The following is a 57,671-nucleotide window of genomic DNA, read 5'->3' as shown; positions in this document are numbered from 1 at the left end:
GCCACCGTTAAGAAGTCACTGAAACTATTAATACTATCAACACCGGCAGTAGCACCAACGGTTGTCGGCATCATTACTAACGCACCAACAATAAACATTAAGATCATCCAAGGAGCACACACTTCAGCAAACGCAGCTAGCTTTTTAAAGCCTTTTACCGCCATGTAAACCACAACAGCACCAACACCTAGTACTACTAGGACAAATCGGAAATCACTTGGAAAGTAGCCTACTTGGTCTTCAATACCAAAAAGAATACGTACCGCAGAGGCTGATACGGTGATCATGGCTCCGGCCAGTACACAGAATAAAATACCATTAACCACACTGTAGAGTTTTATCGTACCCGGGCCGGCAATTTTTTCTAAATAGGCATATAAGGTTAATCGGGTGTCGGTAGCAATAGGTGCTGTAATTAAGCCCCAAGTTAATACCGCCAATAAATTACCAAACAGTAAACCAATTAATACATCGACAGCGCCGACGCCCCATGATACGAATAACGCACCAATAACAAACTCAGTACCCGCTACATGCTCACCAGCATAACTCGCCGCAAAGGTTTTTGGCCCTTGTAACTTTTCCGGGGTTACCGGTTGAGTTTCAAATTCTTCTGCAGTTGACATTTCTCGCCTCCGATTGAGTGAATAACACGCATTTTCCTGCGAACTTCACTTTTATTAACTATTGTTATTTTTATATAGGCTGCTGGCCTTAAGCTAACGGCCATGAGCTTTTAACTTCTTTGTTTATAATTTCTAGCTCTGTGAGCTTTCTTATACCAAAAACACGTGAAGATGCCTAAGCATCTTCACGTTTATTCTTAAAGCTTGTCGCTTAGGTGTAACCTAACAACAAAACCGACTTTAAACGATGCCTGAACCGTTGCCGCCACTGTTTGGACGTTCAACACCTGCTTGCGCACGGTAACCTGACTTACGGTAAGTCGCGATTGGGTCAATTGCACCACCTTTACGGAAACGTGCCATCGCTAAAATTGGCGATACGTCAGTTGTAAACGCATGCTTTAATGTATTGCTACACATTAATGCGTCATTATTGAATTGATATTCAGATAACTTAGGACGATCAACAATTAATGCAGAAACATAAGAGCGTTGTACGCTTGCAGCTGAGTTCATTAAACTTTCAATTGGGTCAGTCACGTTATGTGATTGGTCTAACATGTAGTTTGGACCAAAACCTTCTTGATTACGGTATTCAGCATCAACTAATTCATTGAAAATTAAGAATTGTTGGTACGGGTGTAAACTACCACTGTCTAAATCATCATCACCGTATTTAGAATCGTTAAAGTGGAAACCACCTAGCTTCTTAAATTGGATTAAACGAGAAACAATCATTTCAATGTTTACATTTGGCGCATGGTGACCTAAATCAACTAATGACTTAGCTTGTGGACCTAATTCCATTGCCGCTAAGATATTGCTACCCCAATCTTGGATAATTGTTGAGTAGAATGCAGGCTCGAACATTTTGTGTTCGATGTGTAATTCCCAATCAGATGGTAAACCAGCATAGATGGTTTTCATGCTTTCTAAGTAACGTTCAAACGCACTTTGGAAATGTTGTTGACCTGGGTGGTTAGAACCATCACCAACCCAAACTGTTAACGTTTTAGAACCTAATTCTTTACCCCATTCAATACAATCAAGGTTGTGTTGAATAGCAAGGTCACGTGATTCTTTACTTGTGTTGCTTAAAGAACCGTATTTAAAGCTATGCTCTTGACCAGGTTGATCTTGGAAAGTGTTCGAGTTAATCGAATCCCACTTAAGACCTAAAGCATCAGATGTTTGCTTTAATTCTTTAAAGTCATCAACTTTATCCCATGGAAAATGTGGAGAAACACGCTCAGTACACTGTGATAAATCGTTAATAACAGCGCTATCTTCTAATTTTTCCCAGATGTTACGTGGCTCGCCTTCACCAGGAAAACGTGCGAAACGTGTACCACCAGTACCTGTACCCCATGAAGGAACAGCAATTTGAAATTCTTCTGCTTTAGCTGTGATCTCATCAATGTTAATGTTTTCACGTGCAAGCTTAGCACCTAGTGCTTCATAATCTTCTTTTAAAAAGCCTTCTAATTTTGCATTTTCTTCAGCAATTAGCGCTTTGTCGATACGTTGTGTCATTATATTTTTCCTAATACCATTTTAATAATGAGCCCCTAAAAAGGGGCTTCAAATAAGGTTAGCTTAGCGTAAGAACGCTTCGTGTAAACCACCGTCTACACTAATTACTTGACCTGTTGTTTTACTTAACTGACCTGAAACCATTAAATAAGCAGCTTCTGCTTGATCAGCTGGCGTAATTGGAGACTTAGTTAATGTACGTTGTGCATAGAACATCGCTAATTTATCACGTAATTCATCATCTGAATCTGCTTCAGAAAACTCAACGTTGTACTTAGTTAATGAAGCAATTACACGATCACGTGGGAACATGGTGCTACCCTTAACAACCGTCGCTGGTGCTAAACCATTAACGTTAACTAATGGCGCTAGTTCAACCGCTAATTCACGTACTAAGTGGTTAGCTGCGGCTTTCGATGTGTCGTAAGCTAATGAACCTGCTTTAGCAACTGCTGCGTTAACACTAGTAGTTAATACTAATGCACCTTTTAAGCCTTGTGCTTTCCAGATTTCGTTTGCTTCAGTACCAACGATATAACCACCTTTAACGTTAACAGCAAAGCTAACATCAAATTGTTGGTCGTTGCTCATACCTGCTTGACCTGGGGCTAAGAAAACACCCGCAGTTACGATAACTTTATCAATACCACCGTAAGCTAATGTAACTTGCTCAAACATTTTTTGAACGCTTGCACGGTCAGTAATGTTAACTTCTTGAGCGATTGCTGGGCCACAACCTGAAATGCCAGTACCGGCAACACCAATGCCTTGACCGTAAATAGCCGTTAATTCATCAGCTGTTTTTTGTGCTGCTTCAAAACGTAAATCAGCACAAACAACGTGAGCGCCTTCTTTAGCTACACGGAAAGCTGTTTCTTTACCAATACCGTCACCAGCACCAACAACTACAACGATGTCACGCGCTAATGGCGCTTCTTTTGGCATACGTTGTAACTTAGCTTCTTCTAATGCCCAGTATTCAATATCGAATGCTTCTTGTTGTGGTAATGCTGTGTACTCACTGATAGCTTCAGCACCACGCATAACTTCAATGGCACAGTTGTAGAATTCAGTAGTAACACGTGATTCAGATTTGTTTTTACCCCAACCAATAATACCAACACCTGGAATTAAGATAACTGTTGGGCTTGGATCACGCATCGCTGGTGAATCATCACGCTTACACGCGTCATAATAAGCTTTATAATCAATACGATATTGCTCAATACCGGCATTTAATTTTTCAACTAATACGTCAAAATCATCAGTAGCAGGGTTAAAGTCAACATATAAAGGTTGAATTTTAGTACGTAAGAAGTGGTCAGGACATGAAGTACCTAATTTAGCTAAACGAGGTGCATCAACACTGTTTACGAAACGTAATGCGGTTTCATCTGATTGAACTGTTGCAATAAATTTAACTTTATTTGATAAGATACCACGAGCAACAGGTAAGAATTTAGCAAGTAATTCAGTACGTGCTTCTTCTGATAAGCTTTCTACTTTAGCACCGCCAAAAGTCATTTCACCTTTGTCGTGCTCTTCAATATAACGTGCTGCCGTTTCGATAACCCATAAAGAAGTTTCGTAACAGCTTTTGCTTTCGCTTTCCCAGTTAGTGTGGCCATGCTGGCCTAATAAAATACCGATACTGTCTGGTTTTGCTGCATAAGCTTCTTCACATACTTTAGCTGCTTCCCAACCTGGACGCATCCAAGGTACGTAGGCCATTTTACCGCCCCATACTTTTTCAGTTAATGCTTCTTGATCTTTACAAGAGGCAATAGCGATAACCGCGTTCGGGTGTAAATGGTCAACATGCTTATCGGCAATCATTGAGTGTAAAGGTGTATCAATTGATGATGCGCGAGGGTTCAAGCAAAAGTTACAGTGCTTGTACATACCAATCATGGCATCTTCACCGGCTTGCTTATAACCTTTGTCATCACGTGCTTGATAAGTTGCATCTAACGCGTTTAATTTACCTTGGTATAAAGAAGAAAAGTTTTCAACTTTTGCCGTACGTAAATCGCCACCTGAGCCTTTAACCCAAAGAACTTCAACTTGCTCACCCGTTAATGGGTCAGTTTCCATTAATTTTGCCGAGGTATTACCACCACCGGTGTTAGTAATACGTTGGTCTGCGCCGAGGATGTTTGAGCGGTAAACGAGGCTTTCAATTGGTGACAACTTATCCGCAACGGCGTCATCCCAATTATAATCAACATGCTTAAATTCACTTTTTTTGCTTGGCATCTCTGTTCAACTCCAACTAGTAACAGTCTAATAAAATTTATAGATAAAATAATTTCTACTAATACTACAGATAAAGAAAACAGAGTCAAGCATAATCAATCATATCCACTCACAAAAACCACAATTATTTTATAATGAGCGAAATTAAAACAAATAATTTTAATAACATAGCTAAAATTGAAGCTAAAAAATATTTTTTGATCTGTACCTATTTTATTTAATCAAACCAGAGAAATGCACCAGAAACGGGCACTTAGAGAGATATCTATTGCCTTAACCACAGGCAAAAAAGCTAAATTATAAACTTTTCAACTAACAGTGAACCACTGCATAAAAACCATAACCACCTGAAAATAAAGTATAAAAATTAAAAAAGATTAAAAATAAACATTATTTGTTTATTTATGATTTAAATATGATTCATATTGAATAAAATAACCACTAGGGTCTGTTTATCTTTGTTTAATAATTCAGCTGAGAGATAAAATCGTTTTAATCAAGGCTGAAATTATGTCGTTTAGTCATCTAAACCAATAATTTTTAACGCCGAGTAAAGCGATTTTAGCCTCAGCCCACAGGGCAATGGCTATTTTTTGCGTTAGCTGCATTAGAATTTCACTCATTTGGAACAACCAAACAACGTTCATTCTGCTTTGCTACCACTTAAAATAGCCTATTGCTGAAAATATAAACAAAGAGCAACAGACCCTAAAACAAAGCCGTTTCAATCCGCCTAATTATGAAGGTTTTTGTTATCTATTGAGTTTTAATCTGTAGGAAAATGTGGAGAGTAAGGACTGAATAATAAAATAAAAAGGTGATCCAAAATCACCTTTTTATTTTAAAAGTTTATATATTAGCTAGCTAACCGCTTAAGCCATGCTTGTTTATAAGCAGCTAAACCTGCAACTTGGCTAGCATCAACCGCAACCGTGTTAACTTGGCAATCAGCACCATGCCAATTAGTTAAACAAGCCGCACCTTGCACCGTACCCGTTGTATCAGTTGAAAGGTTTACTTTTTGTGCTGTTCTTAATTGTGCAAGCAATGAACATAATTGTGGGTTTTTAAGTAACACACCTTCAATATAGATGTCACCTTGAGCCGCTAATTGCTCTAGTTGGTAATCAATCATTAATGCACAATACAACGAGGCTAACGCAACGCCTTTGATTTTTGATACATCACCAATGATTTCACCTTCGCGTGCACCAAATGGCCCACTACCACCGCTAAAATCAGGTAAAATATAAATGTCTTGTTCAATAATGCTTTCAATATCAGATAAGTCATAAGGATCGGAAACTTGAGCTCCCGTTAATTGACAAATGGTGTCAAACTCTCGACCGCCCATAAAGCGACCACAAGCAATCGGTTTACCTGTTGCGTCAATATTCGCTAACATATCTTGATTTGGCATTAACGCATTTAACGCCACATTGGCCGCCATAGTGATCGTCCAAGTACCGGTAGAAATAACCGTGAATGGTGCATCATTCTGACTTAAGCGATAACGTAAAAAGCTAGCATTACTATCATGAATACCTGCATGGATTTGACAATCTTCTGGCAAGCCTAATTCTTTTGCTAAATCTGGCAGTACACAACCGACCGGCTCCCATGCCGGTACAACGGTTGGAAATAAATTTTGCCAGCCTTTTTGCTTAACTAATGACGAATAACCCCAATCATCCATTGACCATAAATCGGTATGACAGCCTAATGACGTGATTTCTGAGACTTTTTGCCCAGTTAAGCGCCACGCCCAATATTGCGGATACATTAAAATATCCGTTGTTTTAGCAAAAGCTTCTGGATACTTCTTTTGTAGCCAAAATAGCTGTTTACCTAAATTTAAGCCAGCAGGTAAATCAGGTGAATAAGTTTCATTAAAGTCAGGCTTAACTATTTGGTATTCATCGTTTAGCTCATCAATACCGGTATATTCATAGTCTAAAATTGGCAGCACTAAGTTTTGCGCTTCACTATTAATAAGAGCAGCAGTAGCGCCGTGGGTGGTTACCGTCATAGCTGAAATAACAAACTTAGCTGTCGCTTCTTTTATACCTGAAGTAACCCACTGCCAAAGGAAGTCAACATCAACCATTGGGTAGTTACCTGATGTATCAACAACATTGTCGGCTTCTTTTGAAAAAACGGCTTCATAATCCGCATTTAAAACATAAAGTTTGATATGGGTTTTACCAATATCAATAATAAGAATATTTTTAGGTACTGGAGTGTTAGTCATACTATATAGCTAGCCTAGTAAAATTATTGCGCTAGATTAAGCAAAATAACAAAAATAATCAATATCAATCACAAGTATTCGCAATAAATTTATTTTTCAATTTAATTAGTCGATATTTTAGCGGTATTTATTAGTGTTACTCTAAAAGCGTGATTCATAAATCCTTTATTTTTATTCGCCTTACAGCCAAAAAACAACAATTAGAAGTCAAAATTTGTCTTTTTTAATCAATATATGCTAACGTATTATGTAATTGTATATAATAAAATAAATAGATAAAATATGAATAATCTGCTAGAAAATGCCTCGCTCAAGGGAAATAGTTTACCAATGTTAGAAAAACATAGACAGCAATTGATTAAAGATATTTTAGATCAACAGCAATTTGCCAGTGTTCGTAGTTTAACTGAAAAGTTAAGCGCTTCAGAAGCAACCATTCGTCGCGATATTACTAAAATGTCTGCTCGCGGAGAAATTAAAAAGATCCGTGGTGGTGCTGAATCTGTTAATGGTTCACCGAAGAAAAAGCATATTTCTAGCTCGGCATTTATTGTTGATAAAAACAAACGTCCAACCACTAAGCGATTAATCGCTAAAAGAGCAGTTGAGCTTTGTCAAAATGGTGATTCTATTATCATCAATGGTGGTAGCTCAACTTACATGATGGGCGAGTATTTATGTGCCTTACAATTGAACATATTAACTAACTCGTTTGTGTTAGCTAACTATATTACTGAAAACAGTGATAATCAGGTAACACTACCTGGTGGTGAGATTTACCGTGAACAAGGTATTATTCTTAGCTCTTACGAAAAAGACAGTACAGAGTACTATCATGGCGCTATGATGTTCATGGGAACACCGGGTATTGGTGAGTTTGGTGTGATGGAGTCTGATCCACTATTAATACGCTCTGAGCAAAAGTTAAAAAAACAAACTGAAAAACTGGTTATTTTAGCGGATAGCACTAAATTAGGTAAACGTAGCAACTTCATCTTTTGCCCACTCTCTGAAGTTGATATCTTAATTACAGACTCTAACGCTGAGCCTGAATTAATTAAATATTTTGAAAGTCATGATATTGAAGTGATTGTTGTTGAAGCAGTTGATGAAGATTAAAGCTACCGTTTAACAATAAATTTGATATTACTAATAGATAAAAAAAGTACTCATTTGAGTACTTTTTTTATCTCCGGTGTTTGATCCTTGTACAGAAATTTAGTCCTTGTACATTTTATAACCCAGCCTGTTGTTGTATATTCATAGGTAATCGGGTTATTTCTCTAATTTTCATCTGACGATAATATAATTCAGCTCCCTCAGATTGAATTTGAATTTGCCCTGAATCAAGCTTTTTACCAGCATTGTTAATAGAACCCTCAATCACCATGACCACTTCGTTATTAACAACAAATACTGCCATATCATTAACCGCATATAAATCTAAGGTGTTCCAGTGACCATGCGGAGCATCAAGCTCTTTACTTGCCATAGTATAACCTTTAGTTAAACGCGCTGGCATGTCAGGGTTATATTGATAAAGTTTTGCCATTTTTTCACTACGCACCTGAGCAGCAGGACCTGCTAATGGTATATAGTCGCCAATATCTGTTTCTTGAATTTGAAACTCTTGGCAAGCTTTCCAAACATTCCAAAAAACACCGTGTTCACCACGACAATGAAATAATATACCGCTGTCTCGTTTTGCCGTTAAACGTGGTGCCCACTTTTGCTCACCCCATTTAAATTGGGTCCTAAAATGGTAGTTTTGATAATTTTTTAAGGTTGTTAAGCCTCCATAAATTTCACCGGTAATTTTTAATACGGGCTGGCCTGCCTCCTCAATCACAGTAAACACTTGTTTAACATCGTTATCTAACCCCATTCCTGAGCCAATGTTGGTTTTTAAGTTATCCGCTTGGTAAGTACCCTCAGGTAAGCCCGTTACAGATTTATGCGGTACCCCCATCCACACTTCCCATTGACTTAAGTTTTTATCTAACAATGGCTGCCAACCGCTATTCTTGTGCATTGCACTGCAACTTGATAGCAAAAAAGCGAGTGAGATCATCCCCGTTTTAGCGATAGTCGTGAATTGCTGCATGTTATTTTTTATCCTTGTTTTTTATGCTGATAAAAAAGCACTAAGTAACTTTAGCTAGTTAGTTAGTGCTTTAATAGATGACTCTATTTATCTCTGGTTTTAATCGAGAGCTTTAATCGAGTGCTTTTATGGACTCTTGAGTATATGGAGAGGTTTGAGTTTTTGTTTTTCTCCGTATTTTACTAACCATTTCAGGTGTGATTGGGCTAGCACTATTTTGCCATTCATTACGGATATAAGTCGCAATATCGGCTAAATCTTGATCATCAATGGTATTGTTATTGTCTAAACCTGGCATCGTCATTGGTGAATTAAACTTTTGTTTATTAACCGTTATTGGCCCTGTAAAACCATGTAATAAAATAGCAATTAATCTTTGTTCAGCCCCCGTTACCCATTCACTGTTGTTAACAGGTGGAATAATAGCGTTGCCATCACCATCTGCACCATGACAACCAAAACATCCAACTTCACCATGATACATCGCTTTACCACGTTCAAAGCTTGCTTTCATTGCAGGCGTTAGTGCTTTTTTTACTTTTTCTTTGGTTTGGAAATTTGCCACAGCAAGAATGCGATCTACCGTTGTTTGTGATACAGCTAAAACACCTTGCTTGCCTTGAGCATTTAAAAAGTTAAGTTCTTGCTCTGCTAAACTTGCAATGACAAAGTCGTTAACACCAAACTGATTAACAATAATCGACATACCTGACCACACTTGATGACGAGCAAGAGCAAAAACTAACGCATTAGCAGCAAACTGATCTACATGTCTTGCTTGCGCTAACAACCATTGATTAACATCTGCTGACGGCGCTAAGAACTCAGCTAAACGATAAGCACTTTGCTTAACTTGGCTATGAGCATTTTCAGCCGCTTGTGATAATGTTGCTAACTCAACAACACCAAGGCCCTCTAAGGTCCATAATGCTTTGATTTGCGCAAGATGGTTATCATGATTTTTTGCCATTTCCGTTAACGCTGGTACAGCCGAGTGATCCTGTTTCATCACAAGTAACTGTTGCGCCATATCACGATGCCAACCATTGCTATGAGCTAAAAAAGGCACTAATTCAATCGCTGATAAACCATCTAAATAGTCAACCTTAGATAAAGGTGAATTTTTATATTTTAAACGATATAAACGACCAATATGGCGATTACGCTCTAAGTCACGTTGTTTAATTTGATCCGCTAAATAACTGGTTAAAAAGGTACGGTGTTGAAGTATGCCATGATAAAAATCAACCAAAGTAATCGTTCCATCAGGCGCATTACGGGCATTAACAGGTCTGAAACGTTCATCAGTTGAAGCAACAATTTCTTGCTTGTCGAACAGATTTGACCCCGTCACTACACCATTTTTTTCAACAAGTTTATTCGCTTTAATTAAATTACCTGCTGGCTCTTGTACTAAACCAATACCGTAATATTCAGCTGGGTACTGATCACCGCGATAAATTAGTGGCCCACAAGCAGCTGTATGATTTTTTAAACTAAAATCTTCACGATAATTTGAACGTTGATAACCTCGGTTAATCCCTGGGTTAACACGTACAGGATAAACATCAGTAGTACCTACTGCCTGCTTTAATAAAGTAGGAGGGAATTTATGCTTTTTGTTACGTTGGGCAATATTCGGTAAAAAAGACGTTGTCTGTAAAGGTGTTGAATTATGATTAAAATACAAACGACCATAATCATCTTGGCTTAAACCAAATTGACCACGAAATTCACTTTTTGCTCGCACCATTTTCCAGTAGTTATTACGATAAATTTCTTTACTATCGCTTGGAATATTCGCCGTTAAAGGATAAGCACGATAGCGTTTATCTGATTTAGCACTGTAGTACCAATTATCTAAATTAAATAATAAACCATTAGTTTTATGTTCAAGGTTACCGCCCTTAGCATAAGTTTTATCTACCATCTCCGTTTTTACATGAGTAAATTCACCGTCTTTTTCACTTAGCTCACTAAAAAACAAACTTTCGTTGTCTGCCCATAAAATACCTTTATCAATAAAAGCAAAAGCGCGTGGTAACACAATTTTTTCAACCACTACTTGGCGTTTGTCCATTTCACCGTCATTGTTGGTGTCAGTTAAAACCACTATTTGGCTTTGTTTTAGAAATTCATTATTACCTTCAACATCCGGCATAAAAGTCGTCATTTCTACCGCCCAAACACGGCCAGCAGCATCATACTCAATAATGATAGGGTCAAATATTAACGGCTCTTTGGCTACCACTTGTAATTCAAAATCTTGATGAACATGAAATGATTCAAGCGCTTGCTCAATAGTTAAGATAGGAGCTTTGGGTATTAACTCTTTAGGAACAACCTCTTCCATAACATCATTTGGTCGATCACCAGGGCTCTTTTTTACCACAGCGGTTGTTTGTTCATTTGCCAAAGAAGTAAAGCTGAAAGTACTGCTCAATAGTAGCAGCGAAGACAACACAGAAAACACTTTCATATTTTTTATGACCTAAGTTATACGCATAATACGTAATTTATCGTTGATGCATTCTAACCAATCAAGATTATTTATCAACAAAACACGATTGACTATGATTGATTTAGATTTAAATTTAGTTTTCTTTAAATAATTTAACTTGTTTACTTATTAATCTGGCCTGTATATACTCAACCCGTTAATTATTCTTATCTTGTTTATTTAACCGATGTGCCAATCATATTTTTATAATATAGTTTTATAGATTGTCATTATCGTGTTTTGCCTTTCCCTTTCACAGTTAGTCATCACTCAAAAATATTAAGCTTAAATTATTGTCTGAGTTTCAAGAAAATCTCGTTAAAATTGATGTAGTTATATATCAAAAGTTTTTCCGTACAATAATATAGCTTTTCTAGTTCATGCGCTTAAGCGCACTAAAAAGAGTTTTATTATGTCTTATACATACCATGGTCAGGTGTATTCAATACAATCGCCGATCAGCTCCATTTCAGTAAATAAACGCAATGTGGTTATTACTGATCAAAGTGGTAGCAAATTAATCAAGTTTACCAATGTAAACGATTCAAAGTGTTTTTTAGCTTGGCTCTACCAAGCGTAATTTAATAGCGTTACCTCACATGAGGTAACGTTTATTCGTAGTCATTATTCTTCTTACTCTCGTCATTTTTATTTTTCTTTGTTATCCGCTCTTGCTCTTGAATTAATATGATATATTCATCCTTACGAAGATTTTATTAATACAAAAAAGTAACAAACAATAATATGAGAAAAACAGATAAAAAAATTGAGCAACAGCTCATCGCTGCGCTAACTCAGGTTTGTGAAAACGCCCTCAAAGAACTGACTGGCTTTCAGTGGTTAACTCACTTAGTTCAATACCCTAAGGTAGAAAACACGTTAAAAATTATTTGTGTGTTTGACACCAAAGCGAATCTTGCGCTCTTTAACGCTGATAGCAAAAATCAACAAAAACTGAACTCACACATTCAAACTGAACTTGCCAGCATCAATATCAAGCTAAAAAATATCAATCGTCATATTTTTTATGATAGTGAAGAAGCATGTTCTTTTGAACATAATGGCAATTGGGCGAGCCGATTAAACAATAACTAACTTGAATTCGGAATAACTAAATTCGCTAAGTCTGCTAAAACTAAGTTAGCAATAATACAAAAAAGAAGTTATCTCTATGATCGCACGTAAATATCACCGCCTTGTTTTTTCATTTTTTATGTCTTTTTTAATGTCAGGCATTATGTCTTTTGTTATTAGTATTTTTAATTTAGGCTTTATTGACGGAATTTTGTTTATTTGGCTAAAAGCTTGGGGCTTTGCTTTTACTATTGCTTTTCCAACCATCATCTTAGTATCACCTATCGTTTTTAAGCTCGTAGAATTAGTATTAACAAAAGAGCCTGAGACAAAACCTTAATACTGAAAATAAAAAACCAGCATCAGTGAAATCACTAATGCTGGTTTTCTGTTAAAGTGAACCTAATTAACTATTTAACCTGTATTACGTAAACCTGTCGCAATACCAGCAATACTAACCATTAACGCTCGCTCCATGCTCACTTCTAATGGCGCATCACTACCTGCATGGCGTGCTCGTTGTAAAAGTTCCATTTGGATTAGGTGCAACGGCTCTAAATATCCTGAGCGAATATTCATTGATTCTTTACCTGAAACATCCTTAGCCATCACTTCGGTTTGACCTAACAAACGCAATAATAATTGCTGACTTTGTGCTAACTCTGTTCGTAAATTTTCACCAAAATAGCGTAAATCATCTGGCACTAATTTTTCATCATATTTAGCGGCAATTTGTTGATTGGCTTTCATAAATACCATTTCAAGCATAGATAACCGTGAAGCAAAAAATGGCCATTCATTCATCATTTCTTTCATGATTTTTTCATGATCATTATCTAACGCCACTTGAAAAGCTTTCATAACACCTAACCATGCAGGCAGTACCAAACGATTTTGTGCCCAAGCAAAAATCCAAGGAATAGCACGTAAACTTTCAACGCCACCATTAGGTTTACGCTTAGATGGACGGCTACCTAATGGGAGCTTAGACAACTCTAGCTCAGGTGTTGCGGCACGGAAATAAGCAACAAAATTAGGATCATCACGTACAATAGCGCGATAATTATCACAAGCATCATTTGCCATCGCTGTAATAACATCACGCCAAGCTTGTTTTGGTGCCGGTGGTGGTAACATTAACGCTTCTAATATTGCACTGGCATACAGTGAAAAGCTATGTTGTGCCAATGGCTCAGTACCAAACTTATAGCGAATGGTTTCACCTTGCTCTGTCACTCGTAAACCACCTAAACAAGAGCCTGGCGGTTGTGAGAATATGGCACCATAAGCCGGTAAACCACCACGGCCAATCGTACCTCCACGACCATGGAATAAAGTTAAAGAAACATTGTAACTTTCAGCTAACGCTACTAATGACTCTTGAGATTGATACTGTGCCCAACCTGCTGCTAAGGCGCCAGCATCTTTCGCGGAATCAGAATAACCTATCATCACGTACTGATGACTTTGGATAAAACCACGGTACCAATCTATCGCTAATAATTGGCTCATGCTGTCGTGAGCATTGTTTAAGTCATCTAAGGTTTCAAATAATGGTGCTACTGGCATTGGCCAAGAAATACCTGACTCTTGTAATAACAAATGTACAGCTAAAACATCAGAGGGCTTACGCGCCATTGATATAATATAAATACCTAAGGCTTCTTGGTTCTGTTGGGCAACAACTTGGCAGCTAGCGAGTACTTCTTTAACTTCGTCAGAAGGCTGCCAATTACGAGGAATAAGTGGTCGTTTAGAGTTTAGTTCTCGTAATAAAAAGGCTTGTTTGTCTTGCTCTGACCATTCACTGTAATCACCAATACCTAAATAACGAGTTAATTCACTAAAAACATCCGCGTGACGATCAGAGTCTTGGCGAATATCAAGTTTTAATAAATTAATGCCAAAACAATAAGCACGGCGAATGGTATCTAACAATAAGCTATTGGCAATACCACTCATGCCTTGGCTTAACAATGAGTGATAACATAATTCTAACGGCTCGGTTAAATCGACCTGATTTTCAATACCGACAACAATATTTGACGTTTGGCCTTGTAAATAAGCTTCAATACCGTCATACGTTTTGATTAATTTGGCTTTTAAATCGCCTAATATTGCTCGATACGGTTCGCGATCATCACCTACTTGCTGACGAAGATCGTCTGAGCAATCTTCCATTGACAGTTCGATATAAAGCTTTTCAACATCGTTTAAAAATAACTGTGTTGCGCGCTGTTTAGCTAATAGTAATACTTTTTCGGTAACTTTAGAGGTAACAAAAGGGTTGCCATCACGATCTCCCCCCATCCAAGAGCCAAAACGCACAAGGTTAGAATTTAACGGTAAGCTGATGTTAAATTCGTTTGATAATTGTTTATCAAATTTACGAATAAAATCAGGTACAGCTTGCCATAGAGAACTTTCAATAACAGAAAAGCCCCACTGTGCTTCATCTACCGGCGTTGGTCTTTCAACCCTTATTTCATCGGTATGCCATGCTTGGCTGATCAATTCAGCAATACGTGCTTCAATTTTTTCACGTTGTTCTTCAGTTAAATTATCTACATGTAATTCTGACAGACATTCAGCTAAACGTGCATATTTATAGATTAAGGTTCGACGCGTAACTTCTGTAGGATGTGCCGTTAATACTAATTCTATTGATAATTTATCAACCGCTTGCGCTAAACTCATTTCCGTTGCGGGCTTACTTTTTAATTTATCAAAAAAATCATTGAGCGGGTCTTGATCAAAACAATTAGCTACCGTATTTTCTTGCTCAGCTAGGTTAGCTAAATTTAAAAACTGTGAAAAAGCACGGCCAATTGTTAAAAGCTCATCATTCGACATCGCTTTAAACGCTTGCTGTAATTTATCCGTACTTTGGCTATCACCTTCAGAAGACTTTCGTCCTTGTTTACGGATACTTTCAATTTTATCCAACCATTCATCACCTAAATGCTCTTGAATAATATAACCAAGCTCACTACCTAAATAACGCACCATGTCGATAAATGAATCATCAATGCCTTTTTGCATTTTTATACTCCGTAAAAATTAGTCTTAACAATTTGCTAAAGAACCATAAGCTTAGTATATGGGGCTTAACCAATAGAATACAATTACATCTAACAATTAAAGTTTATCAAAATTTAGCTGAAATATTGCAAACCTAACGCTAGCTACTTTGACAGAAAACTTAACTTATCGCCACGATCAAAAAAGCCTGAACAACTTTCATTGTTCAGGCTTTTTTCTAAGCTAAATAAAGTAAGGTTTAACTTACTTTTTACCCAACTTCTCTTTGATACGTGCTTTCTTACCAGAAAGGTCACGAAGATAGTAAAGTTTAGCTTGACGTACGTCACCGCGACGTTTAACTGCAATTGAGTCAACTAATGGGCTATGTGTCTGGAATACACGCTCAACACCAACACCGTTCGAAATTTTACGAACAGTGAATGCAGAATGTAAGCCACGGTTTTTAATAGCGATTACAACACCTTCAAACGCTTGAAGACGTTCTTTATCACCTTCTTTAACTTTTACTTGTACCACAACCGTATCCGATGGTGCGAATGCTGGTACGTCAGTTTTCATTTGCTCTTTTTCGAGCTGATCAATAATATTGCTCATAATACCTTCTTCCTAGAGTTCACAGTCTGGTGAAACAAATTAGTTACTGTTTTTAATTTTCAGTAACATCTGCTCTTGCTCAGCTGTCAGAGCTAGGTCAGTTAAAAGTTCTGGTCTTCTGGTCCATGTTCTTTCTAATGACTTAAATAGCCGCCATTGTCGAATTTTTTCATGATCACCACTTAATAAAACCTTAGGTACTGATTGTGCTTCTGGAGAAGCGTCTTCAAGTACTTCTGGCCTAGTGTAATGTGGACAATCTAATAAGCCGTCAGAAAATGAATCCTGCTCAGCTGATTGTTGATGTCCTAATACACCAGGAATAAACCGTGCTACTGCGTCGATTAAGGTCATTGCCGGTAATTCACCGCCACTTAACACATAATCGCCGATTGACCATTCTTCATCTATTTCAGATTGAATGATACGCTCGTCTATTCCTTCGTATCGTCCGGCAATTAATATCAGACGATCCGACTGTGATAATTCACAAACACCCGCTTGGCTTAACTTACGTCCCTGCGGTGACATATAAATAACCTTCGCTTTTTTACCATCCACTTCAGCCGCTTGTCGCGCTGCATGAATAGCATCTCGCAATGGTTGAACCATCATTAACATCCCTGGTCCGCCGCCGTAAGGTCGGTCGTCCACAGTACGATGCTTATCATGGGTAAAGTCTCTTGGATTCCACGTGTGAAATTCAATTAACCCATTACGAATCGCTCGGCCAGTCACCCCATACTCGGTTATTGCGTCAAACATTTCTGGAAAAAGGCTGATCACCCCAATCCATAATTTATTGTCACTCACAAGTTAGAAACCTGGGTCCCAGTCAACTTCAATTTGTTTATTTTCTTGGCTAACGTTAAGAACAACTTGGTCTAAAAGATACGGAATTAAACGCTCTTTTTTACCAAAACCGTCATTAAAATTTGCCTTCACAACCAATACGTCATTAGCACCGGTTTCCATCATGTCGGAAACCACACCCAAGTCATAACCATTAGAGGTGATAACTTGCATACCCATTAAGTCTTTCCAGTAAAACTCACCTTCCGGCAATTCTGGTAATTCTTCTGGGCGTACTGATATTTCAAAACCAACCAAGCTTTGTGCTTGATCTCGATCGTCAATGCCAGCAACTTTAGCAATTAAGCCATTATTATGTCTGCGCCAATCAGTAACATTTGCTGATTGTGATTTTTCACCTAAATTTAACGACCAAGGTGCATAGTCAAATATAGCTTCAGGATCATCAGTAAATGAATGAATCTTTAACCAACCTTTAATGCCGTAAACTGCGCCTACTTTACCAAGGGTTAATTTTTCCACACCACTCACTTTTGGCTCCTAAGTACAAAATTGTACAATTAATTAAGCAGCCGCTTGCGCGTCTTTAACTAACTTAGCTACACGGTCAGATAAACCAGCGCCTTGACCAACCCAGTGGTTGATACGATCTAAGTCTAAACGTAAACGTTCAGCTTGACCTTGAGCTGTAGGATTAAAAAAACCAATTTTCTCGATGAAACGACCGTCACGAGAATTACGACTATCAGCTACTACTACCTGATAGAATGGACGCTTTTTAGCGCCACCACGAGCTAAACGAATGGTAACCATATCGTCCTCTATTTGTTTAAATGTTAATACGAATTTTCCAGACACTTCCATCGCCTAGGCGACAGAAAAGCCCGCGTATTCTACGCTTTTTAATAAATAAAGCAAGTATAATATAGGGCAGTTAAACCAAGTACTTTACTTGATTCAACCGCTAGTTGATAAAACACAATTAGTGGGGAATTTAACTAACCTGAGTTTGGAGTAAGAAATTAGCTAACAATATAAAACTCAAATACTTTTGATACTACACCTATTCTAGCTTGATGTTTTTTCTTATTACAGGGCAAAAGTACAAGGCAAATTTGAGCGTCAATAACGAGCCTCGGCTTTAGTTCAAACGTCGCTCTACCTTCCCCATCCATGGGGCGTATTGCAATCAAATTTAACGCAGTAATAAGGAAAAACAGCTGCTAGAAAGCAAGTTGTTACCCCGAGTTCGGGTTAACTACTTTCTTTTTTTAGCTTAATAATTAAATCAATATGAGGGATAAGTTCTTCTATTTCCTGAATATGGCTACGTAACGCCTGCCATTGGCTTAACTCTAACTTGCCTGAGTTTAGAATGGCTTGTTTAAGCTCACTCACTAATGAGTTATTTTCTTGCTGTTCAATAAACTCATTAATATGCAGTAATTTATCAATATCTGCTTGGCTAATAATATCTTTTGTTTGTGCCATAAAATACTCAATTTTTAAAACGTCTAATAAAAAGGTAGCTTATTTATTACTAAATAACAGCTACCTTTTTATTTTATTATTTTTTAATTTGTTTGAATAACAAATTTCTTGTATTAACGGCCAAACATACCGCCGCCACCGCCCATGCCTGGAGGCATCATGCCTTTCATGCTACGCATCATTTTTTGCATGCCACCTTTACCTGACATTTTTTTCATCATTTTTTGCATTTGCATAAATTGTTTTAATAATTTATTTACGTCTTGTATCTGGGTACCTGAACCGTTAGCAATACGACGCTTACGAGAACCTTTAATAATATCAGGACGTTGACGTTCTGCAGGTGTCATAGAGTTAATAATGGCTTCCATACGACCGGTCATTTTATCATCCATTTGACCTTTAACTTGCTCAGACATATTACCCATACCCGGTAATTTATCCATTAAGCCCATCATGCCGCCCATGTTTTTCATTTGTACCAACTGATCACGAAAATCTTCTAAATCAAACCCTTTTCCTGATTTAACTTTTTTCGCTAATTTTTCAGCTTGTTTACGATCAACTTTTTGCTCAACTTCTTCGATCAGAGATAAAACATCACCCATGCCCAAAATACGAGAGGCAATACGATCAGGATGAAAAGCTTCTAACGCATCTGTTTTTTCACCGACACCCATAAATTTAATAGGTTTACCGGTAATATGACGAATAGATAAGGCTGCACCACCACGGGCGTCACCATCCGTTTTAGTTAAGATAACACCAGTCAACGGTAAAGCATCGTTAAATGCTTTTGCTGTGTTAGCCGCATCTTGCCCTGTCATTGCATCAACAGTAAATAAGGTTTCTACTGGGTTAATTGCACTATGAAGATCTTTGATTTCGCTCATCATGTCATCATCAACATGTAAACGACCGGCAGTATCAACAATCACCACATCGTGAAATTGTTTTTTTGCATGGGCAATGGCAGCATTAGCAATATCAATCGGTTTTTGGCTAATATCACTTGGGAAAAACTCAACCTCAACTTCACTTGCTAAGGTTTCAAGTTGCTTAATAGCTGCTGGACGATAAACATCAGCACTTACTACAAGCACTTTTTTCTTTTCACGAGTTTTTAAGAATTTAGCGAGCTTAGCCACCGAGGTGGTTTTACCTGCACCTTGTAAACCTGCCATTAACACAATTGCCGGTGGCACGGCTTTCAAGTCTAATGCTTCGTTAACCTCACCCATGGCAGTTTCTAGTTCACTTTGAACTATTTTTACAAACACTTGCCCTGGCGTTAAACTTTTTGAAACATCTTGCCCAACGGCCCGCTCTTTAACATTTTTGATAAAATCACGAACAACAGGTAAAGCTACATCAGCTTCTAATAAAGCCATACGTACTTCACGTAAAGTATCTTTAATATTGTCTTCGGTTAAGCGACCTCGACCGCTAATGTTTTTTAGCGACTTGGTTAAGCGATCAGAAAGATTTTCAAACATGAATAACTCAGTAAATTAAATTAATGGATGCAATATATTATTGATAACGAGCTGCAATTTAAAATTGCAATATGCCGCTATTATAACCTTAGGTAAAATAAGCGAAAGCATAAATTAGTAAGATAAGGCGAAATATCATTATTTCAAGGGATGAATTCTTTTGATAAGTTGTTTACCAAGCAGAAAAACAGCTGTTACTATAGAGCAATGCTTAATTAAAAAGCGATGATTTATAAAGAGTGATGATTTAATGACAGACTCGATGGACAATTTTACAGCAACAATACTTTTACTTATCAATAACTTTATTGACTTAACTATGGAAGCAAGTCCGTGGTTATTATTAGGTTTATTCATTGCCGGTTTAATGAAGTATTGGTTACCCGCTAAAATTTTAAGTCATCACCTTGGTCATGGTAAATTAGCTATTATTAAAGCCGCTTTTATTGGTGCTCCGCTGCCACTATGTTCATGTGGCGTAATTCCTGTTGCTGCGGAATTAAGACGCAGTGGCGCATCAAAGTCAGCAACCGCTTCATTTTTAGTTGCGACACCTGAAACTGGCGTAGACTCAATTACCGTTTCATACGCCATGTTAGGCCCTGTTTTTGCCATATTTAGGCCGGTTGCCGCTATCTCATCCGCCATCATTACAGGGATTTTGGTAAGCTTTGATAAGACCGAAGAACTTGCTGAAAAACAAACGAACAACAATAGCAGCAGTTCATGTTGCGCAAGCCAAAAAAGTAAAGTAAACGAAGTAAAAACCAGTTGTTGTGGGACAACCAGCGCAGCAAAGCCGCTTTCAGCGGTAACTAAATCATTAAAAGGTATGCAGTATGCGGCAACACGTTTAATTGATGATTTAATTATCTGGTTAGTTATAGGTTTAGTGTTCGCCACCTTAGTGAAAACCTTTGTGCCATTAGCTTGGTTAACCTATTACGGTAGCGGTTTAGCGGCCATGTTAGTGATGATTGTTATTTCCATTCCCATGTACATTTGTGCCACCGCTTCAACACCTATTGCTGCCGGCCTTTTATTAGCGGGTATTTCACCAGGTACTGCGCTTGTCTTTATGTTAGCTGGCCCAGCAACGAATATTTCAACGCTTGGCGTGATAAAAAAAGAAATGGGTGCAAGTACGCTTTATCGTTATTTATCCGGTGTTATTCTTTCGGCATTATTTTTTGGTTATTTATTGGATTATCTTGTTAATTTTTGGGCGATTGATGTTAATCAACACATGCAACATAGTCATGAAATAGTGCCTGATTTTATTGCTGTTGCTTCGAGTTTATTACTATTATTTTTAGCAATTTCACCAATACGCAACTTATTCATTAAACCTTTGCATTAATTCATTACAAAACATGGCGTTAATAATCGAATCTGATAGAATCGAATGCTCAGATAAAACTAAGCCGTTTTAAGCCTTAGTTTTATCGTTAAATTTATATCTTGGAGATTTTCGTGGACTTGTTTATCGCAAGCACAACATTTGCGTTTGTCGCTTACGCTATTGCAACTTTCGCAATTTTAACGCGTTTGTTGTCGCCGCTTGGACCTAATATCAAGTTAGTTATCGGCTTTGGTTGTTTAGCAATTATTGCTCATAGCTTTTCGTTAAGCCAACAGTTGTTTTCTGCTGCGCAAATTAACTTTAACCTGCCAAATGTTATTGCCTTGGTAAGTTTAGTGATCACCAGCACAGTAACCTTAGTTGCATTAAAATTTAAAATTAATTTATTACTTCCTGTTACCTATGGCTTCGCCGCTTTGTGGCAATTATTACTGGTATTTATTCCACCGGTGAATCAAATTGTTTTATCAGCCAATAGCTTTATTATGGTTACCCATATTACCTTGGCGTTAGTGGCTTACTGTATTTTGGTGATCGCGACCTTGTATGCTTTTCAAGTAAAATACATTAATAGTAAATTAAAGGGCAAAGACTTATCCGCCGTTAATCACTTACCACCACTAATGCAGGTGGAAAATCAGCTCTTTATCATCTTAACTTTGGGTACCATCAGTTTATTTGCTAGTGAAACTATCGGTTTAATTTTTCTCGATAATTTTTTTGCTAAAGCACAACTACACAAAACAGTATTATCTCTAGTGGCCCTATTCATTTATGTCATTACATTATGGGGACATTACCAACAAGGTTGGCGCGGTCATCGCGTATTAACTTTAACTACCACAGCAACGGCTATATTAACGTTAGCTTATTTTGGTAGCCGATTTGTGAAAGAATTTCTCATCGCTTGATAATTAATGTATAAATAACCCCTGCTGTTTACTCAGCCATAATTTAAGAAAACAGGATCATTTTTTTGGACGACATATCAACCAACATGCTATTTATCGCCTTAGGCGTATTAGTAGTTATTTCTGCTTATTTTTCTAGCTCTGAAACCGGTATGATGTCGCTTAACCGCTATAAGCTGCGTCATCTTGAAAAACAAAACCATAAAGGTGCCAAACGGGTTACTAAACTATTAAACCACCCTGATAAACTAATTGGTTTAATATTAATTGGTAACAACTTAGTGAATATTGCCGCTTCTGCTATCGCAACCATTATTGGTATGCGTTTATTTGGCGATGTTGGTGTATTTTATGCGACCTTAATTTTAACCTTAGTGATCTTAATTTTTGCTGAGGTAACACCAAAAACCTTAGCGGCTTTGTATCCTGAAAAAATCGCTTTTCCAAGTTCAATTTTATTAACCTTGTTATTAAAGGTGTTATACCCGTTAGTATTTTTAACTAACGCAATCACCAATGGAATATTACGATTATTACGGATTAACCAAGATCAAACAGAGCACCATAGCTTAAGCACTGAAGAATTAAGAACCGTAGTTTTTGAATCAAGCGCGCTAATTCATGAACGTGATCAAAGCATGTTAATGAGTATTCTTGATCTAGAAAAAGTCACCGTTGAAGACATTATGATCCCACGTAATGAGCTCTCAGGTATTGATATTAATGCTGATTGGCGTTTGATCCAAAAACAACTAACCCATTCTACCCATACCCGCGTATTACTTTATCGTGACAATATTGATGATGTAGTCGGTTATGTTCACGTTCGTGACGCTTTAAAATTATTATCTAAAAATCAGTTTACCAAAGCGAGTTTGTTACGCGCGGTACGAAAGCTGTATTTTATTCCTGAAGGGACATCACTGAACGTGCAATTATTAAAATTCCAAGATGCCAAAGAGCGCTTAGGATTAGTAGTTGATGAATACGGTGATATTCAAGGCTTAGTAACACTTGAAGATATCTTAGAAGAAATTGTTGGTGACTTTACTACTACCATGACACCAGCCCCTTCTGATGAAATTCAGCCTCAACCTGATGGTAGTGTACTGGTTGATGGTGGTGTCAGTATTCGCGAAATGAACAAAGAAATGGCATGGCATTTCCCAACGGATGGCCCTAAAACCTTAAATGGTTTAATTGTAGAAATATTAGAAGATATACCACAAGCAAAATTAAGTTTACGTATTGCAGGTTACCCTGTTGAAATAATTGAAGTTAGCGACAACATGATCCAAACCGTACGCGTGATGCCTGATTATTACGTTAAAACTAAACATTTGGTTGAATAAAGTCTATTGAGCAATAATGAATAAATGACCATTAATTCTTAAACTGCTCAGGCAAAAAATAGATCACTAGATCACATTAACCTAACATTGCACTAACATATCTTTAACCCAAATTGGTAAGAGCAGCTACAGACCTTGTACACTATGGTTCGCATGGTATACAAGGTCTTTTTTTGTGGATAATATATAAGCAGACCAACTTTATACACAGGTTTACACACAAACCAAGAAGTAAAAGTTTATTTTCCACAATATCTGTGGATAACAAATCCGAGACCAATAAAGAATAGCCCTTCAGATTTGCAACGATTTTTATCAATTATTTTACATTTTTTTTCGTACTATTTTGGCACAAAAAATACATCTTCAAAGTGCTTTAAATTTCACGCTTACTTGTTCAAAAAATATTAATTTTAGTAAAAAATACAATCAATTCTGAGCATGACTGACTGAAACTCAACGGTCAGCGAAAGCGCTTCTATTTGGAATAAATAACTCTGCTAAAGCTGCGTATACGATAAACTAGCTAAAACTAGAAAAATACTAAAGCGACAGCTAAATATCAGCTAAAAACGGCATGCCACAAGAACAACTGACAAATATCGCCATACGGTACAGACTGCAATTCTATATATAAATAAAAATAAAAAAGTGCTCACTTACAAAAAACGGAGCCGAAGCTCCGTTACTTTTAACCAAAAAATAAGCGCCATAACCAGCTGCGGTTAAGATCATCTTCACAACTCTTTAATTGACTGCTATATATTCGCGCTCTTTGATCAACCTTACGAGCCACTTTAACCAGCCAAGCTTTTTTCTTATAAGTTTTGCGCTTAAAACCACCCCAACCCTCATGGTAATTTAAATATTGGTTATAACCGTCCCATTTAGAAACACCATTAACTTTTTGCGTTTTATAAATAAACCAAGCCATAAAATCGATAGCATCTTCAAAATCATCACGATCAGCCCCAGAATTACCTGTTTCGCGAATATAGTCTGACCAAGTCATACTCTTAGCTTGGGAATAACCATAAGCCGTGCTAACACGTCCCCACGGAATAAAACCTAATAAGTAATCTCGTGGCGGTAAAGCATCAGAGCGAAAAGAGCTTTCTTGATACATCATCGCCATAGGAATATGTATAGGTACTCCCCAACGTTCTCTGGCCGCTTTAGCATCAAAGTACCAATCTCGGTTTTCACGAAAGATAGCACAAAGGTTTTCAGGGTTCTTTGGTGGCGGTGTCGCACAGCCAATTAAGGTAGTAAGAATGAAAAAAAATAAAAAATAAATACGAATCATAAAAAATTAAAGATAAATAAAGTCGCCATATCATGCCAGAAAATCTTAAAATGTCACCCGAATATCAATAAATACTACGATCAATACACTTTAGCCTTAGCATTAGTGAGCAACTGTATCAGCAAAGTAAATAACCTGAACTGTTCCAATAAATTAAAAAATGTTTATCAATTGAACAATTATTTGAACTTATAACAAAAACCATGTTCTTACCTTGTGAAAGACTTTAATTTCCCTAAGTATTTCATGTTTTAAAGCGCATTTAAAATGCGCTTTTTTTTACCTGTTTTTTAGGGTCTGTTGCTCTTTGTTTATATTTTCAGCAATAGGCTATTTTAAGTGATAGCAAAGCAGAATGAAGGTTGTTTGCTTATTCCAAATGAGTGAATTCCAAATGAGTGAAATTCTAATGCAGCTAGCGCACAAAATAGCCATTGCACTATGCACTGAGGGCTGAGGCTAAAATCGCTTTACTGGGCGTTAAAATTATTGGTTTAGTTGACTAAACGACATAATTTCAGCCTTGATTAAAACGATTTTATCTCTCAGCTGGATTATTAAACAAAGATAAACAGACCCTAGCTAAGTTAATGAAAACAAGTGAAGAAAAATAAAATTTTAAAAAAAGTTAAAATATTTTTGAACTAATTTGTATTACACCACTCATACCTTATGAAAGTTTTAATCTCCCTTGTATGTAATATTGTATTTTCATGTTTTTAAACGCATCTTTAGATGCGTTTTTTTTGCCTATTTTTTTTTGCTAACCACCTAATACCATTCCGTATAAAAATAAAATCAAAAAAATTAAAATATTTTTGAACTAATTTATCTTCCACCACTCATACCTTATGAAAGTTTTAATCTCCCTTAGTATTTTCATGTTTTTAAACGCATTTTATAATGCGTTTTTTTTTGCCTGTTTTTTAGCTGAAAAATAAAACCTTCATCAAAGGCAAGCTACATTTAACCGCCTTTCTCTCAACAGGTTTTTATTAGCATAATTAATTACCTGATATGATAGAATTTTATCAGTAAGTTTCAGTCTATTGATTTATGAACATTCGGGTAATGGCTTGTTTAAAAAGCTTTTGCAGGTCTAATAAATTATTATAAGGTTCTCGTACATTGGATGATCGAACTCGTAAAGTAATCTATCGCATAACTTACCCAAATGGAAAAATATATATTGGTAAGGACTTAACGGATAGTATTAACTACTTTGGTAGTGCTGAAAGTAAACGCATTGCCAAAGATTTTACCAAAGCCGAACGAAATGACTTCACTATTAGAAAAGAAGTCATCTTTGAATCTGATGATGTAAAAGAAATTAATGCTATTGAGTCAAAACTGATACTAGAGCATTGTTCAAACAATCCAGAGATCGGATATAACCAATGGCCTAAGTTCAGCGAATAAACCTTACAACAAGTCAATTCAAAAAAGACATAAACATTTGGCTTTTACTCTTTCGTTGCTCATTTTAGTCAACTATATTTTGTTAATTAACAGGGCATTAGAGTGTATCAATTTTTATATGACTACTTTTTTATCATTCTTGATGAACTGAATAGGTATAAAACTGATTATGCGAAATACGCCTTAGCCTCAAATTTGAAGTGCAAAAAAACGTAATTATTCATAAAAACACCCCAGTGTTTTTTTAAATAACCAAATAAAATTAAAAAAATTAAAATATTTTTGAACTAATTGATATTCCACTACTCATACCTTATGAAAGTTTTAATCTCCCTTAGTATTTTCATGTTTTTAAACGCATTTTATAATGCGTTTTTTTTGCCTGTTTTTTAGCTAAGTTAATGAAAACAAGTAAAGTTAAATAAAATTAAAAAAGTTAAAATATTTTTGAACTAATTTATATTCCACTACTCTTACCTTGTGAAAGCTTAATTCCCCTTAATATTTCATGTTTTTAAACGCATCTTTAGATGCGTTTTTTTTATCTCTTTTTTGACACATGAAGTTTAAATAAAAAAATGGCGCTGATGTAAAACATAAGCGCCATTGGTAAAAACAAACTTGTTTATTCACACATAAATTTAATGGGTAAAATAATCAGCTAAAAACTCATCAAAGGTTAAGGTGTCATTCTTTTCTATTTCAGCTTGAGCTAGATGTGATTGTTTCGCGGTTTCAATAAAGTAATTTTCATCAAAAAATTGATAAGGTTGGTTTAATAAATTGCTTTTATACGTTTGTGCCTGTGTTAAAGCATAACCGGTTAAACTCACATTTTGCTCAACAATTAAATCGACAATTTTAGCTGATGGGGTCAGTTTAGCATCGTTAATTTTACTTAACTCACTTTCAAGTGCCACCAAATATTTATTCGATTGGTTCGCTTGATCTAATAATTGAGCAATCGCTTTCATTTCAGCAAAAATTTCATTACCCCAGTGTGGTATTGATTTTTCAACACCAAAATCAGACAACAACAAGGCAGGATCTCGCCCTTGATTAACAACGGCATCCATATTGTTGTCAAACTCTTGTTGTTGCTCACAGGCCAGTTCAGGGCTTGGTAATAAAGCACAATAAGTTAAGAATACATCAAGAAATAACACTTGCTCGGTAGTTATACCGGTTTGTGAAAATGGGTTAACGTCTAACGCGCGTACTTCGATATATTCAACACCACGGCGTTTTAACGCTTGAGAAGGTTTTTCACCTGATTCAGCAACCCGTTTAGGCCTGATAGGTGCATAAAGTTCATTTTCAATTTGTAATACATTACTATTTAATTGCTGATATTGGCCATCAACTTTAATACCAATTTTAGAAAACTCTTCCGATGATAAACTAATCGCTTTTTCTACTTGCGCAATATAACTTTCAATATTGTTATAACAAATATACAAAGCTGATTGTTCACTATTGGTATAACCTAAGTCACTCATTCGCAGTGAGGTTGCATACGGTAAATACATATAACCGTTAGCAGAAGTTTTAAACGGTAAGGCTGTTTTTTTGCCTTGTAAAAATGACGGACAAATAGCCGGTGAACTTCCGTATAAATAAGGGATCAACCAACAAAAGCGCTTATAATTTCTAATTAAGGCAAAATAGCGCTGAGAGATAAAGTCATTTAAGGGAGCTTGATTACCTTCAACTTCTTGGATCACTTGCCAAAACGACTTGGGTAATGAAAAGTTGAAATGAATACCGGCAATTACCTGCATCATAGAGCCGTAACGGTTTTTTAAACCTTGGCGATAAACCCGCTTCATTTTACCAATATTTGAATTACCGTAATTGGCCAATTCAATTTTATTCGCGTCTTTAACAAAGCACGGCATACTCATTGGCCATAAAAGTTCATCATCAATTTGTGATAAAACAAATTTATGAACATCTTCTAATTGAGTGATCGCTAGCTCAGGCGTATAACTGACTGGCGTTATAAACTCCATTAGGGTTTCGGAATAATCTGTCGTGATTTGTGGGTGAGTAAGTGCTGACCCTAAACTATTGTAATGAGAATGTGTTGATAACCGCCCTTCAGATAAAACACGAAGTGATTCTCTTTCAATACCTCGACCAATTTCTGTTAATGTAGAAAGATTATTAGGAAGGCTTAATGCCGAAATAAAATCCTGAATTGATTTAGTCAATGTGACTCCCGAACATTAAGTATTGCTAATCTCAAAGCTATTTGAGGGTAAAGTATTTATTTTCAATGGCTCGGCCTAAAAATAACGATAAAAATACAGTTGCCTTTATACCACAGCTATTGACCGGAGAATAAAGTAAATTGTTTCAATATTTTATTAGCCCAGTTAAAATCTGTTCCATATACTAACTGCTGTTATTAAACCTTTGAGCATAGCCTTTTAAATGACCCATTCTGCCTTTCATCTTGTTGCTCAAACGAATGACTTTATTGTGATCAATAAAAGTGCTGATATTAATTTTCACGATGAAGGTGAAGTAAACCAAGGTTTATTTAACCAAATAAAACAGCAACTCGCATTGACTGAATTATACCCTGTGCATCGGCTCGATAAAATGACATCAGGATTATTATTACTCGCAAAAAATAAAACCGCGGCCTGCCATTTTCAGCATCTATTTAGTCAGCACCTTATTCAAAAGTATTATCTCGCCATTTCAGATCAAAAACCTAAAAAAAAGCAGGGGTTAATTAAAGGTGATATGGCAAAAAGCCGACGTGGTGCCTGGAAACTATTAAGAACCATGGAAAACCCAGCCATTAGCCAGTTTTTTTCTTATGGTTTAGGCAACGGCTTACGCTTGTTTTTAGTTAAGCCACATAGCGGTAAAACCCATCAAATACGCGTTGCGCTTGCAAGTATTGGCGCGCAAATATTGGGTGATCCTTTATATGCAAAAGGAGAAAGTAAAAATCAGGCTGATAGAGGTTATTTGCATGCCTATGCGCTTAACTTTCATTGGCACGGCCAAGCCTACCACTATGTGTTAGCCCCAACACAAGGACAGCATTTTGAGAAACTCGAGTTACCAACAGAAACATTATTACCTTGGAACTTAAACTGGCCAAAAATAAAATAGCTTACGCTGATATTCAAGCAACCACATTAAGGCTGGCGATGAACAAACTTAAACCATAGCGTTATATCAAACTATGTACAAATACGGCAGCAATTGCGACCGGACAAATAAATTTGGTATATACCGGCCATATCTTCCAAAATACTGACGCTTCTACTTGTTCATTACCTTGTTTAATTTCATTAATTAATGAGTTACGTTGCCAGATCCAACCAACAAAAACACAACACAGCATAGCAACAATAGGTTGACCATATTTTGTAGACACAGTGATCACTAAACCAAATAGGCTCGAAAAGTTAGTCATGATCAACAAGCTTAATAAAAAGATCAAAACACCTATAATTAATGAGGCTTTTTTACGAGCATAACCATGGCGTTCAACTGCATAAGAAACGGGCCCTTCTAACATCGAAATTGATGACGTTAACGCGGCTATCGACATTAAAGCAAAAAAGCCAATCGCAATAAATAAACCCGCTACTCCCATGTGATTAAATAAGCTCGGTAAAACCGTAAATACTAGCGTATCTTCAGACAATAAACTGCCATCAGCTGCAAATATTTCAACCCCTTGTGCTTGTGCAACGTACATAGCAGGAATAATTAATAAGCCCGCTAAAAAGGCAATTGAAACATCAATTAAGGTAACTTGTGCCCCTAAGGTCACCATATTTTCTGTTTTCGCGATATAAGAGCCATAAATAACCATGACACTGGTACCTAGCGATAAAGAGAAAAAAGCTTGCCCTAGCGCACTTAACAATAATTTAGCTTCAAAAACACGAGAGAAATCAGGATTTAAGTAAGCAGCTAATCCTTCACTAGCGCCTTCTAATGTCATCACATAAATAATTAAGGCTGATAACAAGGCTAACATTACCGGCATTAAACGTTTTGACCATTTTTCAATACCTTGCTCAACACCTCGGCGAATAATTAAAATAGTTAAACCAATAAATAAGCCGGTAAAAATAACATTTCGGCTGAATGAAAAAGACGTTAACCAGCTGGCAGCATTGTTATTACCAATAAGTTTAGCTACTGGTTCGGCAGTATGTGCCATCATCCAACCGGCAACGATGCCATAAAAGCTTAAAATTAATGCCGCACAAATAATGCCGGCAAAACCGACAATAAAGGCAAAGTTTTTTTGAAAGCGATTACCTGACATTTTTTGTAACGAGGTTACCGCATTTGCTTGACCATAACGGCCGATTAAAATTTCTGCCATAAAGGCCGGATACGCCAAACAAAAAGCCAGTACTAAATACATTAATACAAAAGCCGCACCACCATTACTTGCGGTTTGAGTTGGAAACCCCCAAATATTGCCTAAGCCAACAGCTGAACCTGCTGCGGCCATAATAAAGCCAATGCGTGAACTAAATACGCCTCTTGCTACTGTCATGATGTAATGGTTTCTCTCACTGCTTGTTAATTTATTGATTTAAAGCGTAATCGCTCTTTGGCACTTTATCTTAATTTTTTTAGCTTAACTTTTCTATGCACCGTTAAAATAAAAAAGGAGCTAAAAAGCTCCTCATTCAGTTAACCTATGGCAATAAACCATTAATCTTTAAAGTTATTAAATTGAAAAGATTGCTCTAAATCTGCTTCACGAACAAGTTTCATTACCGCTTGTAAGTCATCACGTTTTTTACCGGTAACTCTCAGTTGCTCACCTTGAATTGCGGCTTGTACTTTTAACTTACTATCTTTAATAAGTTTAACTAATTTTTTAGCAACTGGCTGTTCAATACCTTCTTTAAAGCTCACTTGCTGAGAAAAAGTGCGCCCTGAATGATTAGTTGAACCTAATGTGAGTGCTTTCGCATCAATATTTCTCTTAGCTAATTGACCACGAAGTAGATCAATCATTTGATTAATTTGAAAATCAGCTTCTGCCTTTAACGTAACATTGGGCGATTTCCATTCAAAACTTGCTTCAACACCGCGAAAGTCGAAACGGGTAGCTAATTCTCGGGTTGCATTTTCTGTGGCGTTGCGCACATCTTCTAAATTAATTTCAGAAACAATATCTAATGAAGGCATAATTATATCTGCTCAAGTCTAGTTTAAAACCCGCAAATAATAACAAAATATTCGCTTAAAGTAATCGCTATCTATTAATATTAATTAAAGCCATGTTATTATTACTTATCACTTTTTATAACCATCCTCACGTGAAAAAAAATCACCACCTGTTATTGTTATTTTGTATTATTTTTATTGCGATTATTTTTTCATTTATCCCTGGCTTTAATGAACAGCTAGTTGAAAATACAAAAATTGATACTATCGGCCATTTTATCGGCTTTTTCCTATTAACTTGGCTGATCCATGCTTTAGTTAAACTGCCGATTAGCGTTATTGCCGTAACCTTAATTTTTTATGCTGCCGCCTCTGAGTTAGGTCAGGCATATTTAGGTTTTAGAAATGGCGAATTTACCGATTTTGTTGCCGATATCATGGGGGTTGGCAGTTTTATCTTTATTCATTGGTGTACCCTAATTGTAAAAGCTAAGTAATGAATATTGTAATTGTTGGCGCTGGTGCTATTGGCTTATTATTTTATCAACAACTGTATACTCAGAATAAAAAGCAAGCCCAAAGGCAATTAGCATTAAAAGCGCGAAAACAAGGCTCCACTCATTTCAGCTTTACTCATTTTCAAGGCCTTAGTTATCAAATTCCCATTAACTATGCCGATCAGCAGTCAATTGCGAATGCAGATGTGATCTTAATTTGTGTGAAATCATACCAAATTGATCAAGCACTAATTCAACTTATGCCCTATTTGCCAAAGAATGTAAAAATCATACTTTGTCATAACGGTATGGGAGTATTAACAAAACAAACTTTACTTGATTTATCAGCACAACACCCCCTGTTAACCCTATTAACGACTCATGGCAGTAAAAAAACATCAGCTTGTCATATCATTCATACAGGGTTGGGGTTTTGTGATCTGGGGTTATTACAAGGCAAGTTAAGTTCGGAAGATAAAAACCAGTTAATCGCAGAGTTTGCTAACAGCCAGTTAAATGTCCACTGGCAAAATAATATTAGTGAAAAACAATGGCTAAAATTAGCAGTTAACTGTGTTATCAATCCGTTAACGGCAATTAATAACATCAATAATGGTGAACTTTGCTCGGTGAAATATCAGCAAACGATAAAAACGCTAATACAGGAGTTTATTAGTGTAGCGGCCAGCCAAGGACAAAATATGGCTTTTGAAGACGTTTATGCGTTGGTTATGACAGTAGCAGAAAAAACAGCGTTAAATTGTTCTTCAATGCGCAGTGATGTTATCAAACAACAGCCCACCGAAATTAACTACATTAATGGCTATTTAGTCACGCTTGCTGACAAGGCGAATATTAATGTGCCAGAAAATAAAAAGCTTTGTCAGCAAATTAATCAGCTAACAAAGCTTTATTGATATAGGTATTAATATTAATTAAGGACGATAAACCTTAACGTTTTTATAGCCATTATCATGTAATAGTAACGCTTGTAATTGACTCATAACACCACGGTCACAATACAATAAATATTCTTTCGATTGGTCTAAATCACCAAATTTACTGCTGATTTTGTAAAAAGGAATATGAATAACGTCAACATTATCTATTTCTACTGGCTTTTCTTCTTCTTCTTCAGGGCTTCTTACGTCAATTACAATAGCGCCTTCAGCGATGCTTTCCACCGTTGCTACAGAAGATACTTCGGCTTCTGTTTCTTCAGCAATTTTACGAATATCAAACACACGACATTCTTCAACAACTTTGTCTAAAATTGCAAAATCAAAGTTTTCTTCTTCCGCTTCAACCTTTGACAATACCGCTTTAACCGTTGGTTTTTTCGAAATTACGCCACAATACTCAGGAATGGTTTTAGCAAAGTCTTCTGTACCTATAACCCGCGCAATATCAATAATTTCTTGTTTGTCGTACGCAACCAGCGGGCGTAATATTAAAGTTTCAGTGACACGATCAATCACATTTAAGTTGGTTAATGTTTGACTAGACACTTGCCCTAAGCTTTCACCTGTAACTAAGGCTTGAATTCCCATTTTTTCAGCTACTTTAGCGGCCGCACGCATCATCATGCGTTTAAGTACAACCCCCATTTGACCATTTTCGATGTTTTCTAAAATTTCACCAACTACAGGTTCAAAATCAATAGCAAAAAATTTCACCTTATGTGAAGCGCCGTATTTGTTCCACAAATAATAACTTACTTGTTTAACACCAACTTCGTGAGCAGAGCCACCTAAATTGAAAAAACAAAAGTGAGTACGAGCGCCTTTTTTGATCATTTGATAACTGGCAACACCAGAATCAAAACCACCTGACATTAATGATAAAACGTCTTCTTGTGTGGCTATTGGAAAGCCACTTAAACCAATATGACGCTCTGTTACAATAAACAGCTTATCTTGATTAATTTCAAGGCGAATAGTAACTTCTGGCTTAGTTAGTTTTACTTTAGCGCTAGCAACATTTTGGTTTAAACCTCCACCCACATATTGCTCAACTTCTAGCGAGCTAAATTCATGTTTACCAACACGCTTAACACGAACACAGAAGGTTTTGTTTTCGATGGTTTTGGCATGAATGGCGAGTGTTTTTTCAAAAATGCTATGAACATCAGTAAAGTCAGTTTGCTGAACTTCAATAAAAGCAGGAATACCAGGAATACATTTTAAGGTTTCAATTAACTTTAAACGATTTTCAGGAGTGTTGTTTTTAGTATTAACTTCAATACTGTCCCAGTTCAAGCGGGTAGTTATTTGGTCATCAACCCGACGAAGTACGTTTTTTATATTAGACTCTAATATTTTAGTGAAACGTTTGCGTACCGGACGCGACTTAATTGTAATTTCCGCTTGTAATTTGACAATAAATTTCATCAATGTAACCACCTTAAAAAGAATGGCGCGAATTATACACGATCAAAAAGAGCTACCATAGTAGCTCTGTAAGTTTATTCTTCAATAAATGAAATCGGGTCGGTTTCTTTCGCTTTACCTTGATTGATAGAAATTTCAACTCGGCGGTTTCGTCGTCGATTTAAAGCATTGGTATTTGGTACCAAAGGTTTAGTGTCGGCATTACCCACCACCAATAAACGACTTTGGTCAAAGCCCGGAACTTTAATCATTTCATGAGCAATAGCCACTGCACGCTTAGAGGACAAATCCCAGTTAGAGGTAAATAATTCAGAGCTGATCCCTTGGTTATCGGTATTACCTGAGATCATAATTTCACCAGGGATCGTGTTTAACAACTTACCAATGTCTTGAATGATCGGTTTAAACTTAGGCTGTAAAAACGCCGATCCTGACGGAAATGAGCCATTTTCACGAATGCGAATAATAATTTGCTGGCCTAAAGCTTCAAGCTCAATGGCTCCGTCTTGAATTTGTTCTTCCATTTGCTCAGCAATTTTTTTCACCAACTCATTCATGTTTTCTTGTTGGGCTTGCTGCATTTGCTCTTGCGCTTGCTGTATTTGTTGAGCTGATAACTCTTCCGCTGTACTTTGAGATTGGCCACCTCGTTGAGTACCACGTTGCTCTTGACGGCCACCAGCTGAGGTTTCATCACCCGCTTGGAACTCCAACATTTGCTGGGTCATTTCCATGGTTTGCTGTTGGATCACTTCAATAGGTGTCGGCTCAGGTTTACCTGGGCGGAACTCTTGCGCAATAACACTGGTGCCTTTAGGAATGTCTTTTACTTCAATTTTATTTTGCACACCAAAGGCAAACTTCATTGAACCGGCTATTTGTTTGAACTTTAATACGTCCATTTCAGAAAACGACAACAACAGTACAAAGAAGCACATTAATAGCGACATTAAATCAGCAAAGGTTCCCATCCATGCGGGCAACCCCGGTGGTGGGCACTTACACTCAGGAGGATTCGACATAATCGATTACTCTTCCACAGTTGATATTGCGCGTTTACTTTCAGCTAAATAGTTTTTCAGCAAGTTTTCAATAACACGTGGGTTTTGACCATCTTGAATACCTAATACGGCATCAAGAATTAACTCTTGATTGAGTTTTTCTTCTGCTAAACGCAGTTTTAATTTATTAGCAATAGGAATAGCAATTACGTTTGCTAAAAAGGCACCATAAAGTGTTGTTAACAGGGCTACCGCCATCGCCGGACCAATCGCTTTTGGGTCATCCATGTTTGATAACATCGCCACCAAACCAATCAAGGTACCAATCATTCCCATAGCTGGGGCAACATCGGCTAAAGCGGATAACATACCAATGCCAGTTTCATGACGTTCTGTAGTTAAAGTAATATCTTTTTGTAAGGTCGCACGCACAACATCCGCATCATGACCATCTACCAGCATATCAACACCTTTTTGCATAAAGGCATTGGTAATTTCGGCTTCTTCTAGTGCTAAAAATCCCCCTTTACGGGCAGCATCAGCCATTTCTACTGATTTTTCAATTAACTCATCTGGCGCTTCAAGTTTAAACATAAACGATTTGCCGATGATTTTGCCGATACCAAAAAACTGCCCCATGTTATAGTTCGACAACACAACAAAAATAGAACCACAAAATACAATCAAAATAGACTGGGTATCAACAAACATGCTGATATCGCCACCTAAGATCATTGCCATAACAATAAAGCCGATTGCGCCTAGCATGCCAATTATCGTTGCTAAATCCACAAAACTCTCCTAAAACTCAAAACGAATGCTGTTATTTTTTCTTTATTATATACATGATGACATAAATATTCGCGAATACTTATTAAATTTATTATCGGCAAACTTCTCAATAACTTAACGAATATATTTAAAAATTATTTCTAACTTATTTTCAGATATAATTGACCCTCAAAGCTAGCTGAGGTAACGTTGCGCCTTATTTTGTTTTCCGCAGATAAAAGTGTTTTATGGCTAAGAAAAAACTTGAAAATGTTTCCTTCGAAGAATCGCTACAAGAACTCGAAAATATTGTACATAACTTAGAGCAAGGCGACTTAAACCTTGAAGAGTCAATGACTTTGTTTGAGCGTGGTCTGCAGCTTAGTCAGCATAGCCAAAACAAATTACAAGATGCAGAACAAAAAATTAATATTTTGTTGCATAAAGACGGTGAAGCCAAACTAACCTCATTCGACACTTCTGAGAGCTAATTTTTTCGTGACTTCCTTGCCAAACCTAAACAATTATCAAACCCGTATAAATACTTTTCTTAATGAAAAAATAGACCAATTACCGGTTAACGACCCCAAATTATTAGAAGCCATGCGTTATGGTTTATTAATTGGCGGAAAACGCATGCGTCCTTATTTAGCTTATATCACGGGTGAAGCGTTAGGTTTAGCACTAAGTGACGTTGATGGCATTGCCGCCTCTTTAGAGTGCATTCATGCTTATTCATTATTACATGACGACTTACCTGCCATGGATGATGATGATTTACGCCGTGGCCAACCTACGTGTCATAAAGCTTTTGATGAGGCCACTGCGATTTTAGCGGGTGATAGTTTGCAAACCTTAGCTTTTGATATTTTAGCGAACCACCCTTTTTCTGAAAAAATTCAACACAAACAAATAAAACTGATTCAGCGTTTGGTACAAGCGAGTGGTTACCAAGGCATGTGTGGTGGCCAAGCGTTAGATTTAGCAGCCACCAATCAACAAATATCCTTAGCAGCATTAGAACAATTACATTCACTAAAAACCGGTGCTTTATTACAAGCCAGTGTTTTAATGGTTGCAGATTGTGCCGACGATATTACCGCTGAACAGCAAAATAGTTTAGCTGATTTTGCCAAATTTGTTGGTTTAGCTTATCAAGTAAGAGATGACATTATTGATATCACTTCAACAGAAGCAGAGCTAGGTAAACCAAGCGGTTCTGATGTGGCAGCGAACAAATCAACATACCCTGCTTTATTAGGTTTAGCCGGAGCGCAAAAAAAAGCTGACGAGTTATTTGCACAATCACTTCAAGCTTTAGCAACTTTGCCTTACAATACCCACAACTTAGAAAAATTCGCGACCTTTATTGTCAACCGCACCCATTAATCTGTTTTAATATTATGACCATAAATTTAACTGACTACCCTTTACTGTCGAATATTAACTCGCCTGACGATCTTCGTATGTTAGATAAAGATCAATTGCCTCAGGCCAGTAAAGAATTACGTCGTTTTTTATTAAACTCGGTCAGTAAAAGCAGCGGTCATTTTGCTTCTGGTTTGGGCACAATAGAACTAACTGTTGCGTTACATTATGTTTATAAAACCCCTTTTGACCATGTTATTTGGGATGTAGGTCATCAGGCCTACCCACATAAAATATTAACGGGTCGACGTGACCAACTTCATACGATTCGACAAAAAGATGGTTTGCATCCGTTTCCGTGGCGTGAAGAAAGCCCTTATGATGTATTAAGTGTTGGTCATTCAAGTACCTCTATTTCTGCGGCATTAGGTTTAGCGGTTGCAGCGGATAAAGAAGGTCAAGGTAGAAAAACAGTTGCTGTTATTGGTGATGGTGCAATGACCGCAGGTATGGCATTTGAAGCTTTAAACCATGCTGGTGATATTCGTAAAGATATGTTGGTTATTTTAAATGATAACGATATGTCCATTTCTGAAAATGTTGGGGCGTTAAATAATCATTTAGCTAAAATGTTATCTGGCAGTATTTATTCTGGTATTCGCGAAAGCAGTAAAAAAATTCTCGGTAATATTCCCCCGATAAAAGAATTAGCCAGCCGTGCTGAAGAACACTTAAAAGGCATGGTTGTGCCGAGCACTTTTTTTGAAGAATTAGGGTTTAATTATATTGGCCCAATTGACGGCCATGATGTCAAAGGTTTAGTTGATACCATTAAAAACATGCGCAATTTAAAAGGCCCACAACTACTCCATATTGCAACTAAAAAAGGCAAAGGCTACGAAGCGGCGGAACAAGATCCAATTAAATATCATGCTGTACCCAAATTTGATCCAAAAGAAACCACTTTACCTAAAGCTAAGTCAGGCTTACCTACCTACTCAAAAATATTTGGTGATTGGCTTTGTAAAACAGCCGAACACGATAAAAAGCTAGCCGCAATCACACCGGCGATGCGTGAAGGCTCTGGCATGGTAGAATTTAGTCAGCGTTTTCCGGAGCAGTACTATGATGTGGCTATTGCAGAACAACATGCGGTGACCTACGCCGCCGGTTTAGCTATTGGTGGATTAAAGCCTGTTGTTGCGATTTATTCGAGCTTTTTACAACGTGGTTATGATCAGTTAATTCATGATGTTGCCATTCAAAATTTACCGGTGTTATTTGCCATTGATCGGGCAGGCATTGTTGGCGCTGACGGCCCTACTCATCAAGGCTCATTTGATTTAAGCTTTTTACGTTGTATTCCTAACATGGTGATCATGACGCCATCGAATGAACGTGAATGCCAGCTCATGTTAACAACAGGTTATCAATTAAATTCACCAGCGGCTGTTCGTTACCCTCGTGGCTCTGGCAATGGCAGTGAATTACCTTTAATTAGTGATACCATAGAAATAGGTAAAGCTAACCTTATTCGCCAAGGCGAAAAAGTTGCCATTTTAAATTTTGGTACCATGCTAGATGAAGCCTTAACCGCGGCAGAAGAGTTAGGTGCAACGGTAGTTGATATGCGCTTTGTTAAGCCGCTTGATGAAGCAATGTTAACCTCATTAATTGAGTCACATCAGGTATTGGTTACCGTAGAAGATAATGCGATTGCCGGTGGTGCAGGTTCCGCTGTTAATGAATATATTTTAAGCCAAGGCTTAGCCGCTAAAATACTTAATATTGGCTTACCTGACATTTTCATTAAACATGGTACACAACAAGAAATTCATGCTGAATTAGGATTAGATGCACAAGGCATTATTGACAAAGTTACAACCTTTATCAAAAAGTAATCTCCTCTCTAAAGTAAATCGTTAGCTAAATCACTAACAACAAAAAAGGCATTAACTAAATAAGTTAATGCCTTTTATTTTATAGCTTTTATCAATCTAAGTGATGTACTTATGCTTGAAAAATAGCTTCAATAGATAAGTCTTCTTGACTTAAAATATCACGTAAACGTTTTAATGCTTCTACTTGAATTTGTCTCACACGCTCGCGTGTTAAACCAATTTCACGACCAACATCTTCTAAAGTTGCAGCTTCGTAGCCTAATAAACCAAAACGGCGGGCTAATACTTCACGTTGTTTAGAATTAAGCTCATTCAACCAATGCACGATATTGTTTTTCATATCATCGTCTTGTAGCTCTGATTCAGGACCTGAGCCTTTTTCGTCAGCAATAATGTCTAACAAGCCTTTTTCTGAGTCACCAGCAAATGGAGTATCAACTGAAGTAATGCGTTCGTTAAGTTTTAACATTTTACTAACGTCTTCAACCGGTTTGTCTAGCGCTTTTGCGATATCTTCAGCGGTTGGTTCATGATCTAATTTTTGAATTAAATCACGAGCAGCACGTAAATAAATATTTAATTCTTTCACTACATGAATAGGTAGTCGAATGGTACGAGTTTGATTCATGATAGCGCGTTCGATAGTTTGACGGATCCACCAAGTAGCATAGGTTGAAAATCTAAATCCACGTTCAGGATCAAACTTTTCAACGGCTCGGATCAAGCCTAAATTACCTTCTTCTATCAAATCTAATAAGGGTAAGCCGCGGTTATTGTATCGACGGGCTATTTTGACAACTAATCGAAGATTACTCTCGATCATGCGTTTGCGCGATGGTGCATCACCTTTTAATGCTAATCTAGAAAAATACACTTCTTCTTCAGCACTTAACAATGGTGAAAAACCAATTTCGCTTAAGTACAATTGGGTTGCATCTAAGTTTGCAGAAACCTCTTCTACTGCTTTTGACTTACTTTCATTCTCTTTGTTTTGAGCTTCTATCGCTATAGCCATGCTATTCTCCCCAGGTCAGCAATCGTTAGACATTAATTATTCACAGTAACTCCAAAATATTATTATTATTATTTTATCTTTTCGGTAAGTACTTCATAGGGTTAACTGATTTACCACGGAAGCGAACTTCAAAATGAAGCATGACTCTTTCCGCATCAGTATCGCCCATCTTAGCGATTTTCTCTCCGGCTTTAACGTTTTGCTGCTCTTTTACCAAGATTTCATCATTATGTGCATAAGCGCTTAAGTAATCATCGTTATGTTTAATAATCACTAATCGGCCATATCCTCTTAGTGCATTACCTGCGTAAACAACAATTCCATCTGCGGCAGCGACAATATTTTCACCTCGGCGACCAGCAATGTTAATACCTTTATTACCTTCTTGTTTCGTAGAAAAATAGCTAACTATTTTACCTTCGGCTGGCCATTGCCATTTTCGTATCTTTTGCGAAAATGTTGAGCCAGTATTTTCTAGGTTTTTGCTTGCTTTTTGTCTACTTACACTTTCACCATACTCCTGCTTTTTATTCGACGCAATAGGTTTTTTCACCTGATTTTTAACTTTTTTTGTCGAGTAATTATTCAATTTTTGCTTGGAAGTCTTGTCAGTTATAGCGTTAGCCGATTTATCACTCAAATAAATTTTTTGTCCTGGAAAAATTTTATAAGGTGGTGAAAGTTTGTTCAAACTCGCTAACGTTCTAATATCACTATCAGAACGCCAAGCAATCGAATAAAGAGTTTCCCCTTTACTCACGATATAAGTATCAGAATTGATGGTACCTTTTCGGTATTTAGAGGCTATTTTACTCGCCTCTATTTCAACTACCGGTGCCGGTGTATGATGCGAAGAACAGGCCGCTAAAAGTGTAAAAATTATTAAATAAAAATACGCTCTCATTGAGTATTCATTCTCATCAGTAAAAGTTATTGGTCTCTATTTTAATAATAAGTAGGCAACTACGATCAGGATCACACAAGCCCATCCGATAATATCAACCCATTGTTTTAGTTTTTTCTCAAACGGTGCCCCGCCCCAACGAATAAGACCGGCAACTAAAAAGAAGCGCATGCCTCGGCCAATCGCTGACGCAAGCAGGAATGGCAAAAACAGCATTTGTAAGAAGCCAGCACTAACGGTGAATAATTTATACGGTATAGGTGAAAACCCTGCAATAAAAACCACCCAAACACCCCATTCGGCAAACCATGTTGTGACCTTTTCAAAGCGCTCGGTATAACCTAACGACTCTAACGCTGGTACTATCCAAGGTTCAAACATATAGTAACCTAAAGCATACCCCAGCATACCACCAATAACTGAGGCTATTGTGGTAATAGAAGCATAACGCCAAGCTTTTTCTGGTTTAGCTAATACCATAGGGGCTAACAAGACATCTGGTGGAATAGGAAAAAATACCGACTCAGCAAAACTTAATACCGCTAAAATTTTAGGTGCTAGTTTGTGCTCCGCCCATTTTAGTGTCCATTCATATAAAGATGTAAATATTTTCATTGCACCGCTCCTGGTACTAAAGGGACAAACTTCACCATTTCAACTTGTTTTTCTTGATAATCAATTCCTTGTTCGGTTTCAACCTTAGTAATTATCTTTAATACTTGGGTTGCTTGGCCAACAGGAATGACTAGCTTACCGCCAACAGCTAATTGCTCTAATAAAGCTTGTGGTACTGACGTTGGTGCCGCAGTAACAATAATCGCTTGAAAGGGTGCTTTACTCTGCCAACCTTGCCAACCGTCACCATGTTTCATTGAAATATTATGTAAATCCATTGCTCGTAATCGGCGTTTAGCTTGAAACTGTAATGCTTGAATACGCTCAACCGAATAAACTTTCGGAATTAGTTGCGCCAAAATTGAAGTTTGATAACCTGAACCTGTGCCTATTTCTAAGACGTTATCAGGAATACCATCCGATAAAATAAGTTCTGACATACGAGCAACAATATAAGGTTGAGAAATTGTTTGCCCTTGGCCAATCGGTAAGGCGGTATTGTCATACGCTTTATGCGCTAATATTTCAGGAACAAAAATATGTCTTGGTGAACAAGCAATTGCTTGCAAAACATGTTGATTACTAATGCCTTCAGCGGCTAACTTTTGCGCGAGTATTTCTCCACTTCGACTTGATTTACCACCGATACGGCTCGCTAATATTTTACTCATAGTGATACTTCACTTATCCACTGGGTCATTTGTTCTAAACTTTTATAGGCGGTCATATCAACCGTTAATGGGGTAACCGAGGCATAATGTTCAGCTATGGCATTAAAATCTGTGCCTTCGCCGGCATCTAATTCAGCACCTAACTTGCCATACCAATAAATATCCCGTTGCCATGGGTCGGTCATTTTTTTCATGGTTTCAGCTTTGTGACGATGCCCTAACCGAGTTGCTTTAATACCTTTGATTTCGGCTAAAGGTAGGTCAGGAACATTAATATTTAAGATTTGATCAGACGGTAACGGATGCTCCGCTAAACGTTGAATCACCTTTATCGTTACCATAGCGGCTGTTTGATAATAATTTTCATCACGCCCTATTAATGAAACAGCAATCGCAGGCATGCCCATATGACGTCCTTCCGTTGCTGCTGCCACGGTACCCGAATACAAAACATCATCACCTAAATTTGCCCCGTGATTTATACCGGCAACAACAAGATCTGGCGGTGAATCCATCAACTGACTTATTCCTAAATGGACAGCATCGGTTGGCGTACCATTGACGGAATAAAAACCATTTTCTAGTTGGGTTGCTCGCAAAGGGTTTAACAAGGTTAGTGAATTACTTGCGCCACTACAGTTTCTATCTGGTGCAACAACGGTCACCTCTGCAATCGTACTTAATGCTTGATAAAGCACTTTAATACCTAACGCGTTAACACCATCATCATTACTTAATAATATTTTCATTGTCCACTCCCTCCGTTTTATGCCGTAGCTGAGCTATGTGAACTATGTGAGTTATGGTTATGATCTGCGCGCGGTGTCGCATCACGATAATTAATTAACTCTCGTAAAATAGTGGTTGCGTAACTACCCGCGGGTAAACAAAAAGAAACGGTTAACACATCAGCATCAAGAGATAATTTTGCCATTTGCATCATTAAACGAATTTTCCGGCGCTCTTGTTTTAAGCCGAAGGTTTCTAAGCCATTGGCAAAATCCGGTGTTTGCTGAACGATTGCTAATTCTTGTTGCTGGACACTATCGGTAGTCATTAATTGCCCACGCCCCCACATTGGCGCGGTAATATCAATATCAAAACTGGCTAATCGTTCAACTAACGTTTCATCAACTGCAGGCACATGAAATACCGACTGACTACCGGCTAACATACAAACATCACCATCAATTAATTCGCTAAAACATTGTTTGTTAATGCGCTCTGCCACTACTTGATTAAACAAAAAAGATCGGGCTGCGGATAAATAAATACCACGCTTTTTTTTGTCTTTTACTTTTTTGCCCGCAAAAAGTTCTTTCGCGCGCGTTATATTACCGCCATCAATACCAAAGCGTTGTTCACCAAAATAATTTGGTACGCCTTGTGCCGAAAGTTGCTGCCAACGCTCGGCTAAATCATCACCATTACAGACATTTCTTAATGTCAGTTCAAAGCGATTACCTAATAATGCGCCGGTACGTAATTTTTTATTGTGGCGCTGCGCTGATAACACCTCAACGCCTTCAATGTTTAGCGATGATAAATCATCTTCGTTTTTTCCGGGCAAATGAATACTGAAATATTGTTCACAAACAGCAAATCGATCTTTTAAGCCCGCATAGGAAACGTGTCCTTCTTTGACACCAAAGTATTTTGCTAATAAACGAGCAACCACAATGGTATTAACACAGGTTTTACGAATATAAAGTACTAAGTGCTCACCTTCGCCACTTGCCTGAAAAGGTAATAACTCAAAAACTTTAAAGTCTTCTGGCTGGCTGCGTAAATCACCGCTAGCAACCGGTTTACCATGTAAATAAGGTAAGTTAGCCATCAGCTTGATATTATCGATGTCAGTTGTCATTTTAGTTATTACCCTGCGTGCATTGGGTTAATAACACCACAGCATGTACTGAAATACCTTCTTTACGGCCAACATAACCGAGTTTTTCAGTAGTTGTTGCTTTAACATTTACTTGTGACAATTCAGCTTGTAAATCTTCAGCTAAACATGTGCGCATGGCTAATAAGTGCGGCGCAATTTTAGGTGCTTGTGCACAAATGGTAAGATCGGCATTACCTAACTGATAACCCGCTTCTGTCATCAACGAAACCACATGGCGTAATAAAATACGGCTATCGATATTTTCATAATCCGCATCAGTATCAGGAAAATGGTTACCAATATCACCTAACGCCAGCGCACCTAAAATAGCGTCACATAATGCGTGAATAGCAACATCGCCATCAGAGTGCGCGACAAAACCTTGTGGGTGTTCAATTTTAACACCGGCTAGTACTATTGGTCCTTGCCCACCAAATTTATGGACATCAAAGCCATGACCTATTCGCATGAAAGTTCCTGTTGTTGTATGTGTTGTGATTGCGGTGTTATACCAGCTTGAATTGACTGTTGTTGAAGAATAAAACTAGCAAGTGCCAGATCATCGTGACGGGTAATTTTAATATTATCACTACGTCCTTCAACAAGTTGACTGACTGCCCCCGCAAGCTCAATAGCAGAAGATTCATCGGTTATCTGCCATTGTTGTTGTAAACCTTGCTCTATTGCTTGTATTAACGTTTCAGTTAAATACATTTGTGGTGTAAAAGCATGCCATAAAACACTGCGATCAATCGTTTTATCAACCTGTTCACCAGCAGCTTGCTTCATGGTATCTCGTACAGGGCTTGCTAATAAGCCACCTTGCTGCTGCTGTAAACAGGCATTAATTAGTTTGGAGATATCATCATGAGTCACACAAGGCCTTGCTGCATCGTGCACCATCACCCAAGGGTATTGCTGTAGATCAATCACTTTTAAACCAGCAAGCACAGAATCCACTCTTTCTTTACCACCGATCACGGTTTGTATTTTAGGATGATTAAACAACGACGTTCGCGGAAAATATTCATCGTTCGCGCCTAACGCTAGTACCACTAAAGCAACTTGTGGGTGACTCAATAACCGTTCAACGGTATGTTCTAGAATGGTTTTATTAGCAATGGTTAAATATTGTTTCGGGCAATTGGCTTGCATTCGTTTACCAACACCTGCAGCAGGTATCACAACAGCTACCGAGCTTTGAGTTTTTATCATTATTGCTCAGTTACCCTCGAGTTATCTTGTGTTTGTTCATTTGGAATAAGTCGAAAAAATGTTTCACCTTCTTTGATCATGCCAAGTTCGTTACGAGCGCTTTCTTCAACCGCTTGAATGCCTAATTTTAAATCATCGATATCTGCGTATAAAATTTTATTTCGGCTTCTCAATTTTTCATTAGCTAACTTTTGACGTTGTACGTCTTCTTTCAAACCATAATAATCTGGCACTGAATTTTTGCCGAACCAAAGCCGATACTGTAGCAGCAACAAAAAAATCAATAATATGATTGAAATAATACGCATAAGGCAATTATCAAGTTAAATAGACTAGCTATTATAAAAGGCTAAGCGGCACTGTAAATTAAAAAAACAACTTAATTTACTAAAGCTGAAATTATGATGGGAAATAAAAGGAATTAAGTAGCCTGAATAGTAATTAAAACACAATTGGCTGTTTAAAGTTTCGCCAGTTAATAGCACATGATAAAAGCAATTCTCGTAATGATGGCATTATTGGTCGAGCGGTGCCGGTACTGTGCCAGCAATGGCCTGCACAAGCTGCTGTCATGACTTTTTTATTAGGCTTTAACAAGCGAAAATTGTCGGTATTTTCAATCATTCTGGCTTCTGTAAACCAGCCATGCTTATTGGTTCTAAAGCGCTGTTGATCGGCATCAATTCGATCAATTGAATCAAGCACAATAGAATTGGCATGTAATATCGGTACAATTAAACCATGCGGAATACTAAAACTTGTATACCATAACCAGACATCACTCGGGTTTTGTCCTGCCAGTGGCATTTTTTTAGTTTGTTTAGCTGACCAAGAAGCATTTTGCACATCAAGTTGTAACGGTGATACTTGTTGAGTCATTAAATGGGCAGTACGGTTAATATAATAACTTAAGCTTTTTACTTTCCCTTGAATTGCCTGCACGCTAGCAAAATCCCCATTAGCCAGTATACGTAACTCTCGCTCATAAAGCGCATTACATAACTCTGCATATTCAGCCGATATAGGCTGTGCTTGCCAAAGTGAGGTTTGTGACATTAATCGTTATAAGCTCTTAAGTGATCATTACCTTTAAGAATACTTGATCGTTGTCAAAAGATAAAATAAATGTAGCAATTTTAATCATTTGCACTTTTAAGGTTTAATTGAGGCATAAAAAAACCAGCACCTGAGTGCTGGTTTTTTAAGATAAGGTTTTTAGCAATAAAAAATTATTGACCTTTAACTTCAGATAAACCGTTAAAGATAGCTTTATCGCCTAAGAACTCTTCAATACGTAATAATTGGTTGTACTTAGAAACACGGTCAGAACGACATAAAGAACCTGTTTTAATTTGACCCGCTGCAGTACCTACTGCTAAATCAGCAATAGTTGCATCTTCAGTTTCACCTGAACGATGTGAGATAACAGCAGTAAAACCAGCATCTTTAGCCATTTTAATTGCTGCTAACGTTTCAGTTAACGAACCAATTTGGTTAAACTTGATTAAGATAGAGTTACCAATACCTTGCTCGATACCACGTGCTAAAATCTTAGTGTTAGTTACGAATAAGTCGTCACCAACGATTTGGATTTTGTCACCAAGGATCTTAGTTTGGTAAGCAAAACCGTCCCAATCTGACTCGTCTAAACCGTCTTCAATTGAAACGATTGGGTATTCTTCACAAAGGCTTGCTAAGAAGTCAGAGAATTCGTTAGCCGTAAATTGCTTGCCTTCACCTTTAAGGTCATAAATACCTGTTTCTTTGTTGTAGAACTCAGAAGCAGCACAGTCCATTGCTAAAGTAACGTCTTTACCTAATTCGTAACCAGCAGCAGAAACCGCTTCTTTGATTACTGCTAAAGCATCAGCGTTAGATGCTAAATCAGGAGCAAAACCACCTTCATCACCAACGGCTGTGTTTAAGCCTTTAGCTGATAATACTTTCTTAAGTGCGTGGAAGATTTCAGCACCCATACGTAATGCTTCTTTGAAGCTGTCAGCGCCAACAGGTTGAACCATAAATTCTTGGATATCAACGTTGTTATCAGCATGCTCACCACCGTTGATGATGTTCATCATTGGTAATGGTAAAGAATAAACACCAGGAGTGCCGTTTAAATCAGCGATGTGTTCAAATAATTGTACACCTTTAGCATTTGCTGCCGCTTTTGCTACTGCTAAAGAAACCGCTAAAATTGCATTAGCACCAAATTTTTCTTTGTTTTCAGTACCGTCTAAGTCGATCATGATTTGGTCAACTTTAGCTTGCTCTAATGCGCTTTGACCAACTAATGCTGGAGCAATGCTGTCGTTTACTGCAGCAACCGCTTTTAAAACACCTTTACCTAAATAACGAGCTTTATCACCATCACGTAATTCTAATGCTTCACGCGAACCAGTTGATGCACCAGAAGGAGCAGCGGCACGGCCCCAAGCGCCAGACTCTAAATATACGTCGGCTTCAACTGTTGGGTTACCGCGAGAATCCATAATTTCACGAGCAATAATTTTACTAATATTTGACATTTTTTTTCCTCTGTATGTATCAATCTGATTTTATGTTTATTACAACATAAGCTCATTAAACTTTTATTGACGATAATGAATAATTCATTTTATTTACTACCTTTTCAACTAGCTAAAAAGGTTTTTGCTCTGTTCCATGAGCGGGTTTAAAAAACTTAATTTCCTTTAACGAAAAACCGCAGCTAGGCTACGGTTTGACGTGTTTAATGGCGTTAGTTTTGTTTACTGTGGGTTAATGCCGCAGCGACAAAACCTTGGAATAATGGGTGTCCATCACGTGGTGTCGAATTAAATTCAGGATGGAATTGACCCGCAATAAACCAAGGATGATCTGGTATTTCAATGACTTCAACCAGTTTTTTATCTGAAGATAAACCAGAAAATACTAATCCGGCTGCAGATAATTCATCTCTAAAATTATTATTTACTTCATAACGGTGACGGTGACGTTCATAAATAGTTTCGCTACCGTATATTTCACACGTTTTTGTGTTTGGCATTAAATGACAAAGCTGTGAACCTAAACGCATAGTGCCACCCAAATCTGAGTGTTCATTACGGTATTCAACTTTACCTTCTTCATCTAACCATTCGTTGATCAAACCAATTACTGGATGCTCACTTTCAGGGTTAAATTCGGTACTGTGGGCATCAGCCATACCAGCAACATTACGGGCAAACTCGATTAAGGCCACTTGCATCCCTAAACAAATCCCTAAATAAGGTATTTTATTTTCACGTGCATATTGAGCGGCAATAATTTTACCTTCAACACCACGCTCACCAAAACCACCAGGCACAAGAATCGCATCGATGTTTTGTAATACTTCAATACCTTTACTCTCAACATCTTGCGAGTCAATATACTTAATATTAACTGTTACTTGGTTTTGAATACCTGCATGTTTAAGAGCTTCGTTCACTGATTTGTATGCATCAGGTAATTCAATATATTTACCTACCATACCAATAGTGACTTCACCTTTAGGGTTAGCTTCTTTGAACAATACTTGTTCCCATTCGGCTAAATCTGCTTCAGGTAAATCTAAACCAAAACGCTTAGTGACTATTTCGTCAGTACCTTGCGATTTTAATAACGCTGGAATTTTATAAATGCTGTCAACATCACGCATTGACACAACAGCTTTTTCTTCAACATTACAGAACAATGCAATTTTTGCGCGTTCAGTTGCTGGAATAGAACCTTCACTACGACACACTAAGATATCAGGGAAAATACCAATAGAGCGTAACTCTTTAACGGAATGTTGAGTCGGCTTAGTTTTAATTTCACCTGATGGTGCTAAATAAGGCACTAACGTTAAATGCATAAACATAGCGCGTTCACGGCCAAGTTCAGTGCCTAATTGACGGATAGCTTCTAAAAATGGTTGTGATTCAATATCACCAACCGTACCACCGATTTCAACCATAGCTACGTCATAACCTTCCGCACCTTCAATCACACGGCGTTTTATGTCGTTAGTAATATGTGGAATAACTTGAATTGTTGCCCCTAAAAATTCACCTTTACGCTCACGCGCAAGAATATCTTGGTAAATTCTACCTGTGGTAAAGTTATTGCGCTTCGTCATTTTGGTACGAATAAAGCGTTCGTAATGACCTAAATCTAAATCAGTTTCGGCACCATCTTCAGTAACAAACACTTCACCGTGCTGAATAGGGCTCATGGTGCCCGGGTCAACATTAATATACGGGTCAAGCTTCAGCATGGTAACTTTTAAACCACGCGCTTCAAGAATTGCAGCTAATGAAGCAGCGGCGATACCTTTACCGAGGGATGAAACAACCCCGCCTGTGACAAATATATATCTTGTAGTCATGTAAAACCCAGAAGTATGGAAATAAGAAAAATTGGCTAAATCTATTTAATACAAAACAGTAATAAAACAGCTTAGCAAGACGGGAAAACATTATACCGAAAGCCGCGTTTAGTAACAATATCTGAAAACAGAGAATTACCGATTAATTAGAATATTTTCATGCGTGCTGTCAATATAGGAAACTAGATTGAAAATATTCCGATTCGAGTTACTATAGTGCAACTTTTTTCTTCAAGGTAATCTTATGACCAATCAACGCCTAAGCGACACTTTAGCTGCTATCGATAATATTAATCGTCAAGATCCCAACGTTACCGATATCAATGGCACAGCAACCCCGAAAGAATTACTTTACGGCGAGCGCATGTCTGCTTGTTTAAATAAATACTGGCCTGACGCCAATGAATATTTACAAATTGCGGTGCGCGCACAACATATTAAGCGCTGGCACTTAAAACGCGCTGAATTTCCAGAAGGAAAATCAGGCTACTTTACTTGGCGTAAAGAGTTAGGAAAATTTCATGCTGAACTTGCCAAAAGTCTAATGTTAGAAAATGGCTATAGCGAAGATGAAGGCCAAATCACTGCCGACATTGTGAAAAAAACAAAATTAAAAAGTAATGAAAATAGCCAAACCCTTGAAGATGTTGCTTGTTTGGTATTTTTAATGTTCTATTTTGATGAATTTGCCGCTAAATATTCAGAAAGTAAAATTATTTCCATAGTCCAAAAAACATGGAATAAAATGTCTGATAAAGGCCACGAGATAGCATTAAGCTTAACGTTACCGCCCCATTTAGCTAACATTGTTGGCAAGGCACTAAACGGCTCATAAATAAACGCGGCAGAAATTCGCTGGCAAAATGTAATTAATTGTAAAAACAGTCGTGTTTTAAGCCTATTGTTTCTATGATGTCTGCCTAGCTTAAGTCTAAAGTACAATGCCAAGCTATCTATATTGACTATAGATAATGAAAAAAATAGAAAGATAAAAACGACAAGAGGTTCAATTGAAAACACCATTTCCTAAATTAAAAGCCGCCAGCTTATTATCAACGGCTATTCTGTCAACGTTAATTGCCCCGATGTCTGCCAATGCGACCGTGGTAGAGTTTGATACTTCGCATGGTAAAGTAAAAGTCAGCTTGTATGATGAAACAACGCCAACTACCGTCGCTAACTTTTTAAGTTATGTCGCTGATGGCAGTTATGATAATACGATTTTTCATCGTGATGCTAAAACATCTGCAGGTGATAACTTTATCATTCAAGGCGGTAGTTATTATTTTGATCCTACTGACTTATTTAAATTTAAGCCAAGCAATGCGCCTATTCGCAACGAGCCTATTTATTCAAACGTGGCTGGCACTATTGCCATGGCGAAAACGTCAAGCCCGAACAGCGCAACCCGCCAATGGTTTTTTAACTTAAATGACAACAGCTCAAGTTTAGATATTGTAGAAAACAGCGGTGGTTTTACTGTTTTTGGCCAAGTAATTGAAGGTTACGAAAATTTAGAAGCAATGGCTGAGATTAATAAATGTTTCTATAATAATCGTCAAGAATTACCCTTTGTTGTTGCCACCGATAAAACCTGTAGTGATTACACTTTAACACCAAGTGATGACTCAGATAAATTAGCCATTACTACTGATAACTTTATTACCGTCAATTCAATTACTATCACAGATGCTACTGTTGATACTGTGAGTGGTTTAACCTTACCTATCAATGAATTATTAGACTCTGATGCTGATGGTGAAGTAAACACCATTGATGATGATGACGATGGTGATGGTGTTTTAGATGTTGATGACTTATACCCATTTGATCCTACAGAATCAGCTGATTCTGATGGTGATGGCTCTCCTGACAATACCGATAAATTCCCTGATGATAGTTCGGAACAAACCGATTTTGATGAAGATGGCACAGGTGATAATGCCGATTTAGATGATGACAACGATGGGGTTGAAGATACTGAAGATGCATTCCCATTTGACGATTCCGAAACAACGGATTCAGATAACGACGGTGTGGGTGATAATGCTGACGAATTCCCTAATGATCCTGAGGAATGGCGCGATCTTGATAAAGATGGTGTAGGTGATAATGCCGATGCTTGTCCGGTTGATGCATCAGAGCAAGTAGATACTGATGGTGACGGTTATTGTGACGGTAAAGATAAATACCCAGAAGACGCTTCGGAATACCTTGATACTGACTTAGACGGTATTGGCGACAATGCCGATGATGATGATGATGGCGACGGTGTTTTAGATGTTGACGATTATTATCCAAAAAACCCAGATCGTTGGGAAAACCCTTACGGCACTGATGATGACAGTGGCGGCTCACTTTCTTGGTTTGCTCTATTGTCTTTAGGTTTGGTTCGTTTATTTCGTCGTAAATAAACCAAACAAATAGCGATGTTTACCTTTATTTAGCGTTATGCTGACTGTTCAGCTTTAACTCTGATAAAGGTAAACGAGCAATAAAAATTATCGGGAACATCATAAATAAAATAAAGCTGATTTTTACATAGGTATTTTCTATAAAATAACTCGAATAAATCATAGTTAAAATAATCGACAATAACGCGATCACTTTCGCTTTTTTAGGAATGCTTCGAGTTTCACGCCAATTTGTGATTAGCGGACCAAAAACTTTGTTATCTAATAATTTTTGATGAAAACGTGGTGATGACTTAGCAAAACAAGCGGTTGCTACTAATAAAAAAGGGGTTGTGGGTAATAAAGGTAAAACAACACCTAAGCCAGCTAAACCAACAAAAAATATTCCCGCAATTTTCAATAAAAATATCTGCATTATCAATACCTATGCCACCATTCTTTTTAAGCATAGCCCAAAATTTTAGTTATCCCGAGTTCAGGTTAAATAAACTCTGATTATTTAACCTTAACCGTATTGTTGGTATCTCGGCTTTGTTTAATTAACTGATCCGAAAAGTGGGTTAAGTTTGATTTGGCTAAACGATCATAAAGCAGCACATTAACACTCGCTGCTAAATTCATACAACCAATAGTTGGTACATAGACAACACTGTCGGCACTATCGACAACCGCTTGGCTAATAGTGCCGTCTTCTGGACCAAAAATATACATGGCCTTTTCAGGATGAATAAATTCTGGTAGCGGGGTTGCTCCTTCCACTAGATCAACACAAATCACTTTTACATCATCAGGCTTATTTACTAAAAAGTCATCTACATGCTCAAGCGGAATTTTATTGCTGACATCTTTTGTATCCGTTTGAAACTTTGCCGCTTTCGCATAACGTATGCCGCTATAAAGTACCTTGTTGGCTTGATAACATCCTGCCGCCCGCATAACCGCACCAACATTTGTTGGGCTTTTAGGATCAGTTAACGCGATGGTGACATCTTGGTTGGCGGGTAATGAAATCACTTTTGCGACTTCTCGATACCTAGTATTCGCTTTTTTCATCTAGTTTCACTTGTTGCCAATATGCTTCTAACGAAGGTAAGTCATGGTCTTGAAAGGGTTTTCCTGAAGATTTTACTTGTGCTTCGACCCCTTGAAAACGTTTAGTGAATTTTTTATTCGCCGCTCTCAATAAAGCTTCAGGGTCTTGTTTTTCATGACGACATAAATTCACTACTGCAAACAATAAGTCCCCTAGCTCTTCTGCTAACGCTTGCGGCTGTTCATGAAGCACTTCTTCCACTTCTAGTACTTCTTCTTTAATTTTTGCTAACACATCTTCTTTGTTATGCCAGTCAAAACCAACATGAGAACAGCGTTTTTGAATTTTAGCGGCTTGCGACAATGCCGGTAAATTTTTAGGAATATCGGCCAGTACACTTAATTCTTGCTCTGCGTTTTTATCTTGTCGCTCTTTCGCTTTTTCATTTTCCCAATTTGCTTTAATTTCTTCGTCAGTGGTTAATTTTGAATCGGCAAACACATGGGGATGACGACGAATTAATTTTTCACAAATAGCAGCAACAACTGCATCAAAGTCAAACAGTTTTTCTTCTTCTGCTAGCTGGCTATAAAAAATGACCTGAAATAATAAATCGCCCAGCTCTTTTTCTAATTCATTAAAATCTGCCTGCTCGATAGCATCAGCAACTTCATAAGCTTCTTCTAGCGTGTAAGGCACAATTGAGGCGAAGTTTTGTTTTAAATCCCATGGACAACCGGCATCAGGATCACGTAATTGCGCCATGATCCAACGTAATTTATCAATGGAAGGTACTGCTGTTAACATAAATCATTTACTCTTTTATACCCGATGAACGTCAACAACATCATCAATTTGACTCACTTTATTGATCAAACGCGTTAACATATCACCATTAGATACTTCTAATTTTATTACCATCGACATGCTGTTTTTCATCACATCTGAATTACTTTCCATACCTAAAATACTGATCCTATCATTGGAAATAATGGTGGAAACATCACGCAATAAACCTTGGCGATCATTCGCTATAATTTTTAAGCTAACTTGGTATTTCTGGGTTTGTTTATCACCCCATTGCACCTCAACTTGTCGTTCAGGCTGTTGCGATAATAAATGATTTAATTGCTCACAATCTTGGCGATGTACTGAAATACCTCGGCCTTGAGTAATAAATCCTAAAATGTCATCACCCGGCACAGGCTGACAACATTTGGCCATATGCGTTAATAAATTACCAACGCCTGAAACCGTAATGCCGTTTGCATCAACATTTTTTTGCTCGCTCGGCCGTTTAACAATGCTGTTAATATCAAGCTCTGGCTCAGGTAAATCAGCCTTTTCTTTTTGCTCAATAAAGTGAATAACATTTAATAACTTTATATGACTAGAGCCGATTGCAACATAAAGATCATCAACTGTGGTTAAGTTGTAATGCTTAGCCACTGTTGATAAATTAATCGAACTCAAATGCTGTTTTTGTAACTCGGCATCAAGTAACTCTTTGCCTTGGCTTAAATGTTTGTCACGGTCGAGCAATTTAAAAAAGTGCTGAACTTTCGCTCGCGCTCGACTCGTATGAATGTAATTTAAATTAGGATTTAACCAATCTCTACTCGGGTTCGGTGTTTTACTGGTTAAAATTTCAACTTGGTCACCGGTTTGTAATTGGTAGGTGAACGGTACAATTCGACCACTTATTTTCGCCCCAATACAACAATGTCCAACGTTAGAATGAATATAATAAGCAAAATCTAATGGCGTAGCACCAACCGGTAAATCAATGACATCACCGTTTGGAGTAAAAGCATAAATTCTATCTTCAAATACTTGGCTACGCAGCTCATCCAGCATGGTATCACTTTCAACCACATCATCTTGCCATTGTAGAATTTTTCTTAACCAATTAATTTTTTCATCAAAACCTGATGTTTTACCATGCGCCGAGCCTTCTTTATATTTCCAATGGGCAGCAACACCGAGCTCGGCATCTTCATCCATTTGTTTAGTACGAATTTGTACTTCAACGGCTTTGCCTTCAGGCCCTAAAACAACCGTATGAATTGATTGGTATCCATTCGGTTTTGGTGTCGCAACATAATCATCAAATTCATTGGGTAGATGCTTCCAGGTAGTATGCACCGCTCCTAATGCGCCATAACAATCTTGGAGTTCTTCAACAATAATGCGTACCGCTCGTACATCAAACAATTGTTCGAAGTCGAGGGATTTTTTTTGCATTTTTTTCCAAATACTAAAAATGTGTTTTGGTCGGCCATAAACCGTGCCTTTTACATGCATTTTTTCAAGCTGAGCTTGTAGGTGATTAACAAAATCCAGCATGTATTTTTCGCGATCTAAACGCTTACCATCTAACCAACTGGCAATTTTCATATACACGTCAGGGTGTAAGTAACGAAACGAGATATCTTCTAATTCCCATTTCAATTGCCCTATACCTAAGCGGTTAGCTAACGGTGCATAAATATTTTCAGTTTCTTTGGCCGCAATAACACGTGTTTCTTCATCGGCGTTTTTCACAATGCGCAAATAACACAAACGCTCAGCCAGCTTAATAACCACAGCACGAACATCATCCACCATCGCTAATAACATACGACGAATGTTGTCGATTTGATTATTACCTATTTGACTGGTTTGTGACTGCTGTAAGGTTTTAATGGCTTCCATTTGAGCAACGCCGTTACAAAGCATATAAATAGCTTTGCCATAATTCGCTTTGACCTCTTCTAACGACATTAATTTATATTCGCAAAGAGGCACTAAAAAAGCAGCGCATAAAGAGTCAGCATCTAAATTTAACTCAGCAAGAATTTCCACCATTTCTAATGACTTGGTTTCACATTCTAAGTGATTAATTAATTTACCCTTTACTTGTAACCATAACGCTTCAAGTGCCGATTTTTTATTGGGTGTTAGCGAGAGCCTTGATAGCCATTCATCAAAGCTAGTTTCAGACATAAGATGTGATTTACGAACAGATACCATAACTGTATCACCTTAAAAAATTAACAGCTGTGTAATCATTTACTTGGAACAAACAATACCATAGTTTCAATGTGCTTTGTTTGAGAAAACATGTCCATTAAGGCAATTTTTTCAATTTTATAACCTTGTTTTATCATCAAAGCAGTATCTCTGGCTAAACTACTGGGATCACAACTAATATAAAGGACTTTTTCGGCCTTAAATTGGCTAATTTGTTCAACCGCTTGTTCGGCACCAGCACGAGCAGGATCGAGTACAATTTTATTATATTGTGTGGCTAACCAAGGTGCATCCTGCCAATCACTATTAAGATCAGCATGATAAAAATGGCAATTATTAAGCTTATTTAAACTAGCATTTTCGCCAGCTTTATCAACCATGGCGGTAACGCCTTCAACACCGGTTACCGAGCTGACCTGTTTAGCTATTGGCAAACTAAAGTTGCCTAAGCCACAAAAAAGATCGAGCACTTGATCCGTGTTGGTTAATTCCAACCAGTTAATGGCTTGTTGTACCATTAACTGGTTAATTTTGTGATTTACTTGAATAAAATCATTCGGTGAAAATCGGATCTCACTATCATCAAGTAACGAATAGGTTAACGCTAATGAAGCATCCTCATTAGATAAAGGCTGTAACGTTTTACCATCATCAATAATCACCTGCCATTGATGCTCTTGTGCGGCAGCTAACCATAACGCTTTATCTTCAGCGGGTAGTTTGATCAATTGACGAACCACTACACACACCCGATCTGCCGAAATCACTTCAATATGACCAACCGATTTATGACCGGTTAACGTATCGAGCACCTTTTTTAACGGCACAAAAATATCGGCAATATTTTCATTCAACACCTGACAATGCTGAATATTAATCAAATTATTACTACTGTTTTGACGAAAGCCAACAATGGCTTCACCGTGTTTATTATATTGCACACCAATACGTGCTTTTCGCCGGTAATGGTAAAAATCGGAAGTAAGATTGGTTTGCCAAGGTAACGCCGAAATATCTATATTCGCTCGGCTTAATAACTGACTGACTTTTTGCTGTTTAAAACTTAACTGCGCAGGGTAATCCAGATGTTGTAAATTACAGCCACCACATTGACTAAAATATCGACATGGCACTTGCACCCTATCTTCACTTTTTGATGTGATCGCCAATAATTTCGCTTTAATGTATTTACTGCTTTGTTCAATAACTTTAACACTGACCTTTTCACCGGGTAACGCTTGTTCAATAAACACGGATTGCTTTTGATATTGCGCCACACCGCAACCATTATGATCTAAACGACT

54 protein-coding genes (2 of these 54 only partly in view) are annotated in these 57,671 nt (G+C 37.5%); 16 read left to right on the top strand and 38 right to left on the bottom strand.

From position 1 onward, the window contains the following. The 5 genes from ACSLUO_RS06570 to ACSLUO_RS06550 all read right to left on the bottom strand — a co-directional run. Positions 1-626 carry the beginning of a purine-cytosine permease family protein gene (locus tag ACSLUO_RS06570; RefSeq protein ID WP_448247270.1) on the bottom strand. It extends 1,069 nt beyond the left edge of the window, so 626 of the gene's 1,695 nt are visible here — the first part of the coding sequence; the start codon lies at positions 624-626; the stop codon falls past the left edge of the window. A 240-nt stretch (positions 627-866) separates the two neighbouring features. Continuing rightward, the gene (gene rhaI / locus ACSLUO_RS06565) at positions 867-2,159 is read right to left on the bottom strand and encodes an L-rhamnose catabolism isomerase (protein ID WP_448247269.1); all 1,293 of its coding nucleotides are present in this window, start codon (positions 2,157-2,159) and stop codon (positions 867-869) included. A gap of 63 nt (positions 2,160-2,222) precedes the next feature. Further along, positions 2,223-4,415, bottom strand: a complete 2,193-nt coding sequence (locus ACSLUO_RS06560) for a bifunctional rhamnulose-1-phosphate aldolase/short-chain dehydrogenase (RefSeq protein ID WP_448247267.1) — start codon at positions 4,413-4,415, stop codon at positions 2,223-2,225. A gap of 521 nt (positions 4,416-4,936) precedes the next feature. Further along, entirely contained in the window at positions 4,937-5,062 is a 126-nt protein-coding gene (locus ACSLUO_RS06555) for a hypothetical protein (protein ID WP_448247265.1), read from the bottom strand. 209 nt (positions 5,063-5,271) lie between these two features. After that, complete coding sequence (locus ACSLUO_RS06550; protein WP_448247263.1) at positions 5,272-6,666, bottom strand: FGGY-family carbohydrate kinase; 1,395 nt, start codon at positions 6,664-6,666, stop codon at positions 5,272-5,274. A 282-nt stretch (positions 6,667-6,948) separates the two neighbouring features. Here ACSLUO_RS06550 and ACSLUO_RS06545 point away from each other — a divergent pair, with 282 nt between their 5' ends. After that, complete coding sequence (locus tag ACSLUO_RS06545) at positions 6,949-7,785, top strand: DeoR/GlpR family DNA-binding transcription regulator (RefSeq protein ID WP_448247261.1); 837 nt, start codon at positions 6,949-6,951, stop codon at positions 7,783-7,785. 115 nt (positions 7,786-7,900) lie between these two features. On the opposite strand, the gene ACSLUO_RS06540 is transcribed toward ACSLUO_RS06545, so the two are convergent. Both ACSLUO_RS06540 and ACSLUO_RS06535 read right to left on the bottom strand, forming a co-directional pair. Beyond that, the gene (locus tag ACSLUO_RS06540) at positions 7,901-8,770 is read right to left on the bottom strand and encodes a 3-keto-disaccharide hydrolase (protein ID WP_448247259.1); all 870 of its coding nucleotides are present in this window, start codon (positions 8,768-8,770) and stop codon (positions 7,901-7,903) included. 112 nt (positions 8,771-8,882) lie between these two features. Next, positions 8,883-11,249, bottom strand: coding sequence for a PVC-type heme-binding CxxCH protein (locus ACSLUO_RS06535; RefSeq protein WP_448247257.1), 2,367 nt, complete (start codon positions 11,247-11,249; stop codon positions 8,883-8,885). Positions 11,250-11,682: 433 nt separating this feature from the next. Between ACSLUO_RS06535 and ACSLUO_RS06530 the strand changes: the two genes are divergently transcribed. From ACSLUO_RS06530 to ACSLUO_RS06520, 3 genes are all read left to right on the top strand, one after another. Further along, the gene (locus ACSLUO_RS06530) at positions 11,683-11,850 is read left to right on the top strand and encodes a hypothetical protein (RefSeq protein ID WP_448247255.1); all 168 of its coding nucleotides are present in this window, start codon (positions 11,683-11,685) and stop codon (positions 11,848-11,850) included. A 164-nt stretch (positions 11,851-12,014) separates the two neighbouring features. Beyond that, positions 12,015-12,365: a Fis family transcriptional regulator gene (locus ACSLUO_RS06525; protein WP_448247253.1), complete on the top strand. Its 351-nt coding sequence runs from the start codon at positions 12,015-12,017 to the stop codon at positions 12,363-12,365. Positions 12,366-12,441: 76 nt separating this feature from the next. After that, the gene (locus ACSLUO_RS06520; RefSeq protein WP_448247251.1) at positions 12,442-12,684 is read left to right on the top strand and encodes a DUF2798 domain-containing protein; all 243 of its coding nucleotides are present in this window, start codon (positions 12,442-12,444) and stop codon (positions 12,682-12,684) included. A 74-nt stretch (positions 12,685-12,758) separates the two neighbouring features. On the opposite strand, the gene ppc is transcribed toward ACSLUO_RS06520, so the two are convergent. The 7 genes from ppc to ffh all read right to left on the bottom strand — a co-directional run bounded on the left by ppc (position 12,759) and on the right by ffh (position 19,783). Beyond that, the gene (ppc, locus tag ACSLUO_RS06515; protein ID WP_448247250.1) at positions 12,759-15,386 is read right to left on the bottom strand and encodes a phosphoenolpyruvate carboxylase; all 2,628 of its coding nucleotides are present in this window, start codon (positions 15,384-15,386) and stop codon (positions 12,759-12,761) included. A 243-nt stretch (positions 15,387-15,629) separates the two neighbouring features. Next, complete coding sequence (rplS, locus tag ACSLUO_RS06510; protein ID WP_448247248.1) at positions 15,630-15,983, bottom strand: 50S ribosomal protein L19; 354 nt, start codon at positions 15,981-15,983, stop codon at positions 15,630-15,632. A gap of 39 nt (positions 15,984-16,022) precedes the next feature. Next, positions 16,023-16,796, bottom strand: a complete 774-nt coding sequence (trmD, locus tag ACSLUO_RS06505) for a tRNA (guanosine(37)-N1)-methyltransferase TrmD (RefSeq protein WP_448247246.1) — start codon at positions 16,794-16,796, stop codon at positions 16,023-16,025. A 3-nt stretch (positions 16,797-16,799) separates the two neighbouring features. Next, the gene (gene rimM / locus ACSLUO_RS06500) at positions 16,800-17,327 is read right to left on the bottom strand and encodes a ribosome maturation factor RimM (protein ID WP_448247245.1); all 528 of its coding nucleotides are present in this window, start codon (positions 17,325-17,327) and stop codon (positions 16,800-16,802) included. A gap of 33 nt (positions 17,328-17,360) precedes the next feature. Next, on the bottom strand, positions 17,361-17,609 hold the full coding sequence (gene rpsP, locus ACSLUO_RS06495) for a 30S ribosomal protein S16 (RefSeq protein WP_448247526.1): 249 nt from the start codon (positions 17,607-17,609) through the stop codon (positions 17,361-17,363). Between the two features lie 441 nt (positions 17,610-18,050). Beyond that, positions 18,051-18,287 (bottom strand): hypothetical protein, encoded by a 237-nt coding sequence (locus ACSLUO_RS06490; protein WP_448247244.1) that lies wholly within the window; start codon positions 18,285-18,287, stop codon positions 18,051-18,053. Between the two features lie 113 nt (positions 18,288-18,400). Continuing rightward, a complete protein-coding gene (gene ffh, locus ACSLUO_RS06485; protein WP_448247242.1) occupies positions 18,401-19,783 on the bottom strand; it encodes a signal recognition particle protein in 1,383 nt (460 codons plus the stop codon). A 250-nt stretch (positions 19,784-20,033) separates the two neighbouring features. Between ffh and ACSLUO_RS06480 the strand changes: the two genes are divergently transcribed. From ACSLUO_RS06480 to ACSLUO_RS06470, 3 genes are all read left to right on the top strand, one after another. Further along, on the top strand, positions 20,034-21,143 hold the full coding sequence (locus tag ACSLUO_RS06480; RefSeq protein WP_448247240.1) for an SO_0444 family Cu/Zn efflux transporter: 1,110 nt from the start codon (positions 20,034-20,036) through the stop codon (positions 21,141-21,143). A gap of 113 nt (positions 21,144-21,256) precedes the next feature. Then, the gene (locus ACSLUO_RS06475; RefSeq protein ID WP_448247238.1) at positions 21,257-22,057 is read left to right on the top strand and encodes a cytochrome C assembly family protein; all 801 of its coding nucleotides are present in this window, start codon (positions 21,257-21,259) and stop codon (positions 22,055-22,057) included. 65 nt (positions 22,058-22,122) lie between these two features. After that, positions 22,123-23,409, top strand: coding sequence for an HlyC/CorC family transporter (locus tag ACSLUO_RS06470; RefSeq protein WP_448247237.1), 1,287 nt, complete (start codon positions 22,123-22,125; stop codon positions 23,407-23,409). A gap of 691 nt (positions 23,410-24,100) precedes the next feature. On the opposite strand, the gene ACSLUO_RS06465 is transcribed toward ACSLUO_RS06470, so the two are convergent. Next, positions 24,101-24,715, bottom strand: coding sequence for a transglycosylase SLT domain-containing protein (locus ACSLUO_RS06465; protein ID WP_448247235.1), 615 nt, complete (start codon positions 24,713-24,715; stop codon positions 24,101-24,103). Between the two features lie 1,128 nt (positions 24,716-25,843). On the opposite strand from ACSLUO_RS06465, the gene ACSLUO_RS06460 reads away from it, so the two are divergent. After that, a complete protein-coding gene (locus tag ACSLUO_RS06460; protein WP_448247233.1) occupies positions 25,844-26,134 on the top strand; it encodes a GIY-YIG nuclease family protein in 291 nt (96 codons plus the stop codon). Between the two features lie 641 nt (positions 26,135-26,775). Here ACSLUO_RS06460 and gshA read toward each other — a convergent pair. Continuing rightward, complete coding sequence (gshA, locus tag ACSLUO_RS06455; protein ID WP_448247231.1) at positions 26,776-28,347, bottom strand: glutamate--cysteine ligase; 1,572 nt, start codon at positions 28,345-28,347, stop codon at positions 26,776-26,778. 223 nt (positions 28,348-28,570) lie between these two features. Between gshA and ACSLUO_RS06450 the strand changes: the two genes are divergently transcribed. Then, entirely contained in the window at positions 28,571-29,266 is a 696-nt protein-coding gene (locus ACSLUO_RS06450; RefSeq protein ID WP_448247229.1) for a TIGR01621 family pseudouridine synthase, read from the top strand. 61 nt (positions 29,267-29,327) lie between these two features. Here the strand turns inward: ACSLUO_RS06450 and ACSLUO_RS06445 are convergent, their stop codons facing one another. Both ACSLUO_RS06445 and ACSLUO_RS06440 read right to left on the bottom strand, forming a co-directional pair. Continuing rightward, positions 29,328-30,677: a sodium-dependent transporter gene (locus ACSLUO_RS06445; protein ID WP_448247227.1), complete on the bottom strand. Its 1,350-nt coding sequence runs from the start codon at positions 30,675-30,677 to the stop codon at positions 29,328-29,330. Positions 30,678-30,838: 161 nt separating this feature from the next. Next, a complete protein-coding gene (locus tag ACSLUO_RS06440) occupies positions 30,839-31,321 on the bottom strand; it encodes a YajQ family cyclic di-GMP-binding protein (RefSeq protein WP_448247225.1) in 483 nt (160 codons plus the stop codon). 131 nt (positions 31,322-31,452) lie between these two features. Between ACSLUO_RS06440 and ACSLUO_RS06435 the strand changes: the two genes are divergently transcribed. Together ACSLUO_RS06435 and ACSLUO_RS06430 are read left to right on the top strand one after the other, a co-directional pair. Next, positions 31,453-31,797 carry a VanZ family protein gene (locus tag ACSLUO_RS06435; protein ID WP_448247223.1) on the top strand — a complete coding sequence of 115 codons (345 nt, stop codon included), beginning with the start codon at positions 31,453-31,455 and terminating at the stop codon, positions 31,795-31,797. Beyond that, complete coding sequence (locus ACSLUO_RS06430) at positions 31,797-32,714, top strand: ketopantoate reductase family protein (protein WP_448247221.1); 918 nt, start codon at positions 31,797-31,799, stop codon at positions 32,712-32,714. The genes ACSLUO_RS06435 and ACSLUO_RS06430 overlap by 1 nt, the downstream gene beginning before the upstream one ends. A gap of 18 nt (positions 32,715-32,732) precedes the next feature. Here ACSLUO_RS06430 and thiI read toward each other — a convergent pair whose 3' ends face one another. The 3 genes from thiI to pomA form a co-directional block, all read right to left on the bottom strand. Next, positions 32,733-34,187, bottom strand: a complete 1,455-nt coding sequence (gene thiI / locus ACSLUO_RS06425) for a tRNA uracil 4-sulfurtransferase ThiI (protein WP_448247219.1) — start codon at positions 34,185-34,187, stop codon at positions 32,733-32,735. A 74-nt stretch (positions 34,188-34,261) separates the two neighbouring features. Continuing rightward, the gene (locus ACSLUO_RS06420; protein ID WP_448247217.1) at positions 34,262-35,209 is read right to left on the bottom strand and encodes a flagellar motor protein MotB; all 948 of its coding nucleotides are present in this window, start codon (positions 35,207-35,209) and stop codon (positions 34,262-34,264) included. 6 nt (positions 35,210-35,215) lie between these two features. After that, positions 35,216-35,980, bottom strand: coding sequence for a flagellar motor protein PomA (pomA, locus tag ACSLUO_RS06415; RefSeq protein WP_448247215.1), 765 nt, complete (start codon positions 35,978-35,980; stop codon positions 35,216-35,218). Positions 35,981-36,207: 227 nt separating this feature from the next. Between pomA and xseB the strand changes: the two genes are divergently transcribed. Genes xseB through dxs form a run of 3 tightly spaced genes read left to right on the top strand, consistent with a single transcriptional unit; the run spans position 36,208 to position 39,228 of the window. Continuing rightward, positions 36,208-36,450, top strand: a complete 243-nt coding sequence (gene xseB / locus ACSLUO_RS06410) for an exodeoxyribonuclease VII small subunit (RefSeq protein ID WP_448247213.1) — start codon at positions 36,208-36,210, stop codon at positions 36,448-36,450. Between the two features lie 7 nt (positions 36,451-36,457). Then, complete coding sequence (ispA, locus tag ACSLUO_RS06405; protein ID WP_448247212.1) at positions 36,458-37,348, top strand: (2E,6E)-farnesyl diphosphate synthase; 891 nt, start codon at positions 36,458-36,460, stop codon at positions 37,346-37,348. 14 nt (positions 37,349-37,362) lie between these two features. Further along, positions 37,363-39,228, top strand: a complete 1,866-nt coding sequence (gene dxs, locus ACSLUO_RS06400) for a 1-deoxy-D-xylulose-5-phosphate synthase (protein ID WP_448247210.1) — start codon at positions 37,363-37,365, stop codon at positions 39,226-39,228. A gap of 109 nt (positions 39,229-39,337) precedes the next feature. Here the strand turns inward: dxs and rpoS are convergent, their stop codons facing one another. The 12 genes from rpoS to pyrG all read right to left on the bottom strand — a co-directional run bounded on the left by rpoS (position 39,338) and on the right by pyrG (position 49,908). Next, positions 39,338-40,243: an RNA polymerase sigma factor RpoS gene (gene rpoS, locus ACSLUO_RS06395; RefSeq protein WP_448247209.1), complete on the bottom strand. Its 906-nt coding sequence runs from the start codon at positions 40,241-40,243 to the stop codon at positions 39,338-39,340. A 73-nt stretch (positions 40,244-40,316) separates the two neighbouring features. Continuing rightward, on the bottom strand, positions 40,317-41,147 hold the full coding sequence (locus ACSLUO_RS06390; RefSeq protein ID WP_448247207.1) for a peptidoglycan DD-metalloendopeptidase family protein: 831 nt from the start codon (positions 41,145-41,147) through the stop codon (positions 40,317-40,319). A 36-nt stretch (positions 41,148-41,183) separates the two neighbouring features. Further along, entirely contained in the window at positions 41,184-41,762 is a 579-nt protein-coding gene (locus ACSLUO_RS06385) for a YqaA family protein (RefSeq protein ID WP_448247205.1), read from the bottom strand. Continuing rightward, a complete protein-coding gene (locus ACSLUO_RS06380) occupies positions 41,759-42,433 on the bottom strand; it encodes a protein-L-isoaspartate(D-aspartate) O-methyltransferase (protein WP_448247203.1) in 675 nt (224 codons plus the stop codon). The genes ACSLUO_RS06385 and ACSLUO_RS06380 overlap by 4 nt, the downstream gene beginning before the upstream one ends. Continuing rightward, positions 42,430-43,182 carry a 5'/3'-nucleotidase SurE gene (surE, locus tag ACSLUO_RS06375; protein WP_448247201.1) on the bottom strand — a complete coding sequence of 251 codons (753 nt, stop codon included), beginning with the start codon at positions 43,180-43,182 and terminating at the stop codon, positions 42,430-42,432. Before surE ends, ACSLUO_RS06380 begins: the two co-directional genes overlap by 4 nt. A 17-nt stretch (positions 43,183-43,199) precedes the next feature. After that, the gene (gene truD, locus ACSLUO_RS06370) at positions 43,200-44,300 is read right to left on the bottom strand and encodes a tRNA pseudouridine(13) synthase TruD (RefSeq protein WP_448247199.1); all 1,101 of its coding nucleotides are present in this window, start codon (positions 44,298-44,300) and stop codon (positions 43,200-43,202) included. A gap of 1 nt (position 44,301) precedes the next feature. Continuing rightward, entirely contained in the window at positions 44,302-44,790 is a 489-nt protein-coding gene (gene ispF / locus ACSLUO_RS06365; protein ID WP_448247198.1) for a 2-C-methyl-D-erythritol 2,4-cyclodiphosphate synthase, read from the bottom strand. Then, positions 44,781-45,536 carry a 2-C-methyl-D-erythritol 4-phosphate cytidylyltransferase gene (gene ispD / locus ACSLUO_RS06360; RefSeq protein ID WP_448247196.1) on the bottom strand — a complete coding sequence of 252 codons (756 nt, stop codon included), beginning with the start codon at positions 45,534-45,536 and terminating at the stop codon, positions 44,781-44,783. The genes ispF and ispD overlap by 10 nt, the downstream gene beginning before the upstream one ends. Beyond that, a complete protein-coding gene (gene ftsB / locus ACSLUO_RS06355) occupies positions 45,536-45,844 on the bottom strand; it encodes a cell division protein FtsB (RefSeq protein WP_448247194.1) in 309 nt (102 codons plus the stop codon). The genes ispD and ftsB overlap by 1 nt, the downstream gene beginning before the upstream one ends. 133 nt (positions 45,845-45,977) lie before the next feature. Next, a complete protein-coding gene (locus ACSLUO_RS06350; protein WP_448247193.1) occupies positions 45,978-46,592 on the bottom strand; it encodes a hypothetical protein in 615 nt (204 codons plus the stop codon). A gap of 173 nt (positions 46,593-46,765) precedes the next feature. Further along, positions 46,766-48,064 (bottom strand): phosphopyruvate hydratase, encoded by a 1,299-nt coding sequence (gene eno, locus ACSLUO_RS06345; protein ID WP_448247191.1) that lies wholly within the window; start codon positions 48,062-48,064, stop codon positions 46,766-46,768. A 212-nt stretch (positions 48,065-48,276) separates the two neighbouring features. Beyond that, positions 48,277-49,908 carry a CTP synthase gene (gene pyrG / locus ACSLUO_RS06340; RefSeq protein WP_448247190.1) on the bottom strand — a complete coding sequence of 544 codons (1,632 nt, stop codon included), beginning with the start codon at positions 49,906-49,908 and terminating at the stop codon, positions 48,277-48,279. A gap of 244 nt (positions 49,909-50,152) precedes the next feature. Between pyrG and ACSLUO_RS06335 the strand changes: the two genes are divergently transcribed. Both ACSLUO_RS06335 and ACSLUO_RS06330 read left to right on the top strand, forming a co-directional pair. After that, positions 50,153-50,743 (top strand): DUF4202 domain-containing protein, encoded by a 591-nt coding sequence (locus tag ACSLUO_RS06335; RefSeq protein ID WP_448247188.1) that lies wholly within the window; start codon positions 50,153-50,155, stop codon positions 50,741-50,743. A gap of 175 nt (positions 50,744-50,918) precedes the next feature. Next, positions 50,919-52,322, top strand: coding sequence for a peptidylprolyl isomerase (locus ACSLUO_RS06330; protein ID WP_448247186.1), 1,404 nt, complete (start codon positions 50,919-50,921; stop codon positions 52,320-52,322). Between the two features lie 25 nt (positions 52,323-52,347). On the opposite strand, the gene ACSLUO_RS06325 is transcribed toward ACSLUO_RS06330, so the two are convergent. The 5 genes from ACSLUO_RS06325 to rlmD form a co-directional block, all read right to left on the bottom strand. Continuing rightward, complete coding sequence (locus tag ACSLUO_RS06325) at positions 52,348-52,737, bottom strand: YbaN family protein (protein WP_448247184.1); 390 nt, start codon at positions 52,735-52,737, stop codon at positions 52,348-52,350. 80 nt (positions 52,738-52,817) lie between these two features. Beyond that, entirely contained in the window at positions 52,818-53,375 is a 558-nt protein-coding gene (locus ACSLUO_RS06320) for an RNA methyltransferase (RefSeq protein ID WP_448247182.1), read from the bottom strand. Continuing rightward, positions 53,356-54,162, bottom strand: a complete 807-nt coding sequence (gene mazG, locus ACSLUO_RS06315; RefSeq protein WP_448247180.1) for a nucleoside triphosphate pyrophosphohydrolase — start codon at positions 54,160-54,162, stop codon at positions 53,356-53,358. Before mazG ends, ACSLUO_RS06320 begins: the two co-directional genes overlap by 20 nt. 15 nt (positions 54,163-54,177) lie before the next feature. Continuing rightward, positions 54,178-56,367, bottom strand: a complete 2,190-nt coding sequence (gene relA, locus ACSLUO_RS06310) for a GTP diphosphokinase (RefSeq protein WP_448247179.1) — start codon at positions 56,365-56,367, stop codon at positions 54,178-54,180. 35 nt (positions 56,368-56,402) lie between these two features. Further along, positions 56,403-57,671 carry the 3' portion of a 23S rRNA (uracil(1939)-C(5))-methyltransferase RlmD gene (gene rlmD, locus ACSLUO_RS06305; protein WP_448247178.1) on the bottom strand. The gene runs 66 nt beyond the window's last position, so 1,269 of the gene's 1,335 nt are visible here — the last part of the coding sequence; its start codon lies off the right edge, out of view — the gene reads right to left on this strand; the stop codon is at positions 56,403-56,405.

This window comes from Thalassotalea agariperforans (genome assembly GCF_053470345.1).
This window is presented reverse-complemented; position numbering and strand designations above follow the sequence as displayed.

Excerpts from the sequence above, each read along its gene's own strand:
- ACSLUO_RS06480 (WP_448247240.1), top strand. The coding sequence starts at position 20,034 with ATGACAGACTCGATGGACAATTTTACAGCAACAATACTTTTACTTATC.
- ispD (WP_448247196.1), bottom strand. The coding sequence starts at position 45,536 with ATGATAAAAACTCAAAGCTCGGTAGCTGTTGTGATACCTGCTGCAGGT.
- ACSLUO_RS06380 (WP_448247203.1), bottom strand. The coding sequence starts at position 42,433 with ATGAGTAAAATATTAGCGAGCCGTATCGGTGGTAAATCAAGTCGAAGT.
- ACSLUO_RS06545 (WP_448247261.1), top strand. The coding sequence starts at position 6,949 with ATGAATAATCTGCTAGAAAATGCCTCGCTCAAGGGAAATAGTTTACCA.
- ffh (WP_448247242.1), bottom strand. The coding sequence starts at position 19,783 with ATGTTTGAAAATCTTTCTGATCGCTTAACCAAGTCGCTAAAAAACATT.
- ACSLUO_RS06550 (WP_448247263.1), bottom strand. The coding sequence starts at position 6,666 with ATGACTAACACTCCAGTACCTAAAAATATTCTTATTATTGATATTGGT.
- eno (WP_448247191.1), bottom strand. The coding sequence starts at position 48,064 with ATGTCAAATATTAGTAAAATTATTGCTCGTGAAATTATGGATTCTCGC.
- pyrG (WP_448247190.1), bottom strand. The coding sequence starts at position 49,908 with ATGACTACAAGATATATATTTGTCACAGGCGGGGTTGTTTCATCCCTC.
- rplS (WP_448247248.1), bottom strand. The coding sequence starts at position 15,983 with ATGAGCAATATTATTGATCAGCTCGAAAAAGAGCAAATGAAAACTGAC.
- rhaI (WP_448247269.1), bottom strand. The coding sequence starts at position 2,159 with ATGACACAACGTATCGACAAAGCGCTAATTGCTGAAGAAAATGCAAAA.
- mazG (WP_448247180.1), bottom strand. The coding sequence starts at position 54,162 with ATGTTAACAGCAGTACCTTCCATTGATAAATTACGTTGGATCATGGCG.
- ACSLUO_RS06420 (WP_448247217.1), bottom strand. The coding sequence starts at position 35,209 with ATGTCGAATCCTCCTGAGTGTAAGTGCCCACCACCGGGGTTGCCCGCA.
- ispF (WP_448247198.1), bottom strand. The coding sequence starts at position 44,790 with ATGCGAATAGGTCATGGCTTTGATGTCCATAAATTTGGTGGGCAAGGA.
- ACSLUO_RS06430 (WP_448247221.1), top strand. The coding sequence starts at position 31,797 with ATGAATATTGTAATTGTTGGCGCTGGTGCTATTGGCTTATTATTTTAT.
- ACSLUO_RS06385 (WP_448247205.1), bottom strand. The coding sequence starts at position 41,762 with ATGAAAATATTTACATCTTTATATGAATGGACACTAAAATGGGCGGAG.
- rpsP (WP_448247526.1), bottom strand. The coding sequence starts at position 17,609 with ATGGTTACCATTCGTTTAGCTCGTGGTGGCGCTAAAAAGCGTCCATTC.
- ACSLUO_RS06490 (WP_448247244.1), bottom strand. The coding sequence starts at position 18,287 with ATGGCACAAACAAAAGATATTATTAGCCAAGCAGATATTGATAAATTA.
- ftsB (WP_448247194.1), bottom strand. The coding sequence starts at position 45,844 with ATGCGTATTATTTCAATCATATTATTGATTTTTTTGTTGCTGCTACAG.
- ACSLUO_RS06465 (WP_448247235.1), bottom strand. The coding sequence starts at position 24,715 with ATGATTCGTATTTATTTTTTATTTTTTTTCATTCTTACTACCTTAATT.
- ACSLUO_RS06390 (WP_448247207.1), bottom strand. The coding sequence starts at position 41,147 with ATGAGAGCGTATTTTTATTTAATAATTTTTACACTTTTAGCGGCCTGT.
- relA (WP_448247179.1), bottom strand. The coding sequence starts at position 56,367 with ATGGTATCTGTTCGTAAATCACATCTTATGTCTGAAACTAGCTTTGAT.
- ACSLUO_RS06540 (WP_448247259.1), bottom strand. The coding sequence starts at position 8,770 with ATGCAGCAATTCACGACTATCGCTAAAACGGGGATGATCTCACTCGCT.
- thiI (WP_448247219.1), bottom strand. The coding sequence starts at position 34,187 with ATGAAATTTATTGTCAAATTACAAGCGGAAATTACAATTAAGTCGCGT.
- ACSLUO_RS06520 (WP_448247251.1), top strand. The coding sequence starts at position 12,442 with ATGATCGCACGTAAATATCACCGCCTTGTTTTTTCATTTTTTATGTCT.
- ACSLUO_RS06560 (WP_448247267.1), bottom strand. The coding sequence starts at position 4,415 with ATGCCAAGCAAAAAAAGTGAATTTAAGCATGTTGATTATAATTGGGAT.
- surE (WP_448247201.1), bottom strand. The coding sequence starts at position 43,182 with ATGAAAATATTATTAAGTAATGATGATGGTGTTAACGCGTTAGGTATT.
- ACSLUO_RS06530 (WP_448247255.1), top strand. The coding sequence starts at position 11,683 with ATGTCTTATACATACCATGGTCAGGTGTATTCAATACAATCGCCGATC.
- dxs (WP_448247210.1), top strand. The coding sequence starts at position 37,363 with ATGACCATAAATTTAACTGACTACCCTTTACTGTCGAATATTAACTCG.
- ACSLUO_RS06555 (WP_448247265.1), bottom strand. The coding sequence starts at position 5,062 with ATGAACGTTGTTTGGTTGTTCCAAATGAGTGAAATTCTAATGCAGCTA.
- ACSLUO_RS06440 (WP_448247225.1), bottom strand. The coding sequence starts at position 31,321 with ATGCCTTCATTAGATATTGTTTCTGAAATTAATTTAGAAGATGTGCGC.
- ACSLUO_RS06320 (WP_448247182.1), bottom strand. The coding sequence starts at position 53,375 with ATGAAAAAAGCGAATACTAGGTATCGAGAAGTCGCAAAAGTGATTTCA.
- ACSLUO_RS06335 (WP_448247188.1), top strand. The coding sequence starts at position 50,153 with ATGACCAATCAACGCCTAAGCGACACTTTAGCTGCTATCGATAATATT.
- ACSLUO_RS06350 (WP_448247193.1), bottom strand. The coding sequence starts at position 46,592 with ATGTCACAAACCTCACTTTGGCAAGCACAGCCTATATCGGCTGAATAT.
- xseB (WP_448247213.1), top strand. The coding sequence starts at position 36,208 with ATGGCTAAGAAAAAACTTGAAAATGTTTCCTTCGAAGAATCGCTACAA.
- ACSLUO_RS06325 (WP_448247184.1), bottom strand. The coding sequence starts at position 52,737 with ATGCAGATATTTTTATTGAAAATTGCGGGAATATTTTTTGTTGGTTTA.
- ppc (WP_448247250.1), bottom strand. The coding sequence starts at position 15,386 with ATGCAAAAAGGCATTGATGATTCATTTATCGACATGGTGCGTTATTTA.
- ACSLUO_RS06525 (WP_448247253.1), top strand. The coding sequence starts at position 12,015 with ATGAGAAAAACAGATAAAAAAATTGAGCAACAGCTCATCGCTGCGCTA.
- rpoS (WP_448247209.1), bottom strand. The coding sequence starts at position 40,243 with ATGGCTATAGCGATAGAAGCTCAAAACAAAGAGAATGAAAGTAAGTCA.
- ACSLUO_RS06445 (WP_448247227.1), bottom strand. The coding sequence starts at position 30,677 with ATGACAGTAGCAAGAGGCGTATTTAGTTCACGCATTGGCTTTATTATG.
- ACSLUO_RS06450 (WP_448247229.1), top strand. The coding sequence starts at position 28,571 with ATGACCCATTCTGCCTTTCATCTTGTTGCTCAAACGAATGACTTTATT.
- ACSLUO_RS06535 (WP_448247257.1), bottom strand. The coding sequence starts at position 11,249 with ATGAAAGTGTTTTCTGTGTTGTCTTCGCTGCTACTATTGAGCAGTACT.
- truD (WP_448247199.1), bottom strand. The coding sequence starts at position 44,300 with ATGACAACTGACATCGATAATATCAAGCTGATGGCTAACTTACCTTAT.